The organism is Ornithinibacillus massiliensis (genome assembly GCF_018310345.1).
GTDB classification, from domain to species: domain Bacteria; phylum Bacillota; class Bacilli; order Bacillales; family Amphibacillaceae; genus Ornithinibacillus; species Ornithinibacillus massiliensis.
The window spans coordinates 692,055-749,725 of sequence record NZ_JAGXBY010000002.1 but is presented as its reverse complement, the minus strand read 5'-3'; the positions used below and the strand labels follow the sequence as shown (position 1 = coordinate 749,725).

Annotated in this window: 58 protein-coding genes and 1 other annotated feature (2 of these 59 cut by a window edge); of the genes, 52 read left to right on the top strand and 6 right to left on the bottom strand. The window is 36.6% G+C overall.

The features are described from left to right. Positions 1–59 carry the end of a DUF420 domain-containing protein gene (locus KGF86_RS08075; RefSeq protein ID WP_186868564.1) on the top strand. Its footprint begins 397 nt before the window's first position, so 59 of the gene's 456 nt are visible here — the last part of the coding sequence; the start codon falls outside the window, past its left edge; the stop codon is at positions 57–59. A gap of 72 nt (positions 60–131) precedes the next feature. On the opposite strand, the gene ytvI is transcribed toward KGF86_RS08075, so the two are convergent. Both ytvI and KGF86_RS08065 read right to left on the bottom strand, forming a co-directional pair. Further along, a complete protein-coding gene (ytvI, locus tag KGF86_RS08070) occupies positions 132–1,175 on the bottom strand; it encodes a sporulation integral membrane protein YtvI (protein WP_211741537.1) in 1,044 nt (347 codons plus the stop codon). Positions 1,176–1,327: 152 nt separating this feature from the next. Next, a complete protein-coding gene (locus KGF86_RS08065; RefSeq protein ID WP_211741536.1) occupies positions 1,328–1,696 on the bottom strand; it encodes a YugN family protein in 369 nt (122 codons plus the stop codon). Between the two features lie 261 nt (positions 1,697–1,957). On the opposite strand from KGF86_RS08065, the gene KGF86_RS08060 reads away from it, so the two are divergent. From KGF86_RS08060 to coaD, 8 genes are all read left to right on the top strand, one after another. Next, entirely contained in the window at positions 1,958–3,031 is a 1,074-nt protein-coding gene (locus KGF86_RS08060; RefSeq protein ID WP_211741535.1) for a CAP domain-containing protein, read from the top strand. A gap of 249 nt (positions 3,032–3,280) precedes the next feature. Further along, positions 3,281–3,679 (top strand): YlbD family protein, encoded by a 399-nt coding sequence (gene ylbD, locus KGF86_RS08055; RefSeq protein WP_186868568.1) that lies wholly within the window; start codon positions 3,281–3,283, stop codon positions 3,677–3,679. Positions 3,680–3,687: 8 nt separating this feature from the next. Next, positions 3,688–3,921, top strand: coding sequence for a YlbE-like family protein (locus KGF86_RS08050; protein WP_211741534.1), 234 nt, complete (start codon positions 3,688–3,690; stop codon positions 3,919–3,921). 56 nt (positions 3,922–3,977) lie between these two features. Then, positions 3,978–4,418, top strand: coding sequence for a YlbF/YmcA family competence regulator (locus tag KGF86_RS08045; protein ID WP_186868570.1), 441 nt, complete (start codon positions 3,978–3,980; stop codon positions 4,416–4,418). Between the two features lie 74 nt (positions 4,419–4,492). Next, positions 4,493–4,768: a YlbG family protein gene (locus KGF86_RS08040; RefSeq protein WP_186868571.1), complete on the top strand. Its 276-nt coding sequence runs from the start codon at positions 4,493–4,495 to the stop codon at positions 4,766–4,768. Between the two features lie 108 nt (positions 4,769–4,876). After that, the gene (locus KGF86_RS19490) at positions 4,877–5,011 is read left to right on the top strand and encodes a hypothetical protein (RefSeq protein WP_255488070.1); all 135 of its coding nucleotides are present in this window, start codon (positions 4,877–4,879) and stop codon (positions 5,009–5,011) included. A gap of 106 nt (positions 5,012–5,117) precedes the next feature. Beyond that, the gene (rsmD, locus tag KGF86_RS08035; protein WP_211741533.1) at positions 5,118–5,672 is read left to right on the top strand and encodes a 16S rRNA (guanine(966)-N(2))-methyltransferase RsmD; all 555 of its coding nucleotides are present in this window, start codon (positions 5,118–5,120) and stop codon (positions 5,670–5,672) included. Positions 5,673–5,689: 17 nt separating this feature from the next. Further along, positions 5,690–6,172, top strand: a complete 483-nt coding sequence (gene coaD, locus KGF86_RS08030) for a pantetheine-phosphate adenylyltransferase (RefSeq protein ID WP_186868573.1) — start codon at positions 5,690–5,692, stop codon at positions 6,170–6,172. 494 nt (positions 6,173–6,666) lie between these two features. Here the strand turns inward: coaD and ylbJ are convergent, their stop codons facing one another. Continuing rightward, positions 6,667–7,875: a sporulation integral membrane protein YlbJ gene (gene ylbJ / locus KGF86_RS08025; protein ID WP_186868574.1), complete on the bottom strand. Its 1,209-nt coding sequence runs from the start codon at positions 7,873–7,875 to the stop codon at positions 6,667–6,669. 232 nt (positions 7,876–8,107) lie between these two features. Between ylbJ and KGF86_RS08020 the strand changes: the two genes are divergently transcribed. Beyond that, on the top strand, positions 8,108–9,130 hold the full coding sequence (locus KGF86_RS08020) for a SepM family pheromone-processing serine protease (RefSeq protein WP_186868575.1): 1,023 nt from the start codon (positions 8,108–8,110) through the stop codon (positions 9,128–9,130). 60 nt (positions 9,131–9,190) lie between these two features. Here the strand turns inward: KGF86_RS08020 and KGF86_RS08015 are convergent, their stop codons facing one another. Then, on the bottom strand, positions 9,191–10,408 hold the full coding sequence (locus KGF86_RS08015) for a nucleotidyltransferase (protein WP_211741532.1): 1,218 nt from the start codon (positions 10,406–10,408) through the stop codon (positions 9,191–9,193). Positions 10,409–10,578: 170 nt separating this feature from the next. Between KGF86_RS08015 and KGF86_RS08010 the strand changes: the two genes are divergently transcribed. From KGF86_RS08010 to KGF86_RS07995, 4 genes are all read left to right on the top strand, one after another. Then, the gene (locus KGF86_RS08010; RefSeq protein WP_186868577.1) at positions 10,579–11,103 is read left to right on the top strand and encodes a YceD family protein; all 525 of its coding nucleotides are present in this window, start codon (positions 10,579–10,581) and stop codon (positions 11,101–11,103) included. A 48-nt stretch (positions 11,104–11,151) separates the two neighbouring features. After that, positions 11,152–11,325 carry a 50S ribosomal protein L32 gene (gene rpmF / locus KGF86_RS08005; protein WP_186868578.1) on the top strand — a complete coding sequence of 58 codons (174 nt, stop codon included), beginning with the start codon at positions 11,152–11,154 and terminating at the stop codon, positions 11,323–11,325. A gap of 84 nt (positions 11,326–11,409) precedes the next feature. Next, positions 11,410–12,174: an enoyl-CoA hydratase/isomerase family protein gene (locus KGF86_RS08000; protein WP_211741531.1), complete on the top strand. Its 765-nt coding sequence runs from the start codon at positions 11,410–11,412 to the stop codon at positions 12,172–12,174. Between the two features lie 93 nt (positions 12,175–12,267). Continuing rightward, positions 12,268–12,744, top strand: coding sequence for an RsfA family transcriptional regulator (locus tag KGF86_RS07995; protein WP_186868580.1), 477 nt, complete (start codon positions 12,268–12,270; stop codon positions 12,742–12,744). Positions 12,745–12,839: 95 nt separating this feature from the next. Here KGF86_RS07995 and KGF86_RS07990 read toward each other — a convergent pair whose 3' ends face one another. Next, the gene (locus tag KGF86_RS07990; protein WP_343221434.1) at positions 12,840–13,319 is read right to left on the bottom strand and encodes an N-acetyltransferase; all 480 of its coding nucleotides are present in this window, start codon (positions 13,317–13,319) and stop codon (positions 12,840–12,842) included. A 184-nt stretch (positions 13,320–13,503) separates the two neighbouring features. Here KGF86_RS07990 and KGF86_RS07985 point away from each other — a divergent pair, with 184 nt between their 5' ends. The 38 genes from KGF86_RS07985 to KGF86_RS07800 all read left to right on the top strand — a co-directional run bounded on the left by KGF86_RS07985 (position 13,504) and on the right by KGF86_RS07800 (position 55,839). Then, a complete protein-coding gene (locus KGF86_RS07985; RefSeq protein WP_186868581.1) occupies positions 13,504–13,884 on the top strand; it encodes a DUF3397 family protein in 381 nt (126 codons plus the stop codon). A 113-nt stretch (positions 13,885–13,997) separates the two neighbouring features. Then, positions 13,998–15,611, top strand: coding sequence for a bacillithiol biosynthesis cysteine-adding enzyme BshC (gene bshC, locus KGF86_RS07980; RefSeq protein ID WP_211741530.1), 1,614 nt, complete (start codon positions 13,998–14,000; stop codon positions 15,609–15,611). 228 nt (positions 15,612–15,839) lie between these two features. Continuing rightward, the gene (gene mraZ, locus KGF86_RS07975; RefSeq protein WP_186868583.1) at positions 15,840–16,271 is read left to right on the top strand and encodes a division/cell wall cluster transcriptional repressor MraZ; all 432 of its coding nucleotides are present in this window, start codon (positions 15,840–15,842) and stop codon (positions 16,269–16,271) included. Positions 16,272–16,298: 27 nt separating this feature from the next. Then, a complete protein-coding gene (rsmH, locus tag KGF86_RS07970) occupies positions 16,299–17,276 on the top strand; it encodes a 16S rRNA (cytosine(1402)-N(4))-methyltransferase RsmH (protein WP_186868584.1) in 978 nt (325 codons plus the stop codon). Then, positions 17,276–17,644, top strand: a complete 369-nt coding sequence (gene ftsL / locus KGF86_RS07965; RefSeq protein WP_186868585.1) for a cell division protein FtsL — start codon at positions 17,276–17,278, stop codon at positions 17,642–17,644. Before rsmH ends, ftsL begins: the two co-directional genes overlap by 1 nt. Positions 17,645–17,657: 13 nt before the next feature. Beyond that, positions 17,658–19,934 carry a penicillin-binding protein gene (locus tag KGF86_RS07960; RefSeq protein WP_186868586.1) on the top strand — a complete coding sequence of 759 codons (2,277 nt, stop codon included), beginning with the start codon at positions 17,658–17,660 and terminating at the stop codon, positions 19,932–19,934. 102 nt (positions 19,935–20,036) lie between these two features. Continuing rightward, positions 20,037–21,989, top strand: a complete 1,953-nt coding sequence (locus tag KGF86_RS07955; RefSeq protein ID WP_186868587.1) for a stage V sporulation protein D — start codon at positions 20,037–20,039, stop codon at positions 21,987–21,989. A gap of 165 nt (positions 21,990–22,154) precedes the next feature. Further along, entirely contained in the window at positions 22,155–23,630 is a 1,476-nt protein-coding gene (locus KGF86_RS07950) for a UDP-N-acetylmuramoyl-L-alanyl-D-glutamate--2,6-diaminopimelate ligase (RefSeq protein ID WP_211741529.1), read from the top strand. Between the two features lie 3 nt (positions 23,631–23,633). Then, entirely contained in the window at positions 23,634–24,992 is a 1,359-nt protein-coding gene (locus KGF86_RS07945; RefSeq protein WP_211741528.1) for a UDP-N-acetylmuramoyl-tripeptide--D-alanyl-D-alanine ligase, read from the top strand. 50 nt (positions 24,993–25,042) lie between these two features. After that, positions 25,043–26,023: a phospho-N-acetylmuramoyl-pentapeptide-transferase gene (mraY, locus tag KGF86_RS07940; protein ID WP_425516478.1), complete on the top strand. Its 981-nt coding sequence runs from the start codon at positions 25,043–25,045 to the stop codon at positions 26,021–26,023. After that, positions 26,020–27,369 (top strand): UDP-N-acetylmuramoyl-L-alanine--D-glutamate ligase, encoded by a 1,350-nt coding sequence (murD, locus tag KGF86_RS07935; RefSeq protein WP_186868590.1) that lies wholly within the window; start codon positions 26,020–26,022, stop codon positions 27,367–27,369. Before mraY ends, murD begins: the two co-directional genes overlap by 4 nt. A 107-nt stretch (positions 27,370–27,476) precedes the next feature. Continuing rightward, positions 27,477–28,574 carry a stage V sporulation protein E gene (spoVE, locus tag KGF86_RS07930; protein WP_186868818.1) on the top strand — a complete coding sequence of 366 codons (1,098 nt, stop codon included), beginning with the start codon at positions 27,477–27,479 and terminating at the stop codon, positions 28,572–28,574. Positions 28,575–28,727: 153 nt separating this feature from the next. Beyond that, positions 28,728–29,519, top strand: coding sequence for a cell division protein FtsQ/DivIB (locus KGF86_RS07925; RefSeq protein WP_211741527.1), 792 nt, complete (start codon positions 28,728–28,730; stop codon positions 29,517–29,519). Positions 29,520–29,728: 209 nt separating this feature from the next. Further along, entirely contained in the window at positions 29,729–31,018 is a 1,290-nt protein-coding gene (ftsA, locus tag KGF86_RS07920) for a cell division protein FtsA (RefSeq protein ID WP_186868592.1), read from the top strand. A gap of 66 nt (positions 31,019–31,084) precedes the next feature. Next, positions 31,085–32,212, top strand: coding sequence for a cell division protein FtsZ (gene ftsZ / locus KGF86_RS07915; protein WP_186868593.1), 1,128 nt, complete (start codon positions 31,085–31,087; stop codon positions 32,210–32,212). Between the two features lie 572 nt (positions 32,213–32,784). Beyond that, the gene (gene spoIIGA / locus KGF86_RS07910) at positions 32,785–33,705 is read left to right on the top strand and encodes a sigma-E processing peptidase SpoIIGA (protein WP_186868594.1); all 921 of its coding nucleotides are present in this window, start codon (positions 32,785–32,787) and stop codon (positions 33,703–33,705) included. A 16-nt stretch (positions 33,706–33,721) separates the two neighbouring features. Then, entirely contained in the window at positions 33,722–34,441 is a 720-nt protein-coding gene (gene sigE / locus KGF86_RS07905; RefSeq protein ID WP_186868595.1) for an RNA polymerase sporulation sigma factor SigE, read from the top strand. Positions 34,442–34,561: 120 nt separating this feature from the next. Then, the gene (gene sigG, locus KGF86_RS07900; protein WP_186868596.1) at positions 34,562–35,341 is read left to right on the top strand and encodes an RNA polymerase sporulation sigma factor SigG; all 780 of its coding nucleotides are present in this window, start codon (positions 34,562–34,564) and stop codon (positions 35,339–35,341) included. Between the two features lie 472 nt (positions 35,342–35,813). Next, the gene (locus KGF86_RS07895; RefSeq protein WP_186868597.1) at positions 35,814–36,071 is read left to right on the top strand and encodes a YlmC/YmxH family sporulation protein; all 258 of its coding nucleotides are present in this window, start codon (positions 35,814–35,816) and stop codon (positions 36,069–36,071) included. Positions 36,072–36,094: 23 nt separating this feature from the next. Then, positions 36,095–36,904, top strand: a complete 810-nt coding sequence (pgeF, locus tag KGF86_RS07890; RefSeq protein WP_246521360.1) for a peptidoglycan editing factor PgeF — start codon at positions 36,095–36,097, stop codon at positions 36,902–36,904. A 24-nt stretch (positions 36,905–36,928) separates the two neighbouring features. Then, entirely contained in the window at positions 36,929–37,606 is a 678-nt protein-coding gene (locus KGF86_RS07885) for a YggS family pyridoxal phosphate-dependent enzyme (RefSeq protein ID WP_186868598.1), read from the top strand. Between the two features lie 10 nt (positions 37,607–37,616). Beyond that, positions 37,617–38,039 (top strand): cell division protein SepF, encoded by a 423-nt coding sequence (locus KGF86_RS07880; RefSeq protein WP_186868599.1) that lies wholly within the window; start codon positions 37,617–37,619, stop codon positions 38,037–38,039. An 8-nt stretch (positions 38,040–38,047) separates the two neighbouring features. Beyond that, positions 38,048–38,332 (top strand): YggT family protein, encoded by a 285-nt coding sequence (locus tag KGF86_RS07875; protein ID WP_186868600.1) that lies wholly within the window; start codon positions 38,048–38,050, stop codon positions 38,330–38,332. 10 nt (positions 38,333–38,342) lie between these two features. Next, positions 38,343–39,122, top strand: a complete 780-nt coding sequence (locus tag KGF86_RS07870) for a YlmH family RNA-binding protein (RefSeq protein ID WP_211741526.1) — start codon at positions 38,343–38,345, stop codon at positions 39,120–39,122. Between the two features lie 163 nt (positions 39,123–39,285). After that, entirely contained in the window at positions 39,286–39,789 is a 504-nt protein-coding gene (locus tag KGF86_RS07865) for a DivIVA domain-containing protein (RefSeq protein ID WP_186868602.1), read from the top strand. A gap of 58 nt (positions 39,790–39,847) precedes the next feature. Further along, positions 39,848–40,075 (top strand) — a binding site (T-box leader). Positions 40,076–40,230: 155 nt separating this feature from the next. Then, entirely contained in the window at positions 40,231–42,987 is a 2,757-nt protein-coding gene (gene ileS / locus KGF86_RS07860; RefSeq protein WP_211741525.1) for an isoleucine--tRNA ligase, read from the top strand. A 241-nt stretch (positions 42,988–43,228) separates the two neighbouring features. Further along, positions 43,229–43,699 carry a signal peptidase II gene (lspA, locus tag KGF86_RS07855; RefSeq protein ID WP_186868604.1) on the top strand — a complete coding sequence of 157 codons (471 nt, stop codon included), beginning with the start codon at positions 43,229–43,231 and terminating at the stop codon, positions 43,697–43,699. Next, complete coding sequence (locus tag KGF86_RS07850; RefSeq protein ID WP_186868605.1) at positions 43,696–44,601, top strand: RluA family pseudouridine synthase; 906 nt, start codon at positions 43,696–43,698, stop codon at positions 44,599–44,601. The genes lspA and KGF86_RS07850 overlap by 4 nt, the downstream gene beginning before the upstream one ends. Before the next feature lie 171 nt (positions 44,602–44,772). Continuing rightward, on the top strand, positions 44,773–45,312 hold the full coding sequence (gene pyrR, locus KGF86_RS07845) for a bifunctional pyr operon transcriptional regulator/uracil phosphoribosyltransferase PyrR (RefSeq protein ID WP_343221439.1): 540 nt from the start codon (positions 44,773–44,775) through the stop codon (positions 45,310–45,312). A gap of 152 nt (positions 45,313–45,464) precedes the next feature. Next, positions 45,465–46,367, top strand: a complete 903-nt coding sequence (locus tag KGF86_RS07840) for an aspartate carbamoyltransferase catalytic subunit (RefSeq protein WP_211741523.1) — start codon at positions 45,465–45,467, stop codon at positions 46,365–46,367. Continuing rightward, complete coding sequence (locus KGF86_RS07835; RefSeq protein ID WP_211741522.1) at positions 46,342–47,634, top strand: dihydroorotase; 1,293 nt, start codon at positions 46,342–46,344, stop codon at positions 47,632–47,634. The genes KGF86_RS07840 and KGF86_RS07835 overlap by 26 nt, the downstream gene beginning before the upstream one ends. Beyond that, entirely contained in the window at positions 47,621–48,724 is a 1,104-nt protein-coding gene (gene carA / locus KGF86_RS07830; protein WP_211741521.1) for a glutamine-hydrolyzing carbamoyl-phosphate synthase small subunit, read from the top strand. Before KGF86_RS07835 ends, carA begins: the two co-directional genes overlap by 14 nt. Next, a complete protein-coding gene (gene carB / locus KGF86_RS07825; protein ID WP_211741520.1) occupies positions 48,717–51,917 on the top strand; it encodes a carbamoyl-phosphate synthase large subunit in 3,201 nt (1,066 codons plus the stop codon). Before carA ends, carB begins: the two co-directional genes overlap by 8 nt. Next, complete coding sequence (locus KGF86_RS07820) at positions 51,914–52,669, top strand: dihydroorotate dehydrogenase electron transfer subunit (protein ID WP_211741519.1); 756 nt, start codon at positions 51,914–51,916, stop codon at positions 52,667–52,669. The genes carB and KGF86_RS07820 overlap by 4 nt, the downstream gene beginning before the upstream one ends. Then, complete coding sequence (locus KGF86_RS07815; protein WP_211741518.1) at positions 52,666–53,580, top strand: dihydroorotate dehydrogenase; 915 nt, start codon at positions 52,666–52,668, stop codon at positions 53,578–53,580. The genes KGF86_RS07820 and KGF86_RS07815 overlap by 4 nt, the downstream gene beginning before the upstream one ends. Then, a complete protein-coding gene (pyrF, locus tag KGF86_RS07810; RefSeq protein WP_211741517.1) occupies positions 53,577–54,290 on the top strand; it encodes an orotidine-5'-phosphate decarboxylase in 714 nt (237 codons plus the stop codon). Before KGF86_RS07815 ends, pyrF begins: the two co-directional genes overlap by 4 nt. After that, the gene (gene pyrE / locus KGF86_RS07805) at positions 54,281–54,901 is read left to right on the top strand and encodes an orotate phosphoribosyltransferase (RefSeq protein WP_211741516.1); all 621 of its coding nucleotides are present in this window, start codon (positions 54,281–54,283) and stop codon (positions 54,899–54,901) included. The genes pyrF and pyrE overlap by 10 nt, the downstream gene beginning before the upstream one ends. Positions 54,902–54,978: 77 nt before the next feature. Further along, positions 54,979–55,839, top strand: a complete 861-nt coding sequence (locus KGF86_RS07800) for a LysR family transcriptional regulator (RefSeq protein ID WP_211741515.1) — start codon at positions 54,979–54,981, stop codon at positions 55,837–55,839. 228 nt (positions 55,840–56,067) lie between these two features. Here the strand turns inward: KGF86_RS07800 and KGF86_RS07795 are convergent, their stop codons facing one another. After that, on the bottom strand, positions 56,068–57,671 hold the 3' portion of the coding sequence (locus KGF86_RS07795) for an Rqc2 family fibronectin-binding protein (protein ID WP_211741514.1). It continues 100 nt past the right edge of the window; only the last 1,604 of its 1,704 coding nucleotides appear in the window; its start codon lies beyond the right edge, outside the window; it ends in the stop codon at positions 56,068–56,070.

The following is a 57,671-nucleotide window of genomic DNA, read 5'->3' as shown; positions in this document are numbered from 1 at the left end:
ATGTTCTTTATCATGGTGGACATACAACAAGCTTATTAAAGGCAATATTTGGCACTTAATAAACTTTTTAATTAGATGGTATAAAAATAACGCATTTGCTTTTTTCAAGCAAATGCGTTATTTTTTATGATTTAAAATTTAATGTTAAGCTTCAGGATTCCAGCTTCCCTAGCTGAAATGTAAATGATTAGGATTAATGGCCCAATGATAAATCCTAATATACCAAATATCTTTAATCCTAGGAACATCGAAATTAGTGTTGCGAGTGGTGACAATCCCATATGTTTTCCCATCACTTTAGGTTCAACCGTTCTCCTTATGGCAAGCAGAATGATAGCAAGAATGGACAGTTCTACTCCCATTTGTATATCTCCAGCCATAAACATAATGATAGCCCATGGTCCAAGAATAATGATTGAACCAATAATCGGAACTAAATCAACTAGCCATATGATAAGCGCCATTATCAAAGCAACTTCTGGAGCGATAATAAATAATCCAATTAGCGAAACCGCAAAGATAATTAAACTAACTAAAAATTGAGCTTTAAAGAAGCCAACAATAACATTTTTAATTCGATTGTTCATAAAGGAAACTTTTTCAGCAGTTTCTTTTGTAAATAAATTAAATGTTTTATCTTTTAATATTGGTAGTTCTAGCATAAAGAGGAACAAGGCTATCAGATATACTAGAATACTTACAATATATTGCGGAACCTGAGCGAAGATACTAGCAATTTTATTGATGGTTACCTTTTCTCTAAGTGTTGTGTTTAGCTGTGTAACATATGTATCAAAACTATCTGTTACAGATTCAACAAACTCAGAAGGCAAATCATTACCATATTCAGTTATTCGATTTTGCCATTCTCCATATACTTGGTTAATCTTATTGATATGGGATGGGACGTCTTCTACAAAGTTAATTGCTTGACCTACAGCTTTTGTGACAATAAAGCCTCCTGCAAATCCAACTACCACAAGAAACAATAGAAATACAATTAGTACCGAAAATTTCCTGTTAATTCTCGTTCGGTTTTGAATGAAATTCACTACAGGGTTTAATGAAAGTGCTGTTATTAGTGCAATAATTAAAGGAATAGAGATAGACAATACGAAATATCCAACCACTAATAATAACAATATGTTGATGAATAAGATGATTTTTCGAAACAAAAGGGTATCTCCTTTCGGGTGTTGGAAAATTCTATAATGTACCTATAAAAAATATAGCACGAAATCATCCATCTGGATAGGAATAACTCGTGAAACAGATAGACAAAAAAACCAACTACTCCCGCCGTGAGAGTAGTTGGCCAATTTGTTCATTACTCAACGTTAAGTTCTTTAAGCTCTTCACTAACTTTTTGCAGAATCTTGGTTGCTCTTTCTACCAGATTTTCTGGGAAGTTTTCTTCTTCACCATATTCCACGCCATGTGGATAATAATGCTTACCAAGTAATGGACTTAATAACTTAATGACGGCATCACCACGGTCAACATCACCTTCAATTGCGTAACCTTGAACACGGATATAATATGTAATGTTTTTCTCATTGGAACCGATTTTATAATCATATGTAACTCGTTCATAATCCCACTGTCCAGCACGGATAAAGGCATTATTTCCCATGATCCTATCTAATGGTTTTATTTCCATTATAGTATCTTCAATTCCAATATTTTCTAATTTCATTTTCTACACCTCACATTTTTGCTCACTACCTTAATAATAGTATTATTTCAATGAAGTTGCAATGAAAATGGGGTTTTTCATCTTCGAGAAATTAGAACTGTCATATAATTGTAACGATTTGACTAATCCAATGTTCGTATATTTCTGTTTTTAACTACAAATGAATTAATTTCGTATATAGTATTTAATAATTTTATAGCATGTTTTAATATAGTAAAACATATAGTTTACTATACTATTTAGTAGAGGGAGCTAGACGAAATGCGATGGATAAAAGGCGTTGTAGGCTTAATTATGATAGTCATTATTACATTTTTTATTTTAGAAAAGAATCAAATAGAATCACGTGAAGCAATTGATAGTCTTAATCATACATTAATCGTGAAGAAGGAGAATGTAAAGGAGAAGTCGGTTCCCAATAATATAATTGCCAAAGGGAAATATGAGGGGGAACTATTTCATTGGATTGGAAGGAGTACGGATGAGTTAATTCAAGCGTTAGGGGAACCGAAGCGCAAGGATCTAAGTTCTTATGGATATACTTGGTGGGTGTATACGAATAATGAAACACAATATATTCAATTCGGTGTTATAGGGGAGGAAATTCATACGATTTATGCTACTGGCGGTGATATTTCCATTTCACCATTAGCAATTGGTGACAGTTATGAAAGTGTTCATCAAGAGTTAGAATTTAAAAATGAAGTGACGTATAAAAAAGGAATAACTTCTTATACATTTTTGTTAGACGACGAAGATGTTCAAATGCGTCCCTTAGTAAAGCTATCAGATGATCTCTTTTTACAAGTATATTTTGATACCTTTTCTGATCAGCTTTCTTCTGTCCGCATTATGACTGGTGACGTACTACTTATACAACGACCATATGGATTACGCTATAGAGGAAAAATACCTAATCTTCCTAATCTGACGGATGCTAAATGGGAAGAAGTTGAGCGTGGAATGGAACAACAAATTTTTGATATTACGAATGTGATCCGACACAACTTTAAAAAGAATGCGTTAGAATGGGAGGATAGGGTTAGCGAGGTTGCCTTCTTACATAGTAAGGATATGGCAGAAAATAATTACTTCTCCCATTATAGTCAAAATGGGAATGGCTTAAAAGAAAGATTAGAAGGAAGAGATGTCTATTACACTGCAGCAGGTGAAAATATTGCCGCCCAATATGTCGATGCTCCTGCAGCGGTTGAAGGTTGGTTAAATAGTGAAGGTCACCGGGACGCTCTTTTGAATGATGAATACACCCATTTAGGAGTAGGTGTGTATAGGCTATATTATACACAAAACTATTTAACGAAACCTTATAACTAGTAGTAGCATATAAAAGAACATTTCATTAATGACCCGAACTATTATTCGTAATTCTACCATGATAATGCGAAATCGTTCGGGTTTTTCTATATCCCTTGATGGAATGGGGGAGAGGTTGCATGTGAGAAGAATGGTTAAATTTCTATTTTCAGTTCCTTGTATTAGGTGAAATGCACAGAACAATGGTTAAAGCATAAATTATAGTATGTCGATTGTTGCCTAAGTGTAAAGCTAAAGGGGTGAGATGATTTGAGTACGAATAATTTAAATCCAACTGTCCAACGCTTCCGAGAATTTATTAATCAACATCCGAAGCTGAGGAAGGAAATTAGAAGAACTGGAAGGTCATGGCAAGAATACTATGAAAAATGGATTCTACTAGGTGAAGAGGATGAATATTGGGATAAGTTTAGAGATGAATCATCAAATAAAGTTAATAGTGATAAGAATGGAACCGAGAGTAAGGCTGAACTATTTAGTCAGCTATTAAAATATGCTGAGAAGATGGATATCGATAAAGTACAAAAGCAGGTATCCCAGTTAAGTGGAACAATTGCTACCATTCAAGAGTTGATTGATCAATATCAAGGATCTAAAAAAGGACCAAAACCACAGGAACATAATCCTTTTGGTTGGTTTAGGGATTAGTGATTACGATGAATAAAACATTACATGACTATTTACTAACTAGACCTGATTTAGTTCATTTTATCCGTTACAACCCAGAATGGTATCGATTTCTATCGAGAGATCCGAATAAAATAGCTGAAATAGAAATTGAAGCGAAACGATTTTATGGTAAAACCTTCTCTCAAAAGCTGGAAAAGGTCAACCAAAATGTTCAAATGGTGGGTATGCTATTACAATTTGCGGAAATGATGAAAGATTAATTGTTTTTACATTTTCACCATAAAAGTGATAAACTATTGGTGGAGGTGAATTTAATATGATAGCTACCTTAGAATATGTCGATATTTTAGACCGCTCTGAAATGCTAGGGAGGATGGTTTTGGACTCTGAGGTTTATGAAGCATATGCAGAAGCTAAACATGCTTTAGTAAATGATTCCGAAGCCCAACAGCTTATTAAGGAGTTTACTGCTGTTAAGGATCAATATGAAGACGTCCAGAGATTTGGTAGATATCATCCAGATTACTCTGAAATTATGAAACTTGTCCGCACTAAAAAACGTGCTATGGACTTAAATGATAAAGTAGCAGCATATAAAATTGCTGAGAGAAATTTTCAAAGTTTATTAGATGAGATTAGTCAGTATATTGCATTCAGTGTTAGTGAACAAATAAAGGTTCCAAGAGATGGGGCAGCACTAACGGACAGTGGATGTGGTTGTGGCAGCGGCGGAGGCTGTGGATGTAAGGCGTCTTAATCGTTATATTGTTGAAACAAAAGCTATATTCTGATAAACTATTTCAAAACTACCTGAAATTGTGAGGATTTTTCATGAGAACAAATAGACAGGGGATTATTGTTTGGTATCAACATGCCAAAAATATGAAACAAATCAAACGATTGGGAAATGTTCTTTATACATCAAAAAAGCTAAAGTATGCAGTAATGTACGTGGATCAATCTAATCTAGAAGAAATTGAGAAGAAATTATTAAAATACCCTTTTGTATCACGGGTAGATCGCTCATATAAGCCATTTATTCGTACAGAATATGAAAACGCTAAACCAGATAAAGCAAAACAATACGATTATAAAATGGGAATATAGAACCTTCGTGATTAACCTCACGAAGGTTTTTGGTTTCTATAATGATAGGGTTTTGAGAATAAATTAAAAAAACCTGCAGAAATAAATCCTGCAGGTCCCTTTGTTTTCTTGCCAGAAAACAAAAAGGCAAAGGGAGAGGAGAAACCGGAGGAGAACTTATGGGGAAGTGTAAGTCTTCTCCGTGTTTTGAAACAACCAAGCTACGCATTAGCTGTTCCATTAAGCTATTATGTTCAATGGTAAAAAATATATACATGTTAATCTTATTTTTTGTAATAGTTTTTTTCTGTTTTATTATCGTTTTCCTTTGTGGTAGGATTGTAACGAGTGAGTAACAGAGGTGAATGTGATGCGAGTAATAGCAGGAATACATAAAGGAAGACAATTGAAGGCAGTTCCAGGTAAAAATACTAGACCTACTACGGATAAGGTAAAAGAGGCGGTGTTTCAAATGCTTGGCCCATTTTTCCAAGGTGGAAAGGCACTGGATTTATTTGCTGGGAGTGGTTCGTTAGGGATTGAGGCGTTAAGTCGCGGAATGGACTCATGTATTTTCGTCGATAATCATCCCAAAGCCATTCAGACTATTAAAGAGAATGTCTCCATGTTAAAACTTGATGATCAAGTAGAAGTATTTCGTGCAGATGCATTCCGTGCCTTATCAGCATCTGCAAAAAGAAGGCTGAAGTTCGATTTAATATTCCTTGATCCTCCTTATACTAAAGTAAGTTACGAAAAAATATTAGAAATAATTGAATCAGAACAGTTATTAAATAGTGATGGTATTATTTACTGTGAACATGATATTCACGATCAATTACCAGATACATACTCCAGTCTAACGGTTAAAAAACAAACTCACTATGGCGGAACTATTGGAGTTACCATCTATCAAAAAATTTAGCTTAGAGGGGTGCTGGCATGACAAAATTAGCAATTTGTCCAGGGAGTTTTGATCCCATTACATTAGGGCATTTAGATATTATTGAAAGAGGTTCTAAAATTTTTGATGAAGTAATTGTTGCTGTATTTAATAATCGATCCAAATCTCCGTTGTTTACAGTGGAAGAAAGAATGGAATTAATTAGAGAATCGACGAAGCATATGCCTAATGTAAAAGTGGATGCAAGTGATGGCTTATTAATAGAATATGCGGAGGAGAAGAATGCACAAGTCATACTTAGAGGTTTGAGGGCTGTAAGTGACTTTGAATATGAAATGCAAATTACATCAATGAATCGGAAGTTAGATTCAAGAATAGAAACACTATTTATGATGACCAATAATCAATATTCATTCTTAAGCTCCAGTATTGTAAAAGAGGTTGCTAAATATAAGGCAGACGTGACCGACCTTGTACCAGTAGTTGTAGCAGAAGCACTTAAAAGTAAATATAAGCGGTAAGAAAATCAGGACTAGCGATGGTTAAGAGGCCGGGACAAAATGAAAACAAAGGTAATAAAAAACGAACAATTACTACATTAGCCCCGGGAATATACGGAGACTCCTGTGGGAGGAAAGGCATCGGTGAGACCGCAGGGGAGCGTTAGCTCTGAGGAGGCTCACCAGCCGCCCAACGGTAAAGTAGACACTGCGAGGTTTTTTCGAGCAGATGTCGCACTTATGCTGTGATAAAGTACAAGGTAGACACTGCGATGTTTTTTTCGAGCAGATGTCGCCCCTGTACTGGAAGCAACCGCAAGTATATTTCCGGGGCGGGTTTGATGCGCTATCTTTCAAGTTCAGTTTATCCTATATTAGAAATAGTTTTGTCTAAAGCCTCTCTAATCTTTTACAATCGCTAGTCCATCGTATTCTTTGGGGTAATATATGTTTGTGAAAATGTGAAAATGATCGTAAAAAGTTTTGTAAGGAACTCTTGCTAACACTTCAATTCATTATTTTGAATATCTAAAACGACGAAACATAATAATGAAAGCTAATCCAAAAGCAGCAATGGTAATTAATGGTCCGATTTCCTGGAGAAGATCTAATATACGTACCCATTGACTATCTATGCTTGGATTGAGTACAGGCATTTCTTTTACACTTGATTCGATTCTATCTAAATAGAAAGGTTTATAAAGTAAGATGGCAAGAATACTAGCTATAAAGCCATGTAAAATACGTGCGAAAAAATATGGATAAAACCTAATATTACTCTTCGAAATAATACTTGCAACCTGAGCTTGCACAGAGAAGCCGTTAAATCCTAATATAAAACTTACTACAATAACGCTAGCCAAAAAGGGATCAACATTTTCTTTTGAGATCATGTTTGCACCTAATGTTATTTCAAAAAGCCCAGATATAAATGGTAGAGCTAATTCTACAGGTATGAAAAAGAACTGCAGGACGGATTGAAAGAAGATGGCAATAAATGGCGTTATTCCTATCAAAAATAGCATCTTATTTAACACCGAAAACAAGATGATGAATCCTCCAACCATAACGAGTGTCTTAATGGAATTAATTACAGCATCTCCCATAATCTCACCTACTGGGCGCTTGTCCTTTATTCTCGTTTCATGCATTGCATAGAATGCTCGTTTAAGAGAAATTTTACGGTTTTCCTTTTTTTGATACGTCTCTTTAGATCTACCATAAAAACGCATACAGATGCCGGTTAAGGCATTCCCCACATAATGACAAACTGCTAATAGTACCCCTAATTTAGCATCATGAAAAAAGCCAATCGATATCGCTCCAAAAATAAATAATGGACTAGAAGAGTTAGTGAACGCAACAAGACGTTCTGCTTCTATCTGTGAAATTTGCTTTTGCTCTTTCAGTCGGACGGATAATTTTGCACCGGTTGGGTAACCACTAACCATGCCCATTATCCAGGCAAAACTACCAACACCCGGAACATTGAATAATGGGCGCATAATTGGTTCAAATACTACTCCCAGAAACTTCACAACACCGAAACTTAATAATAATTCAGCAGTAATAAAAAAAGGCAGTAGGGAAGGGAAAACAACTTCCCACCACATATCAAGTCCACGAATACTTGCCTCTAGAGCGTCATTAGGATATTTAATTAACGTAAATGCAAAGAAAATAGTTGTAGCGGCAAACAGAAATGTTTTAACTAATTGCTTCAAAAGACTGCCTCCTAGTAATTTGCTAAACTGTACTTATTATTTTGATAGTAGTAAAATAAAACTAGTTTGAAATGAAACGTAGAATAATGAAACTTAAAAGGGTTAGTTTCATATATCTATATCAATATACGCTTGTACATTGCCTGAATATGCCATACACTTTTTTCGAAAGAAAAGATTTTCAAAGTTAAGGTATTATAAAGGCCTGAGTGGTTTTGAAAGGGGTCTAAGAATGAAATTTTCAAAGAAACAGATAGTTTCTCTAATTTTAGCCGTAATTGTTGCATTTTTTCTTTCTACATATAAGTTACCGTACTATATTCAAAAACCTGGTGGAGCTGACGCATTAAAACCTATTGTTCAAGTAGAGAATGCCAATGAGAGTGAAGGAGACTTTCATTTAGTAACGGTAAGGGGGGGGCAAGCTACTCCTATACAATATGCTTTAGCTAAAATCCTCCCGCACCATCAAATATTAGATATTAATGATGTTCGTCCTGAGGGAATAACGGATGAAGAATATTTTCAAGCACAATTACAAATGATGGAGAGCTCTCAAGAAGCTTCCACTGTAGTTGCTTATACTGCAGCTGGAAAGGATATAACGATTGAGTTTAATGGTGTATATGTAGTAAGTGTTGTTCCTGGATTGGCAGCAGATGGTATTTTACAAATGGGGGACAGAATCATTGGGATTGATGATTTAGAAATAAAAGAGTCCAATGATTTAATATCCTACATAGAGAAGAAGAAGATTGGAGATCAAATTACTGTTCGATTAATTCGTGATGATAAAGAGATATCCAAGGATATTACGTTAGGTGTAATTGATGAAGAAACGAAACAAGTTGGGATTGGTATCACTTTAGTTACCGATCGTGATGTTCAAGTTAACCCTCCTCTTGCATTTTCTAGTGGTAATATTGGTGGACCAAGTGCAGGGTTAATGTTTTCACTTGAGATCTATAACCAATTAACTGAAGAAGATCTGACTAAAGGCCATCAGATTGCTGGAACTGGAGAAATAGATTATGAAGGAAATGTTGGCAGAATCGGTGGAATAGACAAGAAGGTAGTAGCTGCTGATCGCGAGGGAGTTGATGTATTTTTCGCTCCAAATGAAGGTGGACGTGGAGGCGACTCTAATTATGAAGTGGCTAAGAAGAAAGCCGAAGAGATTGGTACCGATATGGTGATAGTTCCGGTTGATACCTTCGATGATGCCCTTAGGTACTTGAAGGAAGAATTAAAATAAACATCGTACGAAAAAGACAGCCCCTAACTGATTTGGGACTGTCTTTTTCGTACTAGAGGTCTATGATGGAATTATTACAGGTCCTCTTAGTTCTTGTTTCCATAAGGTATATCTATTTTGAACAGGTAGGATACTATAATAAGCATTGGTAGCTCGTTCCTCAATGTGAAGCATCGGATGGAGATTCCGTGATAATTTGGGATAAATTGGCACATTCATTTGTTTTTTTTGTTTGTTTAAGTATTCCTGTCCTTTTTTCGTCATACCGATTAGCCTAATATAGCTAATGAAGTTAGGAGCGGTTAACTCATCGATTTCAGACTTTGTCGTATTTGTTAAAAGATGGACGAAGATTCGCTGTATCCTTGTCCATGTATAACGCTTCGTTTTAATTGCGGCTACCCAGTCATAAAATGAAGTAACATGCTTAGCGGTTTGCTTAATTCGATGTTCAAGCCCTTCTTCGATACCGTGAATTAAGGCTAGTTCTTCCATTGACATGGTCAATACTCTATAATGAAGGAACGGAAAATAAGGTTCCCAATTATGTAAGGTTGTTGCCAGGCCTAGGTAATTTTCGAGTTCGTTGATTGTCGATGGAGGCATGGTGTGTTTTAATTCGGATAGTGGTGTCTGTTGGTTAAACAATTGTTTCCTTATGCTTGTTGCACTCGCAATGGAACTTGTTATCTCTGTATCATGATAGCCACTGTTTTTCCGTTTGATAGTCAATGGTTGAATCGGTAGTTTATGCTCAAGGATGGTTTTTACATAGCTAAAACCTAAGATGTTGTTTGGTTTCGATAAGTCTATTCCGTCTTGCGTTAATCCAGTTGATTCGTATGCTCTTTTACTAGCTTCAGGAAATGACATACCAGCATGTAATCCATGTTTTAGTTCACGTTGATAGGTTACTTGGTTATCTTTATAATCATCATATCCTTTGATGAATGCGTCGATATTACCTGACTCACTCCCAAAACATATACTATCTACCCCTAACGCTTGTAAGGTTAACACTGAACCCTTTGCAAATAGGTCACTGCTCTGTACAGCGTACACATATGGTAGTTCAACAACGATATCTATTCCTGTCATAAGAGCAGCTTTTGCCCGGTGGAATTTGTCGATAATGGCTGGTTCACCTCTTTGAAGGAATGCCCCACTCATAACAGCTACCATACAGTCTGCATTTGTTTTTGCTTTTGCCTGTTCTAGATGATAGTTATGTCCGTTATGAAATGGGTTATATTCAACAATTAACCCGCATGCTTTCATATTCAGCACCCCAAAACTTTACAATTAATATTTTCCTGTTATGGTTGATTATAGAAAATCATCTGCGGGAATGCTACAAATACGAATATTTTTTTATACTGTAAAGAAAATATATTGACAAAAGTCGATTTTCCTTTTAAAATTACTCTTGTTGCCTTGAGGTGAAAAAGATGAAATTTACATTAGCACAATTGAAGAAAGATGCTTTTAATAAGCCTTTCCATTTTTCTGGTGAAGTAGATGTTTCGGAATTAGAAACGATGAACAACGATATTCGAAAGATTGGTTTTGTTCAGGTAGACGGCACGTGTAATAGACAGGGTGATCAATTTTTCTTTAAGTTCACGATAATTGGTGAAATGATTTTACCTTGTGCTCGTACATTGGTTGATGTTTCGTATCCATTCAAAATAGAAGCAGAAGAGATTTTTTCATCATCACCTTATTCTAATGAGGAAGATGACGCAGAAATTCATCCGATTCATGGAGAAGTGCTTGACTTAATGCCGTATATAAAGGAAAATATTTTATTGGAGGTTCCTTTTCGTGTATTCTCCGATGAAGTAGATTCAGCGGATGTACTTCAAAAAGGAAATGATTGGGAAGTACTTTCCGAAATACCAAAAGAAGTGAAAATTGATCCACGTTTTAAAAAACTGGAGTCATTATTCAAAGATACCGAGAAAGAAAAATAAGAAGTTAATTGATTGTTTTTGCTTTCGTATTTGAAGGAGGTGTAAGTCATGGCGGTACCTAAAAGAAGAACTTCTAAAAAAGTAAAGAGACAACGTCGTACTCATTTCAAATTACACGTGCCTGGCATGGTAGAATGTTCAAATTGTGGAGAATTATCTAGACCACACCGTGTATGTAAAGCTTGTGGGCACTATAATGGAAAAGAAGTTGTTAACAGCTAATACAGGATATTAGAAAACAGATCACATTGCATGTGGTCTGTTTTTTTATAGATAACAAGTTTTACAATGAAAGGAGAAAGCGATATGGATGAACTCGTACAATATCAATACATAGCAGATAAAGGATATGGAATCATAACCATTAACCGTGCGATGAAACGAAATGCTATTTCGATTGCAATGGCGAAACGTTTTATGAGCTGTATCAAAAAAGCTGAGAAAGACCCAATTAAGTTTTTAGTCGTAACAGGTGCAGGTGAACAGATATTTTGTGCTGGTGGTGACTTGAATGATTTACATGGAGAACTAGCAACGGAAGAAGCAAAGAAGAGTCTATTAAATATGATGGAAGTATTATATAGTTTGACAGTATTTAAGGTGCCAACCATTGCACTTTTAAATGGTGGAGCCCGAGGTGGAGGCTGTGAATTGGCTTCTGCCTGTGACATACGGATTGGCAAAACAGGAACAAAGTTTGGGTTTGTCCAAACAAAGTTAGGAATTATCCCTGGTTGGGGTGGTGGTGTCTTGTTGGCTAAAAGAGTACATACTAGTTTTGCCAACCAGTGGATAATCGAAGGTACGGTTTACAACGTAGAGGATTTAGTCCAAAAAGGATGGATTCATAGAGTGGTGAATCATGATGAATGGAAGGATCGGGACAATCTATTAAACCCATATTTATCAAAATCCTTGGCACAAATGAAAATTCTAAAGGAACAATATCTAGAGGAAATAGGTGTACTAGGGTTGAAGGAGAGAATGGAGAGGGAAGTTTCTCGCTGTGCTTCTTTATGGGAGTCAAAAGAGCATAAAGATGCTGTGTCTACATTTTTGCACCGAAGCTAGCACGTGAGAATAATTTAGAAATTTATGATAAAGAGTATTCTATCACTCCTATTTTGTGCATACATTGATAGCAAAGAGATAAGGAGTGATGTTATGAATGCGACAAGGCAAGATGCCTGGACTGAAGATGAAGATGTTATATTAGCTGATACAGTGCTTCGCTATATTCGTGAAGGGAAAACGCAGCTTGAGGCATTTAAGGAAGTGGCGAAGCAGTTGTCTAGAACGTCTGCTGCGTGTGGATTCAGATGGAACGCAACCATCCGTAAACAATATCAGGAAGAAATACAACGTGCAAAAGAAGAAAGAAAGCTCGGTGGAAGAAAAGTCTTTTGGACGGAAGATGGCTTAAAACTAGACCAAGAAAAAGATACGATAGAGTCAGCCATTATGCTACTTGAAAAAATGAAGTCTAACTTCGCTGAACATCAGGATATCGCTAAAAAAGAGCAGGAAAAACTTCTAAAGAAACTAGAAGAAGAAAATAAAAAACTAAAAATACAATTACAGCGATATGAAAATGCCTGGGAGGAAATGGGTAACCTATGGAAATGGATTAAAGACAAATAATAATTTCGCTTACGCCATTATATATAAACCTACATGAAAAAGAGGCTTATCTCCATTGATGAGCCTCTTCTATTTACAATGAAAGAGTTTACATTTTATTGGACAACTCGTTCGAATACCCTCTCAGGCAACCATAGTAATGGGTTTTGCCCCAAATCTCGCTCCATTTCATAGTTTGCCTTTTGAAAACCCATCTTCTCCCAGAAACCATGGGAGTTGATGCGTGGGTTAGTTTTTATGGGTAAGTTGTACCCTTTTGCGTATTCTACTAGTTTCTTTCCATAGCCCTTACCACGGTAATGTGGTAAAACTTCTAATTTCCATAGCTCTAAATAATCTTGAGCTGGATCAAAGTATTTATCATATTTTTTATCGACTCGATATAAACTCATCCTTGCTATTAATGTATCACCGAAATAAATTCCATAGAATGGTGATTGACTATTATTTTCCACGATATTAGATTGTAAATCCTCTAACATGGATAGTTCTTGGTGTCCATATTCTTTAAAGCGTGTAAATTCTTCTAGTGTCTTATAATTGATTAATAGGTTTTCTACTTTTACTTCCCCCACGTACCTCAGCCCCTTTGTTGTCAGAAAAATATATATTTTGTATCTATTATAATACATCTTTCTAAATAATGAAAACGCATAAAGCAATGAAAATAATCACCATTGTTAGTCACAAATAATTATTATTTTGTTACAATTAAGAAATGATTCAATCGATATGTTGTAAAAGGGGATTCATAAAGTCATGTTAGATATTGTATTAATGATAGTAGCATCTATCATAACCATACCAATTATAGTGACGATTTTATTGTATTTCTTATTTAAATACCTGTATCAAAATCCTGTAAAAGCATTTCACCAGGCGATTAATTGGACTACCGCTTTATACATAGCGGCAGTAAATGTAATCCTTAATGAATTATTTGGCGGTTTTTATGTTGGATATTGTATTGGTGTTCTACTTTGCATGCTAACAATATTAATTATTATTCAGTGGAGGAGAAATACGGAAATTGACTATCGTAGGGCGTTTAAATTCTTATGGCGATTATCCTTCTTACTATTTTTTGTATTGTATTTAGTGTTGGTAGTATATGGTGTAATTCGAAACATTCTATTATGAAATGAGGTATTTATACGGCTAAATTATATTTTTTGAAACAGGAAACATGAAATAATACTATCTTTCTTGTACAATACGATATAGACAAAAAACTCTAAAGGAGTTCGTAATGAATGCGAATTGAACCAGTACAGATTCAGAAACAAACTAAATTAATGCGTGATTATCGCAATCAACATAAATCCATTTTGGAATTCTTTGATTATGGAATGAATGATTATGCAAGCAGACTTCAGGAATTGAAGCAACGTACATATAAGCGAGAAGAATTGGTTGAGGTACTTTATCACTTAAATCAAAGCTGGGGGGCACCTGAGAAGACGTTTCGAAATATTGAGCGTCTGAAGGATGACCAAAGTGTTGTGGTTGTAGGTGGTCAACAAGCGGGAGTATTAACTGGACCTTTATACTCCGTTAACAAGGTTATATCCATTATTCAATTAGCTAGACAGCAAGAGAAAGATTTGGGTATTCCAGTCGTCCCGTTGTTTTGGATAGCTGGTGAGGATCACGATTTTGAAGAAGTTAATCATATTTATTTACAGGTGAAAAATATGATGAAGAAATTTAAAGTTGGCCAACGGTTACTGGATAAACGATCTGTTTCGAAGATTGAATTAGAAGAGCCGATTATATTAGATTGGTTAGAGTCCATTTTCGAACAGTTAGCCGAAACAGAGCATACAAAAGATATCTATTCACTGATAGTAGATAGTTTACATAAATCTACTACATATGTTGATTTTTTTGCTAGGTTAATTTTCTTATTGTTTGAAGAAGATGGTATTGTTCTAATGGATTCAGGAAATGAAAAGATTAGAAGGCTCGAATCTGATTACTTTGTAGAAATGATTACAAAGCAACAAGAAATAAGCGATGGTGTGTGTCATGCCTATAAGCAGCTAACATCAAATGATTATTCAATTGCGTTAGATGTAGCACCAGAAAACGGAAATTTATTTTATCATAAAGATGAAGAGCGTATCCTTCTAACGAAAAATCAAGAAGGGAATTGGGTAGGTAAGCAACTAGAAGTTATTTTTACGACAGATGAGTTAATGGAAATGGCTAAAAAAACACCAGAGAAATTAAGTAACAATGTCGTAACTCGACCGCTAATGCAGGACTTACTTTTACCAACTTTAGCATTTATTGGTGGACCTGGTGAGATTAGTTATTGGGCTGTGTTGAAGCCGGCTTTTCATGCGATGGAAATGAAGATGCCACCGGTCGTACCAAGGTTATCGTTTACCTATATGGATCGAAAAACGGAGAAAACACTAAACAAGTATCATATATCCTCTGCACTAGCACTGAATGGTGAGATAAGTGGAATCAGAAAAGCTTGGTTTAAAGAAAAGGTTAATCCTCCAATTGAAGAAACGGTAGAGGAATTGAAGAAGAAGATAACTGAAGCTCATGAACCACTTCGGACGATTGCACATCAGGTACGTGCAGATATACGTGATCTAGCTGAAAAGAATTTAGATTATTTGATTCGTGATGTAGCGTTTTTAGAGAAAAGAATGGTACGTGCATTGGAAGAACAATATCATAAAGAATTAAACGAATTCACACTACTTGAAAATATGTTATATCCCGGTGGATTACAAGAAAGAGTGTGGAATCCACTCCCATTCATCAATGCGTATGGTTTACATTTCTTTCAAGAGATAAGTGCCGAGGATTGTTCATTTGAAGAAGAACATTACGTTGTGTATATTTAATCCTCCACTTCCTCCCACCTTTTTTTAGATACTGTCTTTCCTATCTTCTAGAAATACCTTGGAATGCTTGTTATATAAGCTTCTAGGCAGTTTCTGTTAGTAGGGGAGGCAGTGTTTTTTTAGTTATAAATACCTAATTTAATCGTTTTGATAACTTTTTTAGAAAAACAAGTGGTGGAAAGTGGGGGGATGTGGTAATATAAGTTTATGAAAGTGGGGGCGGACTACATGTTCATGGGTGAATTCCAACATAACTTTGATACAAAGGGCCGAATTATTGTCCCTTCCAAGTTCCGTGATGAGCTTGGCGAACGTTTTGTGGTTACTCGTGGATTAGATAAATGTCTTTTCGCCTATCCCATGTCTGAATGGAGTCTTATTGAAGAAAAATTAAAAAAACTCCCACTCACTAAAAAAGATGCTAGAGCCTTTACGCGATTTTTCTTCTCTGGCGCGGTCGAATGCGAAGTAGACAAGCAGGGAAGAATAAATATTCCACAACCTCTTCGGAATTACGCTGGTTTAGATAAAGAGTGTGTGGTAATTGGGGTATCAAATCGAATAGAATTTTGGGCTAGTGAAAATTGGGAAGACTATTTTAATGAGTCTGAAGAATCCTTTGCTGAAATTGCTGAAAATCTAATGGACTTTGATATCTAATGGTAAATTCGCTAACGAGGTGTACACATGTTTGATCATTACACAGTTTTAAAAGAAGAATCAATAAAAGGATTAAATATTAAGCCAGATGGTATTTATGTGGACTGTACATTAGGTGGTGGAGGACATTCTGAAAGAATTGCCTCACAGCTTAATGAAAATGGACTGCTTATTGCCTTTGATCAAGATAGTGATGCGTTACAAGCAGCTAAAGAACGTCTGAAGCTATACCAGGACAGAATATTATTCATTCACAATAACTTCCGTAATTTAGAAGTTGAATTACGAAACCATAAAATAGATCATGTTGATGGTATACTTTTTGATTTAGGGGTTTCATCTCCACAGTTAGACCGTGGGGAGCGAGGCTTTAGTTACCAGCATGATGCAAAGCTCGATATGAGAATGAATCAAGACCAGGAATTATCGGCTTTTGAAATTGTTAACCAGTGGTCGTATAATGGTTTAGTTTCCATCTTTTTTAAGTATGGAGAAGAGAAGTTTTCGAAGCAAATCGCTCGAAAAATTGAAGAATATCGTAAAACCAATACGATTGAAACCACCTATCAGCTAGTGGATATTATAAAAGATGCTATACCTGCTCCAGCACGGAGAAAGGGAGGACATCCCGCAAAACGTATCTTCCAAGCTATTCGAATTGCTGTAAATGATGAATTACAAGCATTTCACGATGCCCTCCATCAAGCGGCAAGAATGGTTGGTGTAGAAGGGAGAATTGCAGTTATTACCTTTCATTCCTTAGAAGATCGTATTTGTAAACAAGCTTTTAAAAAATGGAGTACTCATAAACAAACACCTAAGAATTTACCGGTGATACCGAAAGAGTACGAAGCGCCATTTAAACTTATCAATCGGAAACCAATTGTTGCAAATGATAATGAATTAGAAGAAAATCGTAGATCAAGATCAGCCAAGTTACGTATTGTAGAAAAAGTAGGTAATTGGTCAAGTGATTTTGAATATGGGGAAGGGTGGAATAAATAATGGCAGCAAATCATGCAAGAAGTTGGGAACAATCATATACTTCCTATCAGCCGCAAGTGGAGAAAAAAGTCGTTATTCGGAAGAAGAGCTGGATAACGAAAGGTGAAAAGATGCTATACTCGTTTGTAGCAACTTGTCTCTTAATTGCAGGGGGATTTGTTGTTTCCTACTCCTCTTCAATGGATACACTTAATCGCAATATTCAAAACTTAGAACAAACCATCGCTAATCAACAAGTAGTAAATGAAAATTTGCTATTCGAAATAAAAGATCTAAGCAGACCTGAGCGAATTACCCAATTCGCAAAAGAGCATGGATTCACTATTCAAGCTGCTGAAATTAAACAAGCCAATGCTTTCAACCAATAGAAGGTGATTCCTAATGAATAAGAACCGTACAACTCATGCTATGGCTGGAGTGTTAATGGTGGTCTTCATCATGGCATTTTTAATTGTTACAGGTCGTTTTTTATATATCCAAGCCTCAGGCGAAGTGGATGGCGTATCACTTGATGAATGGGCAAAAAAGGTCAGAACAACCTCTTACACATTAGATGCCGAACGGGGTAAGATTTATGACAAAAATGGCATGATGTTGGCATATGATATGCCTACCTTTCGAATGTATGCCATTGTAGATGAAGCATATTCAGAAAATCTAGAGGAGCCACAGCATGTTGTTGATCCAGTTGAAACAGCAGATAAGTTGGCTCCTTTATTAAATGCAGATAGAGACTATCTATTGGAACGTTTAAATAATGGTTTAAGTAATGAAAAAGCTAAACAAATAGAGTTTGGAACGATTGGTAAGGGTATCTCCATTCAAACAAAGGAAGAAATAGACGCTTTGAAATTACCAGGGATTAATTTTGTTCGTGAAAACATTCGATACTATCCAAATGGTATGTTTGCTTCTCATATAATAGGGTTTGCCCGAGAAACGAACCCAGAAGATGATGAGGAAGCAGAGGCAGAAATTGAGGGAGTTGCCGGGATTGAGCGTGAAATGAATGAATTATTAAAAGGCAAGAACGGCTTTATATCCTATCAACGAGATATCTATAATAAAAAATTACTAAAACCAAATGAAATTATCCAATTGCCCGACAATGGGGATGATGTATATTTAACGATAGATCAAAAAATCCAAACTTTACTTGAGGACGTATTGTCTCAGGTGGATGAAAAATATGCCCCAGAACGGATGACAGCTATCGTAATGAATCCAAAAACTGGTGAAATTATCGCAATGAGTAATCGACCAAGTTATAATCCTAATAATCCAGCAAATGTGGAGAATTGGTATAATGACGCGATATCAACGCCATTCGAACCAGGTTCTACAATTAAAATGTTCACATGGGCTGCTGCAATAGAATCAGGGGTTTATAAGGGTAGTGACAAATATAAATCTGGCCAATATCAAATCAGTAACAATATCACGCCTGTAAAGGATTTTAATGGTGGTAAAGGTTGGGGAGTAATCTCGTATGATGAAGGTTTTGCTAGATCCTCAAATGTTGCTGCAAGTAAATTAGTTTGGGAAATTATGGGCCCTGAAACCTTCTTAGAATACTTAAAAGCCTTTGACTTTGATAAGCCTTCAGGAATTGACTTACCTGGGGAAGTTACTGGGCAGATTCTGTATAATTGGCCATTAGAAAAAATCACAACATCATTTGGGCAAGGAAGTACAGCTACACCAATTCAAATCATGAAAGCAGCGACAGCTATTGCTAATGATGGTAAAATGCTACAACCGTATATTATTGATAAAATAGTAGACCCAGATACTGGGACTATAATAGAAAACCATGAAACGACAGTAGTTGGAGAACCAATATCAAAAGAAACAGCTCAACAAGTTAGAGAATTACTTGTTTCTGCCGTTCAATCTGAACAGGCTACAGGGAGTCGTTTTCACTTAGAGGACTATTCGGTTGGTGGTAAGACTGGTACTGCTCAAATTCCTAACCCGAACCCTGGTCAACCAGGATATTTAACGGGGAGTGAAAACTATGTATTTTCATTCCTAGGAATGGCTCCAGCTGATGATCCAGAATTGATGATGTATGTCTCTGTTAAGCAGCCAACATTAGAATTTGAATCTGGTATTGAACCTGGTTCTGCTCCTGTATCCTTTATTTTTAATAATGTAATGGAAAACGCTTTGCATTATTTAAATATTGATCCTGATAGAGGGGAATCCACTACTAATGTTATAGCTTCTGAGATTCCGAATTTAGTAGGGAAATCCGTATCTTCAGTGAAGGAAACTTTAACAAAAATCGGAGTGAATTATACTGTCATCGGTTCAGGAAATAAGGTAGTGGGGATGAGTGTAGAAGAAGGAACAAAAGTATTACCAAATGAACGTCTATTGATATTAACGGATCACCCTACCATGCCTGATATTGTTGGTTGGTCCCTTAGAGATGTATTGAAGCTTAGTGAGATGATGGATTTAGAAACAGAACCTATAGGGAATGGTTTTGTTATCACCCAAGGTATTGAACCAGGCAGTGATTTAAGCAAAGGTGCTTACCTTGGTGTGGAGCTTAAAACACCTAAAGAACTAAAAGAAATGGAAATAAAAGGTGACGAGAGTTCTGAAGCACAGGAAGCTGAAGAGGAAGAATCTGCTGACAGTTTTGAATAAGTAAGTGGCTAATTTTACAAAAATAAGATAAAAAACAGTGTTCTAATCAAATTTTAACTACATATAGTTGATACAAGCCTACCTATGTGAAGGAGATGGACTATGAAACGTGTATCAACTGTTACAGTTAGAAAACGATTAGTCGCTGTTTTTCTTATTGGTATCATGGTTTTGGGGATAATTGATTTTCGCTTAGGTTATGTTCAATTTGTTTTAGGTGAGGAACTAGTGGAAAAAGCGGACGAGTCTTGGAGCAGGAATGTCAAATTTCAACCAGAAAGAGGGAGGATCCTAGATGTCAATGGGACTATCCTAGCAGAAAATGTTACAGCACCTTCTATAGTTGTTGTCCCAAGACAAATTAATGACCCTGAGTATACGGCTAATAAATTGGCACAAATTTTGGACATGTCTAAGGAAAAGGCATATGAATACGTAACAAGATCTGCTAGCTCAGTAAATCTTCATCCGGAGGGTAGAAAGATATCTGAAGAGCAAGAACGGGCAATTCGCACATTAAATATGGATGGAGTTTATTTAGCAAAGGATTCTTCTAGACATTATCCTTTTGGGGATGATTTATCACATGTTCTTGGTTTTGCAGGAATCGATAATCAAGGTCTTATGGGGCTAGAACTATATTATGATGAAATGTTAAAAGGAAAGCAGGGGAGTTTATCCTTTTACTCAGATGCTAAAGGAAGAAGGCTTGATCAGTTAGCTGATGTGTACAAAGCCCCACAGGATGGATATGATTTAGTTACTACCATTGATTCAAAAATACAGACTATAGTGGAACGCGAGCTTGATTTGGCAGTTGCGAAGTATAACCCTGATGGAGCATTAGCTATTGCAGTTGATCCAAAGACAGGTGGTGTACTAGCAATGACAGCGAGACCAAATTTTAATCCAGAGAATTATCAGGAAGTAGATCCTTCTGTGTATAATCGTAATTTACCAATTTGGAGTACATATGAGCCTGGTTCTACGTTTAAAATTATTACATTAGCTGCAGCACTAGAAGAGAAAGCTGTAGACCTTCATGAAGATCGTTTTTTTGATCCTGGCTACATTGAAGTTGGTGGTGCTAGACTTCGTTGTTGGAAGGCAGGAGGACATGGAGATCAGACGTTTTTAGAGGTCGTCCAAAATTCTTGTAACCCTGGTTTTGTTCATTTAGGTCAAGAGTTAGGTAAGGAAAAGTTATTCTCTTATATTAAGAAATTTGGTTTTGGAACGAAAACGGGAATCGATTTGCAAGGTGAGGGATCTGGGATTTTATTTAAGCCTGAAAATGTTGGACCGGTAGAACTTGCCACAACCGCATTTGGTCAAGGTGTATCGGTTACGCCTATCCAACAAGTAATGGCTGTATCTGCTGCAATAAATGGTGGTTATTTATATGAACCGTTTATTGCGAAGCAATGGGTAGACCCTCAAACAAATGAAATAGTTTCTGAAACAGAACCAAAATTGAAACATCGGGTGATTTCAAAAGAGACTTCTAAAGAAATACGACTTGCTTTAGAAAGTGTTGTAGCAAAGGGAACCGGTAGACCTGCATATGTAGATGGTTATCGAGTAGGTGGAAAGACAGGTACTGCACAAAAAGTCGGTCCCAATGGTGGCTATTTAGAAAATAATCATATCGTTTCGTTCATTGGTTTTGCACCGGCAGATGACCCGGAAATTGTTGTCTATGTCGCGGTGGATAATCCTAAAGGTGTTCAACAATTTGGTGGAACAGTTGCTGCTCCTATTGTAGGGAATATAATTGGGGATAGTCTCCGAGTAATGGGGGTTAAGCCACGAGAAGATGGTCTAGAAAAAGAATATCTATGGCCTGAACAGCCTAATGTTGAGGTTCCGGAATTAATCGGCACTAAGAGAAATGAATTGCTGCAAATTTTGTCAGACCTTTCCATTGAATCAAGTGGTACGGGAGACTACATTATTGATCAAGAACCTGCTGCTGGTACAAAAGTAGAACCAGGCTCAACCGTTAGAATCTATCTATCTGATGAAAAAGTAACACATGAAGATGAAGAAGAATAATAGTGAAGTAGACATTAATCTAAAATGAATGATTTGGAAAGAAAAAGATTCAGGATAGCTTATTCTTTTGTTATAATATATTGGGTGTGAATGTCATATAGAGGGTATCAACCCTCTTAATTCACGTCAACTTAGAGAATATTATTGGAGAAAGGAAGATTCTTTATGCGATTAAAGGAAATTCTTTCTTTTCATCCATTCGCTAATCAATTCTCTGCACTTTACGACATAGAAATTAACGCTATAAAAATGGATTCAAGAGAGATTACTAACGGAGATATGTTTGTTTGTATTAATGGCTTTACTGTAGATGGTCATGATTATATCGAAGAAGCTATTGAGAAGGGTGCTATTATTGTTGTAGCCGAGAGGAATGTTGAAGCAACGGTTCCAGTAATCGTGGTCGAAGATACAGTGCGATTTTTGGCAATGGCAGCTTCATGCTTTTATCAATATCCTACTAGTAAGTTATCGCTAATTGGGGTAACAGGTACGAATGGCAAAACAACTGTTACCTATTTACTAGAAAACATTTTTAAGCAATGTGGAAAGAAAACTGGTGTAATAGGAACCATACAAATGAAAATTGGGGAGGACGTGTATCCTGTAGATAACACAACCCCCGACGCTTTATTTTTACAACGAACAATTAGGGAAATGATTGACCAAGAAGTAGAACAAGTAATCATGGAAGTATCCTCCCATGCGTTAGATCAAGGTAGGGTTTATGGATGTGATTATAACACGGCTATCTTTACAAATTTAACCCAGGATCATTTAGATTATCATGATTCTATGGATGACTACTTAAGGGCTAAAAGTCTTCTATTTGCCCAATTAGGGAATAGGTATGATTGTAAAGCTAAGAAATTTGCCATAATTAATCAGGATGACCCAGCCTCTAAGAAGTTAATTCGTTCTACTGCCCAGTCTGTTATCACCTATGGAATTGATCGTGATGCCATGGTTATGGCCAAATCGATTACATTAACATCAACAGGAACTACCTTTTTATTATGTACCCCAGATGGGGATACTATGATTAATAGTAAACTAATTGGTAAATTTAATGTTTCCAATATGTTAGCTGCAACTGCTGCTGCTCTATCGAATGGAATCCCTTTGGAGGTTATCAAAAGTGCACTGGAAACCATTCCTGGTGTGAATGGTCGATTTGAATTAGTACCACATTCCCGATCCTTTTCTGTGATAGTGGATTACGCACATACTCCTGATTCGTTGGAAAATGTGTTAACGACAATCCAAGAATTAGCTAAGGGTAAGGTTTATGTAGTTGTCGGTTGTGGTGGTGATCGAGACAGGACAAAGCGACCGATAATGGCTAAGATAGCATTGAGATACGCTGATAAAGCGATATTTACTTCCGATAATCCTCGTACAGAAGAACCTGAAATGATACTACATGATATGGTTAATGGATTAACCCCTACAGATGGTCATTATCAAATTATCGTTGACCGTCGCAAAGCTATTCATCAAGCTATTCATCAAGCGGCTAAAGATGATATTATATTAATTGCAGGAAAAGGGCATGAAACCTATCAGCAAATTGGCCTTGTAAAGTATCACTTTGATGATCGTGAAGTGGCCAAAGAAGCATTGTTACTTAAGGAGAATTGAATTATGTTATTTACATGTAATTGGCTATCTGATGTCTTTCCAAATGTTAAAGGAAAGATGGATGGAGATAAACAAATTAAAACCTTTTTTACAGATAGTAGAATTGTATCAGAGGATGCATTATTTATACCCATAGTTGGGGAGAAATTTGATGGGCATGAATTTATCATGCAAGCATTGGAGAATGGTGCGATAGCAAGCCTATGGGATAAAAGCAAACAGCTTCCAGAAGGATTACCAGAAGATTTCTTGATTTTTTATGTAGACGATACAACGAAGGCTTTACAACATTTAGCTAGTTGTTATCGGGATGAAGTGAATCCTATAGTTGTAGGAATTACAGGCTCTAATGGGAAGACGACAACGAAAGACATTGTCGCTGCCATTGCGAAAGAAGAATATAAAACGCATTTTACAGATGGAAATTTTAATAATGAATTCGGTCTACCATTTACAATATTATCCATGCAACGAGATACCGAGATGCTCGTATTAGAAATGGGGATGAGTAGCTTTGGAGAGATTGAATTACTTTCGAATATAGCAAAACCGGATTACGCAATTATTACGAATATTGGCGAATCCCATATTGAGTACCTAGGTTCGAGAGAAGGTATTGCCAAGGCTAAATTAGAGATAGTAAGTGGACTAAAAAAACACGGTAAACTAATTATAGATGGAGATGAAGCACTACTATCCCATGTTCATCAGAATGAAAATGTGGTAAAAGTTGGTTTCAGTGAACATAATGACTTTATCATTTCTAATATTGAGTTATTACGCGAAAAGACCTCTTTTATAGGTTCAGATGGAATAGCGTATACTGTATCATTATTAGGCTCTCACAATGCTAAAAATGCAGGCTTTGGTATTGCATTAGGTGAATTAATTGGAATTGATAAGGATAAAATTCAACATGCGCTAAATTCTCTTACACTTACAGGAATGCGATTGGAAATGCTGACAGGTAAAAACGGAGTTGCTATCATTAATGATGCTTATAATGCCTCTCCTACTTCCATGATGGCTGCTATTCAAGTGGTACAGAAGATGAATGGTTTTAGTAATAAGGTATTAGTACTTGGCGATATTTATGAGTTGGGTGCAGACTCCAAGAGCTTACATGAAACGGTTGCAGATGCAGTAAATGAATCGATTTCGTACATTTACACCGTAGGAGAAGACTCAGCCGTAATTGGTCGTGCGGTTAAAAGGAAATACCCAGAAATGATAGTGAAGCATTTTTCTCAAAAAGAAGAGGTACTACCAGAGTTGAGGCAGCACTTGAATCAAGATACTTTAATTTTATTTAAGGCATCTAGGGGAATGAAACTTGAATCGATAATTGAAGAAATTAAATAAATTTAATAAAGTTATATGGTTGGACGGTTGGTAATAAAGGAGGAAAATTCGTGAATATTCTTGGACTAGTAATAACAATAGCTATAGCTTTTCTGATTACCGTCCTTTTGTCCCCAATTTTAATTCCCTTTTTAAGGCGTTTAAAGTTTGGACAAAGCATACGGGAAGAGGGACCTAAGTCTCACATGAAAAAAACTGGTACCCCTACAATGGGGGGGATTATGATTGTACTGAGTATCGTCATCACATCCATTGTTATGGCAAGTAAGTATGGTGGGTTCGGTTATGAACTAGGATTATTATTATTTGTTTTATTGGGATATGGTTTATTAGGATTTTTAGATGATTTTATTAAGGTTGCATTAAAGAGGAATTTAGGCTTAACCTCTAAACAAAAAATGTTAGGCCAAATTATTATTGCAATTATATTTTATATTATTCTAAGGAATCAAGGGTTCCCAACATATATTCAAATACCAGGTACTGATATTCAGTGGGATCTAGGGATTGGATACGCATTTTTAATTGTATTTATGTTGGTAGGTGCTTCAAACGGTGTAAATTTAACAGATGGCCTAGACGGATTATTATCTGGAACAGCTGCAATTGCGTTTGGTGCTTTTGGCATTCTTGCCTGGTATGGCACGCCGCAAAATGAAGTAGCTATCTTCTCCTTAGCTGTGGTAGGTGCGTTATTAGGATTTTTAGTATTTAATGCTCACCCGGCTAAAGTGTTTATGGGGGATACCGGTTCACTTGCACTAGGCGGTGCTATAGCAGCAGTAGCGATATTAACCAAGTTAGAAATTTTATTAGTAATTATCGGTGGAGTTTTCGTTTTAGAAACTCTATCTGTTATGATTCAAGTAGTGTCATTTAAAACTACCGGCAAACGAGTATTTAAAATGAGCCCTCTACATCATCATTATGAACTAGTTGGTTGGTCTGAGTGGAGAGTCGTGACCACGTTTTGGTTTATGGGGCTTGTTTTTGCTGCTCTAGGTATTTACATTGAGGTGTGGTTAGGTTGAATAAATTAGTTGATTTTCCTTATTCCCATGTTCTAGTTTTAGGGCTTGCCAAAAGCGGTACAGCCGCAGCTACAGTTTTACTTGAAAATGGTATAAGGGTTCGTGTTAATGATTTAAAAGCAAATGAAAACGATGAAGGTGTTCGATACTTACAGGAATTGGGAGCTGAAGTAATTGTAGGCTCTCACCCGATGTCTGTCCTTGACAATATTGACCTTATTGTAAAAAACCCTGGTATACCATATGAAAATATGATCTTACAAGCTGCCAGTAATGAGGGAATACCAATTGTCACTGAAATTGAATTAGCTGGTATATTAGCTAATGGCCCTATAATTGGTATAACAGGATCTAATGGTAAAACGACCACAACGACCTTAATATACGAAATGCTGAAGCAGAGTAAGGTTCCAGCAAAGCTTGCAGGTAATATAGGTATCGTTGCAACAGATATAGCAAGAGAACTCCAACCGAATGAAAAGATGGTGTTGGAGCTTTCTTCATTTCAGTTAATGGGTATTCAATCCTTTAGACCTAAAATAGCTGTCTTACTTAATATTTTTGAAGCACATCTTGATTATCATAAAACGATTGATAATTATAAACAGGCAAAAGCGAATATATTTTACAATCAAGTAGAAGATGATTATCTAATTTATAATGCAGATGAGCCTAATGTTGTGGACGTTGTTAAGGATGCTAAATCAATCAAGGTTCCTTTTTCTGTTTCGAAAAAATTAGAAGAGGGGGCCTGGGTAGATCAAGACTATATATACTTTAATGGGGATAGAGTAATCGCTTTAAAGGATATCGTATTAGTTGGCGAGCATAATTTAGCAAATATACTAGCCGCAGTTAGTGCAGCTAAATTGAGTGGAGCAAGTAATCAAGGGATATATCGTGTTCTCTCATCGTTTGTAGGAGTGAAGCACAGGTTCCAATTTGTAGAAAAGATAAATAGTCGTTTATTCTATAACGATTCTAAAGCAACTAATATTCTTGCGACCCAGAAAGCATTAAATGCCTTTAGCCAACCAACAATTCTTTTGGCAGGTGGACTGGATCGAGGAAATGATTTTGATGAGTTAATTCCGTATCTTGAGAATGTAAAGGCTATGGTTGTTTTTGGTCAAACAGCGGAGAAATTACAGGAAGTTGCACAGAAGGCTAGTATTTCTATCATAACTCGCGCAATAGACGTACAAGATGCAACACAAAAGGCCTATGAAATATCAGAGCCTGGTGATGTCATCCTTTTATCACCAGCCTGTGCAAGCTGGGACCAATACAAGACTTTTGAAGAAAGAGGAGACATGTTTATACAAGCCGTGCATACAATTAAGTAGGGGCGGTTTAAGTGATACGTACAATAAAATTTAATAAGGTTATTTTTATTGGAAATGCCCCTAACTCATAATGGATGTAAGGGGTGTTTTTTTTGTTTAAGAAAGAGATGTCAGTTAAGGACAAGCCAGACTATTTCTTATTTAGTGTCATTATATTGTTGTTAATAATAGGAATCGTAATGGTGTACAGTTCTTCGTATATATGGGCTGAATATAAATATGATGATTTATTCTATTTTGTTAAAAGGCAGTTGCTTTTTTCAGGTGTTGGAGTAGTAGGAATGTTGTTTTTTATGTATATTCCGTATAGTAATTGGGCGAAGTATTCCAAAGTCATATTAATCGTATGTTTTTCCCTTTTATTACTTGTACTAATTCCTGGTGTTGGACTAGTACGCGGAGGTGCCCAAAGCTGGATAGGTGTTGGGGCTTTTAGTATTCAACCATCGGAATTTATGAAATTAGGGCTGATTATATTTTTATCTGTATACTTATCGGTAAATCAGAAGTATATTACCTCATTTAGAAAGGGTTTTTTTCCAGCTTTAATACTTGTTTTCACCGCTTTTGGATTAATTATGTTACAGCCAGACCTAGGTACAGGTATGGTTTTAGTATTAACTTGTATGATCATGATTTTTGTTGCAGGTGCGAGAATTTGGCATTTTGTTGGCTTAGGCTTGCTTGGTTTAGCTGGTTTTGCGTTACTCATTCTATCGGCACCATATCGGATAAGCAGAATCACTGCTTTTCTCAATCCTTGGGAGGATCCATTAGGGGATGGCTTCCAAATTATTCAATCACTCTATGCTATTGGTCCAGGTGGTTTAATGGGAGTAGGATTGGGGAATAGCTTACAGAAGTACTTTTATTTACCAGAACCACAGACTGACTTCATATTTGCTATTTTAGGTGAGGAGCTTGGATTTATTGGCGGTACAATACTCTTATTATTATTTGGGTTATTATTTTGGCGAGGGATAAGAATAGCGATAGAAGCACCAGATGGATTTGGTAGATTCTTAGCTTTAGGTATAGTGTCGATGTTAATTGTTCAAGTTATGATCAATATTAGTGTCGTGATTGGATTAATTCCAGTTACTGGGATAACGTTACCGTTCTTAAGCTATGGCGGTTCATCCTTAACGCTAACCTTATGTTCAGTAGGGATATTATTAAATATAAGTCGTAGTGCTAAAGTATAGCATTCTTCTATATAGAAAAATTTTATTGTCAAACTATTTGATTGCGGACTATATGTTTTAGGACAGGTTGTGTTATAATTTAATTAACTCAACAAAAACGGCATCCAGCATGCCGTTTTCATGTGTTAATTTTACAAAAAGGAAAGAATAGGAATGGAAAAAGAAAAGATTGTTTCAATAGAGGATCGTATACCTAAATTGAAACAAGCACGTAAAAAAAAGGCCAACCGGCGCCTTATATTTTACTTATCTATTTTTTTCTTCTTAATAGCTATCATTGTCTATCTTCAGTCACCATTAAGCCATGTGAAATCAATAATTGTAACTGGCAATTCTTTTTATCCAGAAGATGAGGTGATTGAGCAAAGTGGTATCGCGAAGGGTACAAATATATGGACAATAAATAAAGAGGAAATCATTCAAACTCTTGAAAACGACCCATTAATTAAGAATGCGGAAGTAGAAACGAAACTACCTTGGACGGTTGAAATTCATTTAATAGAACATGAACGGGTTGGTTACATAAAAAAGGAAAATGAATACTATCCAGTTCTAGGGAATGGAACCGTTCTAGAAGAAAGTAAAATAAAACGTTTATCAGGATATGCCCCATTACTACTAAGCTTCTCACAAGAAGATGTTTTAGTGGAAATGTCGAAGGAATTGAGTAACCTACCTAGTAATATTTTAAACATCATTTCTGAAATACATTGGACACCTACAGATAAGAATAAGAACGACATCACACTTTATATGACTGATGGGTTCATGGTCCAGTCCTCCATACGAAATTTCTCAGAAAAGATGAAGGTATATCCATCCATTGCATCTCAGCTTGAACCAGGCAGCGAAGGCATTATCCATATAGGTGTAGGTGCCTATTTTGAGCCATTCAACCAAGAAATAACAGAAGAAGAAATTATTTCAACAGATGGTGACGAATAGGGTACGTGGTGAAGATTTTATGAAATGGATGGTAGATTCTCTTAAAAATCAATAGATTTTCGAGAGAAATATCCAATATTTATTTCTTTTTTAGAGAAAATCCTTTAAAATAATAGATTATAGTATAGTTAAACACAAATAATTGATACAAACATCGCATTAAGAAATATAGTCGTTTTTTGATGCTTCTGAAATAGGAGGTGCCTTTGTTGAACAACAATGATATATTGGTCAGTCTTGATATAGGTACAACAAATATTAAAGTTATTATTGGTGAAGTTTTAAATGATTCATTGAACATTATTGGTGTTGGTACAGCAAAATCAAACGGAATGAAAAAAGGTGCTATTGTAGATATCGATCAGACAGTTCATTCTATTCGTAATGCAGTAGAGCAAGCAGAACGAATGGTAGGAATGCAAGTTGAAAGTGTAGTAGTTGGAATCACTGGAAATCATATTCAATTACAACCATGTCATGGTGTAGTGGCTGTTCAAAGTGAAAATCGTGAAATTACGAATGAGGATGTTAAACGTGTAATTGATGGTGCTCAAGTAATCTCTATTCCACCTGAACGGGAAATCATCGACGTTATTCCGAAACAATTTATTGTAGATGGGCTTGATGAAATTACCGATCCAAGAGGGATGATTGGTGTTCGCTTGGAAATGGAAGGTACCATTATTACATGCTCAAAAACCGTATTACATAACATTCTAAAATGTGTGGAACGTGCTAACTTAAAAGTGGCAGACATTTGTTTGCAACCTCTTGCGGCAGGTAAAGTAGCACTTTCTAAGGATGAAAAGAACTTAGGTGTCGCATTAATCGATGTCGGCGGTGGCTGCACAACAGTTTCTGTATTTGAAAATGACCATATTGCTTCTACTAGTGTAGTGCCGCTTGGTGGTGATAATATCACAAAGGATTTGTCAATAGGCCTTAGAACAACGACTGAAGAAGCTGAAGACATTAAGCTAAATCATGGTCATGCTTTCTATAATGACGCCCAAGAAGAGGAAGTGTTTGAAGCATCGATTATTGGAAGTAATGCGAAGCAAACCTTTAATCAGCTTCAGATTGCTGACATGATTGAAGCTAGACTAGAAGAAATTTATGCGTATGCAGAGCGAGAAATAAGAAGAATGGGTTATCATGAGTTACCAGGTGGATATGTTCTAACTGGTGGTACGATGAAAATGCCTGGTGCACTAGAACTTGCTGGAGACGTTTTTCAAGCAAATGTTCGAATTGCAATCCCGGATTATATCGGTGTTCGTGAATCACAATTTACAGCAGGGGTTGGGATATTACAGTTTGCATATCATAATGCAAAGATTCAAGGGAAAGAATTATTCCCTGCGATCACTGTATCAATGGAAGAACCAAAACCGAAACGGACCAAAAAACAACCTACACAAGCTACAACAACGAAAACGAAAGAGAATAATAAAAAAGAGTCTGGAATTGCTAATTTATTTAAGTATTTCTTCGATTAATCAGCGTTCCCACATTAAAATTAGCTTCTAGAAATCTTGTAATTTGCATATTAGGAGGAACGAAAAATGTTAGAGTTTGATACAAGTATTGACCAATTAGCAACGATTAAAGTTATTGGTGTCGGTGGAGGCGGAAATAACGCTGTAAACCGAATGATTGACCATGGTGTTGAAGGTGTTGAATTTATAGCAGTTAATACAGATGCACAAGCATTAAATTTATCAAAAGCGGAAACGAAATTACAAATTGGTGGGAAACTTACGAGAGGACTTGGGGCAGGTGCCAATCCGGAAGTAGGTAAAAAGGCTGCTGAAGAAAGCAAAGAACAACTAGAAGAAGTATTACAAGGTGCAGATATGATTTTTGTAACAGCTGGTATGGGTGGCGGTACTGGCACTGGTGCTGCACCAGTTATTGCACAAATTGCAAAAGATCTAGGTGCTTTAACAGTAGGTGTGGTAACTCGCCCATTCTCATTTGAAGGACGAAGAAGATCTAACCAAGCTGTTTCTGGAATCGATGCATTAAAGAATAATGTGGATACATTAATTGTTATTCCAAATGATCGATTACTAGAAATTGTGGATAAAAACACACCGATGTTAGAAGCATTTAGAGAAGCAGATAATGTTCTTCGTCAAGGTGTACAAGGTATTTCCGATTTAATTGCTAAACCAGGTCTTATTAACGTGGACTTTGCTGACGTTAAAACGATTATGTTTAATAAAGGATCTGCACTAATGGGGATTGGTGTTGCAACTGGTGAAAATCGTGCGACAGAAGCAGCTAAAAAAGCTATTTCTTCACCATTATTAGAAACTTCAATTGATGGTGCACATGGTATCCTGATGAATATTACTGGTGGTACTAATTTAAGTTTATATGAAGTACAAGAAGCTGCGGACCTCGTAACAAATGCTGCAGATGAAGAGGTTAACGTTATCTTTGGATCCGTCATAAATGAAGATCTTAAAGATGAGATTATTGTTACCGTTATTGCGACTGGATTTGATGAAAACAAAAAACCTGAGCAACCAACCAGACAACGTCCTACTGTAAATCAAACACAGCATGCAGCAACTAGAGTGAATGAAGAAGTAACCAAAGAACAACCACAACAAGCACGTCCTCGTCAAGAAGAAGATGTGTTAGACATTCCAACGTTTTTACGTAACAGAAATCGTAATCGCTAAGAATTTCTTAATAGAGAGACTTTCTAAAAGGGGAGTCTAATTTAACTGACGATAATAAATAATCTCGTATCACGAAATAGGTGGTACGAGATTTTTTTGTTGAGTCGATATCCTAGACATAAGTATTTCAATAGAAATGACATGTCTCACTCTAAATGGCTAATATATAATGACATGTTGCACCGTAATTCCACTTACCACGTCGATTCATCAGAGGTTTCCGCTCATAAATATACCCGAGGTGAATTACGAATTATTGACTAAGACCCTCGACATAACTAGTTGAAATTAGCTTATTTTTGCATACAAGAACTGACAGACTTCGCTTGATAACTAGTTTATACTTCTTTTTAGCAGATAGGAAAGTATGAAAAACTTTCCCAACTAGTTTTAGAAAAGCTAACGCATTTGCTAGAGATTGGGAGAATGCGAGTCTTTCTAATACGTTATTCTTACCAATGAATCCATTATATAAGCTTCTACTATACACGATTCTGATTAAAAGTAAGGAGTGAATCCCTTAAATGTCATAACCAATCTACTCTTTTCAAGCTCAAGAAAGGAAGAATAGTATGACTATTTACCTTGACGCAGTTTGGGTGTTGAATTTCCTTTTAGATTTAATGCTTTTGATGTTAACACAAGCATTAAGTAGAGTGTATACCCCTAAAGGGAGATTAGTCTTAGGAGCCATTGTTGCGTCTTTCATTGTACCAATAACACTTTATTTTCCAAATGCATATATCTCAACGTTATTTGGTAAGATACTTTATTCTATTCTCATCATCGCAGTTACATTCCGTTTTGTATCTGTAAAACAAATGATGAAGCAGCTTTTATTGTTTTATTTTGTAACGTTTACAATCGGTGGGGGACTGTTCGCGGCACATTATGTATTACAAAACCCGATTGCTCTTTCGGCTTCAGGATTTTTGTCATTTAGTACTGGCTATGGTGATCCGGTTAGTTGGCTATTTGTTGTCATTGGATTTCCGATTGCTCTTTGGTTTACAAAGAATCGTATGGACAAGCACGTGGTAGAAAAAATTCGATATGATCAACTCTATGAAGTTTGCTTAACGATTAATAATAAAAGCTTTACAACTACTGGATTTATTGATAGTGGTAATCAATTAGTCGATCCATTAACGAAAAGGCCTGTGGTCATTTGTGATGAGTCTTTTTTAAAACAATGGTTTCAACACGACGATTGGATCAAATTAAGGCAGGCCTACGAGAATTTAAATATGGAAGATATCCCTGTGAACTGGGCTAGCTATATGCAAGTTGTTCCTTTTCACGGTGTGGAAGGTAGAAGTAATTTTCTCTTTGCATTAAAGCCTGACAATCTAACTATTTACTATGGGGAACAACAAATTGTTGCTAGTAAACTATTAATCGGCATCCAATTTTCTGATTTAACAGATGACAAAAGCTATCATTGTTTATTACACCCGCAACTAATAAAATTAGCAACTATTCATTCAGCATAAAAAAGGAGCGATACAAATGGAAAAATTAAAATTAAAATTTCGGGTTTGGTGGTATAAGTTATTAGTTAAATTAGGTTTTAAACCAAAAGAAATTTATTACATAGGTGGTAGTGAAGCATTGCCTCCACCGTTATCTAAGGAAGAGGAAAGCGAATTATTAGTATTACTAACCAAAGGAGATTCGTCAGCAAGATCTGTACTCATCGAACGAAATCTTCGTTTAGTCGTATACATTGCAAGGAAATTTGAGAATACGGGGATTAATATAGAGGACTTAATTAGTATAGGCACCATTGGATTAATTAAAGCAGTTAACACGTTTAATCCAGAGAAAAAGATAAAGCTTGCAACATATGCTTCTCGTTGTATTGAGAACGAGATTCTCATGTATTTAAGAAGAAACAATAAGCTTAAATCGGAAATTTCCTTTGATGAGCCATTGAATATTGATTGGGATGGGAATGAGCTACTATTATCTGATGTGTTAGGCACAGAGGAAGATGTTATTACGAAAAATTTAGAAACAAAAGTTGATAAGCATCTATTGCAAAATGCTTTATCACAATTAAATGCTAGAGAAAAACAAATAATGGAATTGAGATTTGGTCTTATAGGTGAGGAAGAAAAAACACAAAAAGATGTAGCGGATATGTTAGGTATTTCTCAATCCTATATCTCTCGATTAGAGAAGAAAATTATTCGTAGGTTAAAAAAAGAATTTAATAAGATGGTGTAGCTTGATATAGCAAGAATTAATGGGGTTGATATATTTTAAATCAATGATTCACACTGCATAATTTTTTCCTTCCTAGGAGATACTGTCCATGAACAGCATCTCCAACTGGGAGGGTACAGAATGACTAGACATAAAGTAGTAATATGCGGTGTAGATACATCTAAGTTACCTGTTTTAACAAACGAAGAAATGCGAGCGCTTTTTATTAAAATGCAAGAGGGGGATATCTACGCAAGAGAAGAATTGGTTAATGGGAATCTCCGCTTAGTGTTAAGCGTAATCCAACGATTTAATAATCGTGGTGAATACGTAGATGACCTGTTTCAAGTTGGTTGTATCGGACTAATGAAATCTATTGATAATTTCGATTTAAGTCATAATGTGAGATTTTCTACTTATGCCGTACCGATGATTATTGGTGAAATTCGTAGGTATTTACGTGACAATAATCCAATACGTGTATCTCGTTCTTTACGAGATATTGCGTATAAAGCACTTCAGGTACGTGAGAAATTAATTAATAAAACATCAAAAGAACCTACTCCAGCTGAAATTGCTGAAGAGATGGGGGTACCACATTCGGATGTCGTTTTTGCAATGGATGCAATACAAGATCCGGTATCTCTATTTGAACCAATTTATAATGATGGTGGCGACCCGATATATGTAGTCGATCAAATTAGTGATGATAAAGATAGGGATGATACCTGGGTAGACAAGCTTTCCTTGAAGGAAGGAATGCATCAACTAAATGAGCGAGAAAAAATGATACTTAATAAACGCTTCTTCCAAGGGAAAACACAAATGGAGGTTGCCGACGAAATCGGAATCTCCCAAGCGCAAGTGTCCAGATTGGAAAAAGCTGCAATTAGTCAAATGAATAAGCAAATGTTTGAATAGTGATATATGAGGCTGGGACAAAACTATTTCTAACATAGGATAAACCGAACATTAAAGTTAGCGCATCGAACCCGCCCCGGAAATATACTTGCGGTTGCTTCCTGTACAGGGGCGACATTTGCTCGAGAGAACCTCGCAGTGTCTACCTTGCACTTTATCGCAGTATAAGTGCGACATCTGCTCGAAAAGACCCCGCAGTGTCTTCTTTACCGTTGGGCGCATGGTGAGCCTCCTCAGAGCTAACGCTCCCCTGGGGTCTCACCGATGCCTTTCCTCCCACAGGGGTCTCCGTATATTTCCGGGGCTAATGTGGTAATTTGTTCGTTTTTTATTACCTTTGTTTTCGTTTTGCTCCAGCCTCTATTTCATGTAAGAAAATCTTAAGCGGGAGTAAATAATTTTTCGTTGGCTAAGCCCTGAATGAACTCTTAAACTAGTGCATATATATCACTAGTAAGGGTAGGTGAGACGGGTGATTACATTATCTGATTTGCAAGCAAAAGAACTGATCGTTATTAATGACGGAAGAAGATTAGGGCATATTTCCGATCTAGAGATTGATCCTGATCGCGGAAGAATAATTGCATTAGTTATTTATATTCGCGAAAAAAAGGGAGGTTTCTTTGGAAAACCTGATGAATTAATGATATATTGGGAGCAAATCGTCACAATTGGTTCCGACGTGATTTTAGTAAAAGATGTTGACGGGGCTAAATTATATCTTGAATAATTATTCTAGCAGGGGGAATTACGTTGCAAGACATATTCCAATATGATGGAAATTCATTGCTTCATATAAATAAGTGGATGGAAATGGAACCAAACTTAACAGTCGGTTTTACGACTCGTCATGGTGGTGTTAGTAAGCAACCCTTTCATACAAATAATATGGGATTACATGTTTTTGATGATGTAGAAGACGTACTTGTAAATCGAAAAAGATTAGCTACAACTTTACATATTCCACTAGATAACTGGGTAAGTGGTGAGCAGGTCCATCATTCTGAAGTACATATTGTTGATTCTCAAGATGCTGGTAGAGGAGCAATTACTGTAGAATCGTCTCTAATAGGAATAGATGGATTGATCAGTAACCAGAAAGGAATCCTCTGTACAGCCTTTTTTGCCGATTGTGTACCTTTATTCTTTTTTGATCCGGTAACAAAATACGTAGGTATTGCCCATGCAGGGTGGAAAGGAACGGTTGCTAGAATTGCTGAGAAAACGATCCTGAAATTTATCCAACTTGGTTCGGCTCCTAAAGATATACGTGTAGCGATAGGTCCTTCTATATCTACTGAAAATTACGAGGTAGATAACTATGTAAAAAATCGCATACCACAGGAGTTTCATGATGTGGTTTTGATCGAGACAGGTCATGACCACTATTTGTTAGATTTAAAACAATTAAATGTCGAAATTCTTGTACAAGCTGGCGTGTTTCGTAGTAATATAGATGTAACATCTTACTGTACGTATCGAGATGAAAATTTGTTTTTTTCACATCGACGGGATCAAGGGAAAACCGGTCGAATGTTAGGATATATTGGTTTTACGGGTTAGTGGTAAGGAGGAGTACATGTCATCATGGATGTAGCACAAAACTTAGCAGAAATTAAAACAAAAATTAATGAAGCTAGTCATAAGGTAAATCGAGATCCAAATGAGATCACCATCATTGCTGTAACGAAATATGTTACAATAGAAAGAACGATGGAAGCAATCGAAGCTGGAATATCTGATCTTGGAGAAAATCGTCAAGAAGGATTTTTAGAAAAGTATGATCAAATACAAGACAATGTTACATGGCATTTTATTGGTAGTCTACAAACAAGGAAAGTAAAAGATGTAATAAATAAGGTAGATTATCTTCATTCTTTGGATAGACTGTCATTAGCTAAAGAAATTGAAAAGCGTGCCTCATCTACTGTTAATTGTTTTATCCAGGTTAATGTTAGTGGTGAGGATTCCAAGCACGGACTACATCCGGATGAAGTAATGGAATTTGTTGAGAAAATTTCTCAATACACTAAAATACATATTGTTGGGTTAATGACCATGGCTCCACATACAGAAGATAAAGAGCTACTACATCAAGTATTTGGTATACTTAGAAATTTACGAGACACTATTAAAGAGAGAAACTATCCTTTTGCACCATGTGAGTATTTATCCATGGGAATGAGCAATGATTATGATATTGCAATTGAGGAAGGTGCAACCCATATTCGAATCGGTTCTAAGCTGGTTGGGGCTAATAAGTGAGGTGGATAATTTGAGTATTAAGAACAAGTTAAAGACATTATTTGCTATGGACGATGAATATGAATACATTGAAGAAGAAGTAGCTACATCTTCCTCCAATAACGTAATCCCGGCTACTAGTAATAATGTAATCAACTTAAAAAGTGTTAAAACAAGTTCTTCCAAAGTAGTACTCTGTGAGCCAAGGACGTTTGATGAAGCACAGCAAATTGCAGATAATATTGTCAATAAACGAACCGTTGTTATAAATTTACAACGTGTAGAACATTATGAGGCAAAGAGAATGATAGATTTCTTAAGTGGGACAGTGTATGCCGTTAACGGGGTTATTCAACGTTTAGGTTCACAAACATTCCTCTGTGCACCAGATAATGTTGATGTCTCTGGCTCTATCACAGAAGCTTTCGAAGAAGAATTCAATAAAGGATGGTAAAGTAGATCATGTCGTTATATACGTTATTTTTGATTTTGTCTAATGTATTACGTGTTTATAGTTTCGGATTAATTATTTATATTTTCATGTCATGGTTTCCTGGAGCAAGAGAATCATCATTTGGGGAAATACTTTCAAAATTGTATGAACCATATTTAGAACCTTTCCGTAAGTTTATCCCCCCACTAGGAATGATCGATATTTCACCTATTGTTGCGATTATTGTGTTACAGCTAGCAGGGGCTGGGTTGTGGGCTATATATGATATTTTAGTACGATTGGTAATTGGGTGATTACAGGTAGATGGATATATATCAACATTTTCGTAAAGAAGAGCATAGCTTCATTGATCAAGTTTTATCATGGATGGAACAAGTGGAGCGCTCTTATTTACCTCGATTGACAGATTTTTTAGACCCGAGGGAACAACAAATTATTGAAATGTTAATTGGAACCTCAAATGATGAGCTGAAATTGTTATTTTTTGGTGGAGGAACATATTCTGAGCGAAAACGAGCGATTATTGCTCCTCTTTATGAAGAGATTAACGAGGATTCCTTTAATATATCGTTATTACAGGCTACCTACCATGAAAAATTCGTCTCGCTCACTCATCGAGATGTGTTAGGTGCCTTTTTATCATTAGGAATGAAACGAAAAAAAGTAGGAGATATTTTGGCTGGTAAAGGCAAGGTTCAGCTTGCTTTAGATAAAGATATTTCCGCTTATGTCCAGATGAATATGACAATGATCAGGAAATCTACAATTACATTCGAAGAAAAACCTTTTTCGGATTTAATTGAACAAGAACCTATTTGGTCTCGTTCTGAGAAAATTGTTTCTTCCTTAAGACTGGATACGATGTTAAAAGAAATTTATTCTTTATCCCGCAAAGAGGCACAGACTCTTATTGATAAAGGATTAGTTAAAGTTAACTATCGTACGGTTGAGGATAGTAAATTCATTTTAAGAGAAGGCGATATGATTTCTCTAAGAGGAAAAGGTAGAAGCAAGCTCATCGCTGTCAATGGGCAAACCAAAAAGGAAAAAATAAAAGTTACAACTGCATTATTACAGGTATAGTAAAGAGTGACTATTTGATATATAATGATATCGAATAGTTGCTTTTTGACTTTTTTCTAGAAATGTAAGCATAAATTGCAGGAAATACATATTTTTTGTCGAAATATACTGGTATACTGAAAATGGACTAATATTTTTATAAAATCATAGGGAGGTAGCCGTTATGCCATTAACACCATTAGATATTCATAATAAAGAATTTACGAGAAGTTTTCGTGGATATGATGAAGATGAAGTAAATGAATTTTTAGATCAGGTTATTAAGGATTATGAAATGGTAATTAGAGAAAGAAAAGAATTAAAAGAAAAGATTGAACAAATGAATGAAAAGTTAAGCCATTTCACCAATATAGAAGAAACATTAAATAAATCAATCCTTATTGCTCAAGAAACGGCTGAAGAATTAAAAGGGAATGCTTCAAAGGAGTCGAAACTCATCATTAAAGAGGCAGAGAAAAATGCTGACCGTATTATTAACGATGCGCTAAGTAAGTCTCGCAAAATCTCAATGGAAGTCGAAGAGTTAAAGAAACAAGCTAAAGTTTTCCGTACTCGTCTAAGAATGCTTGTGGAAGCTCAATTAGATATGATTGGATCAGATGATTGGGAAGATTTATTTGAGGAAGCGGTTGGTAAAGATTTAGAATTAGCTAATAATGAATCTTAAACCTTGACGTTTTATTAAAATTTACATATAATGCTTACACGAATAGGTTAAAATAATAGCAAATACGATGATAGAGACAGTATAAAAACTAGTTGCTTGTCAGAGCGAGCTAGGGTCTGGTGAAAGCCTAGTACAGCACGTTTTTAGAAAATCACTCTTGAGTATCCAATTTGAAATAAATCAAGTAAAATTGGACGTCTTGTTCACGTTACGAATATCGAGTGAATTTAAAATGTTATCATTTTAAATTTATAAGGGTGGTACCGCGAGTCTTCTCGTCCCTTTCTGGGATCAGAGAGGCTTTTTTTATTTTATGATGGTTTTTCGGGAAGTTGGGTTAATTTAAGCGAGCTTATGTTCTAACCGCGAAACTATACAACAAATCAAAAAATAGCCAAACATAATTATCAAGTAAAGTTAAAACATAAGGAGGTCTAATCAGTGGACTATAAAGAAACATTACTGATGCCAAAAACAGAATTTCCAATGCGAGGGAATCTACCAAACAAAGAACCATTACGTCGTGAAAAATGGGAAGAAATGAACCTATACGAAAAATCAGTGGAAAGAACAAAAGGTAGACGAACATTTATCCTACACGATGGTCCACCATATGCAAACGGTGATATTCATATTGGCCATGCATTAAATAAAATCTTAAAAGATTTCATTACGCGGTATAAGTCAATGTCAGGTTACCATGCACCTTATATTCCAGGATGGGATACACATGGTCTTCCGATTGAAACTGCATTAACGAAGAATAAAAAAGTGAAACGTAAAGAGCTATCTGTAGCAGAATTTAGACAGCTATGTGCAGAATATGCATTAACCCAAGTCGATAGTCAACGTTCGCAATTTAAAGAACTAGGCGTACGTGGTGATTGGGATAATCCATATATAACATTAACGAAAGATTATGAAGCGGCTCAAATTAAAGTATTCGGTGAAATGGCCAAAAAAGGGTATATCTATAAAGGACTAAAACCAGTATATTGGTCTCCTTCTTCTGAATCAGCGCTTGCTGAGGCAGAGATTGAGTATTATGATAAACGCTCTGCTTCTATTTATGTTGCGTTTGAAGTAGAAGATGGAAAAGAAGTTCTGGATTCTGGAGATAAAATTGTCATCTGGACGACAACTCCATGGACAATTCCAGCTAATCTAGGTATCAGTGTCCATCCTGATATCAACTATGTGTTAGTTAAAGTTAATAATGACAAATTTGTTGTGGCAGAAGCACTACTTGAATCTTTAATAACAGAACTAGAGTGGGAAAATCTACAAGTAGTGAAAAGCTTCAAAGGAAAAGAATTAGAGCGCGTAACAGCAAAACATCCATTCTACTCCCGTGAATCTCTTGTCATGCTTGGTGAGCATGTTACGACTGATGCAGGTACAGGTTGTGTTCATACAGCTCCTGGCCATGGGGAAGATGACTTTTATGTTTCGAAGGCATATGGCATTGAGGCTTTCTGTCCAGTGGATCATAAAGGTGTGTTTACTAGTGAAGCACCTGGATTTGAAGGTATGTTCTATGACGATGCAAATAAAGTAATTACTGAAAAGTTAGATGAAGTCGGTGCTTTATTAAAACTTTCCTTTATTACTCACTCCTACCCACATGACTGGAGAACTAAAAAACCAACCATTTTCCGTGCTACCGCACAGTGGTTTGCTTCAATCAAAGATTTCCGTGAAGATATCTTAGATGAAATCAAACAAGTTAATTGGTATCCAGCATGGGGAGAGACAAGACTATACAATATGGTTCGTGATCGTGAGGACTGGTGTATTTCTCGTCAACGTGCTTGGGGAGTTCCAATTCCGGTATTTTATGGTGAGGATGGAACAGCAATTATTACAGATGAAACAATTGAACATGTATCGAAATTATTTGCAGAGCATGGTTCTAATATTTGGTTTGAAAGAGAAGCGAAAGATCTATTACCAGAAGGATTTGCTTCTGAGCATAGTCCAAATGGTGAATTCACGAAAGAAACGGATATTATGGATGTTTGGTTTGACTCTGGGTCTTCGCATGCAGGAGTATTATTAAATAGAGAAGATCATACAAGACCAGCTGATGTTTATTTAGAAGGTAGTGACCAATATCGTGGTTGGTTTAACTCTTCTTTATCAACGGCCGTAGCTGTTACAGGTAAAGCACCATATAAAAACGTTATTAGCCATGGCTTTGTTTTAGACGGTAATGGTCGTAAGATGAGTAAATCACTTGGAAATGTTATCATGCCAAGTAAAGTATTAAAGCAGCTAGGTGCAGATATTTTACGTCTATGGGTGGCATCGGTTGATTATCAAGCAGATGTCCGTATTTCAGATGACATTCTGAAACAAACTTCTGAGGCGTACCGTAAAATCCGAAACACTTTCCGATTTATGTTAGCAAATTTAGCTGACTATAATCCAGAAACAGATCGTGTACCGGAAGCAGAAATGGAAGAAGTAGATCGTTACATGTTACATCGTTTGCAACAGTTAGTAAAAGAAGTACGGGAAAGTTATGAGAAATTTGAGTTCTCTCCTATTTTCCATCGTATCCATAACTTCGTTGCAGATGATCTAAGCTCCTTCTATTTAGATTTTGCTAAGGATATTCTTTATATTGAAGCGGCAGATAATCATCGTCGTCGTAGTATCCAAACGGGGTATTATGAAATCCTAACCACCTTGGTACAATTGTTAACACCGATTATCCCACATACTGCCGATGAGGTATGGGAATATATTCCGGGGGTTAAAGAAGAGAGCCCTCAATTGACAGATATTCCAGAACCAAGAGAAATCGAAGGATTTCATGGTTTGGAGAACAAGTGGAATCATTTCATGGCCATCCGTGATGATGTACTAAAAGCACTTGAAGAGGCACGTAATGAAAAAGTAATTGGTAAGTCTCTAGAGGCTAAGATTACGGTTGTTCCAAGAGATGAAGAAACAAAGACAGTAATAAATTCAATTAACGATGTTCATCAGCTTCTAATCGTTTCAGAGGCTGTTGTTAAGGAACAATCAGAGGAAGCAGCAGAATACCGTTATGTCGATGTTCTTGTTGAAAAACATCCAGCTGAAAAATGTGAACGCTGCTGGGTTGCCTCAGATACAGTAGGACAAAATGAAAAACATTCAACACTTTGCTCCCGCTGTGCCGATGTTGTAGAAAAACACTATTTTGCATAAGTGTTATAATTGGCATAAAAATAACGTGAAGCTTATAAGGCAATAAAACTAGAATAACCCGAACTAATTCGCTTGATATCAACGAATTAGTTCGGGTTTCTTTCATCCGTATACGTTTCCGACAGTTATACAGAATGATAATGGACAAATCATTGAATTTTTACAGGATACGGTATAAGATTAACTAAGGATTTATATACAAATAATAGAGTGAAGTAGTCAATATGGAGGGGTAACCTGAATGTATCGGTACTATATTTTAGCAGTATTCGTCATAGCAGTAGACCAATTTACCAAGTACTTAGTAGTAAAAAATATGGAATTATATGAGCAAATATCGATTATAGATGGCTTCTTTTCGTTAACCTCGCATCGAAATAGTGGTGCAGCTTGGGGAATATTAGAAGGTAAAATGTGGTTCTTTTATATAGTAACGATAATTGTGATTATCGGAATCATTTACTATCTACAAAAATTTGGAAAAGAAAGCAAATTATTTGGTATCGCTTTAGGCCTAATTTTAGGTGGTGCTATTGGTAATTTTATTGATCGTTTATTCCATCAAGAAGTAGTAGACTTTTTCGACTTTGTAATTTTTGGATATGATTTCCCGATTTTCAATATTGCGGATTCGGCACTGACAATCGGTGTAATATTCGTGATAATTGCTACAATATTGGATGAGAAAAAGCAGAAAGGAAAAAATAAATGACATTACAACATGTTGTTACAGAAACTCAAAATAAAATGCGAATCGATAAACTATTAGCCGACATAAACCCTGATGAATCTCGTTCACGGGTTCAAGGATGGATTACGAAAGAGCTTGTTATGGTGAACGATGAGGTAGTAAAGGCTAATTATAAGTGTCAAGTAGGAGATGTTATTACATGGAGAATTCCTGAGGTGGAGTCATTAGATATTGAAGCTGAGAATATTCCTTTAGATATTGTTTATGAAGATAGTGATGTATTAGTGGTTAATAAGCCGAAAGGAATGGTCGTCCATCCATCTGCAGGGCATCAATCTGGCACATTAGTGAATGGTTTACTATATCATTGTAAGGATCTATCTGGAATTAATGGGATAGAGCGTCCGGGAATTGTTCATCGTATTGATAAAGATACTAGTGGCTTATTGCTCGTTGCTAAAAATGACAAAGCTCACACCAGTTTATCTGAACAATTATCGAATAAAGATGTGAAACGAAAATATGAAGCGGTTGTTCACGGTGTCATTAATCATGACACAGGAATGGTTGATGCGCCAATAGGAAGGGATCCGAAAGATCGTCAAAAAATGGGCGTGGTGGAAAATGGGAAGCCCGCAGTCACTCATTTTCAAGTGCTAAACCGTTTTAATGAATTTACACATATTGAATGTCAATTAGAAACAGGTAGAACACATCAAATACGTGTTCATATGCGGTATATTGGATTTCCGCTTGTAGGCGATCCAAAATATGGACCTAGAAAAACTTTGGATACAAATGGTCAAGCATTACATGCAAGACTAATAGGGTTTACACATCCTACTACAGGGGAATGGCTAGAATTTGAAGTAGAGCCACCTGCCTATTTTAAAGAATTACTAACTAATTTAGAATTAATGTAGTTGACAAGAAGAGTTAATTCTGAAATAATGTAACAAATGAATAGAAACCTTTAAATTTTCAGTCCAGAGAGGCTAAAAAGGGAACGACTTTTACGGGATATTTGTAATCACTCCCCCTTTTTTCCTTATGGAGAAAAGGGGGTTTTTATTTAGGAGGGCGCAACACATATGATCAAAAAAACCGAAATTCTAGACGAGCAGGCAATAAACCGAGCACTTACCCGAATTGCCCATGAAATCCTTGAAAAAAATAAAGGTGGAGAAGACCTTGTCATCGTTGGGATTAAAACGAGAGGTGTACCACTGGCAAAAAGAATACAAGAAAAGATTAAAAGAATTGAAGGGTTAACCTTGCCAATTGGGGAACTAGATATAACATTATATCGTGACGACCTAGCAAAGGCTATAGATTCAAATGAACCAGAAATACGCAAAACCGATTTGCCAGATAATATTACGAATAAAAAGGTTATCTTAATCGATGATGTCTTATATACTGGGAGAACGGTTAGAGCAGCAATGGATGCTGTAATGGATATTGGCAGACCGTCACAAATACAGCTGGCAGTCTTAGTGGATAGAGGGCATCGTGAGCTACCAATTCGTGCAGATTATGTTGGAAAAAATATACCAACATCAGAGAAGGAGATTATAGTAGTCCGACTTAATGAAACGGACCAAATCGATTTAGTATCTATTTATGAAAAATAAATAATGAAAGGACCTTTAATTAAATCCAGAGAGGTTTACAAGGTTGCTTTGATTACGTGCGATAGAATTCTGCACGTCTACCTCTTTGCGACCAAAATGCAAAGAGGTTTTTTTATTTAGGTAAAATCCTTAGACGAATGGGAGGGCTGTAAATGGAACACTTTATATCCATCGACCAGTTAAGTAAGCAAGAGATTTTTCAGTTACTAGAGGATGCACAAATGTATCAAATGAAAAAAATGAAAATTTCCAAGCAACTTTTTGTAGCGAATTTATTCTTCGAGCCAAGTACTAGAACTAAAATGAGCTTTACTGTAGCAGAAAGAAAGCTAGGTTTAGAAGTGTTAGACTTTCACGCAGAAGCCTCTAGCTTAGCAAAAGGGGAAACACTATATGATACCGTGAAGACTTTTGAATCGATTGGAGCAAATGCACTAGTTATTAGACATGATGCAGACCAATGGATAGAAGAATTAGAACACATCACTATTCCGATCATAAATGCTGGAGCTGGAACACGTGAGCATCCTACCCAAGGAATGCTTGACCTTCTGACAATCTATCAAGAATTTAATACGTTCGAAAATCTTAACATCGTGATAGTAGGCGATATTAAACATAGCAGGGTAGCAAACTCAAACGCGCATACACTTCAACGATTAGGTGCCAATGTCTATTTAAGTGCTGCACCAGGCTACGAAGATGAATCACTACCTTTCCCATATATCACAATAGATGAAGCAGTTGAATTTTGTGATGTTGTGATGATGTTAAGGATTCAACATGAAAGACATGTTGAAAAGCATGATACTAAACAGTATTTAGAACAATTTGGATTAACAAAAGAACGGGAACAAAGGATGTTAAGTAAGGCAATTATTCTTCATCCTGCTCCCGTTAACCGAGGAGTAGAGATGGATAGTGACCTTGTGGAATGTAGCCGCTCTAGAATATTTAAGCAAATGAATAATGGGGTCTTTATGAGAATGGCAATTTTAACACATGTATTACAAAAATGGGGGATTATAAATGAGAATCTTATTAAAGAATGCTAGCCGATTGATGGAGAATGGGGTACTAGAAAGCTGTGATGTTCTAATTGAGGAAGGTAAAATAAAGCAAATTGGTGAATCGATTGAAAATGAAGCTGTAGATCGTTTGATTAACTGTGAGGGTAAGCTTGTAACACCTGGATTTATCGACGTACACATTCATTTACGAGAACCAGGAGGAGAACATAAGGAAACGATTAAAACAGGGACAAAGGCTGCTGCCAGAGGTGGTTTTACAACGGTATGTGCTATGCCAAATACGAATCCAGTACCGGACGATGTAGCATCCATTACTAGTTTACTAGAGAAAATAGATCAAGATGCTCTCATTAGGGTCATACCTTATGCATCGATTACGAAAGGGTTAAAAGGAGAGGAGCTAACGGATTTAGAGGAGTTAGCCAAACATAATGTATTTGCATTTACTGATGATGGTGTAGGCATCCAAACAGCTCACGCGATGTACTCGGCAATGAAAAGAGCACAAGCAGCAGGGAAAGCTATTGTTGCCCATTGTGAAGATAACTCTATCGTGTATGGTGGTGTCGTTCATCATGGCGATGTAAGTGAGCGTCTTGATTTACCAGGTATTCCTTCAATAAGTGAGTCCGTCCAGATCGCTCGGGATGTCCTGTTAGCAGAAGCTACAGGGTGTCATTATCATGTTTGCCATGTGAGCACGAAGGAATCTGTTCGTGTAATCCGAGATGCAAAAAAAGCAGGAATTCATGTCACGGCAGAAGTGACACCACATCACTTAATTTTAAATGAAGACTCCATTACCCAAGATGATGGTAATTGGAAAATGAATCCACCATTAAGAAGTAAAGCAGATCAAGAAGCATTACTGGAAGGTCTATTAGATGGAACGATTGACTTTATTGCGACAGATCATGCGCCACATAGTGCAGATGAAAAAGCCCAAGGAATGCTTCATGCACCATTTGGAATTGTAGGGTTAGAAACAGCCTTTCCACTCCTCTATACGAATTTAGTTAAACGAGGAAAAATAACCTTACATCAACTGATAGACTGGTTAACGATAAAACCTGCACAGGTGTTCCATTTACCCTATGGAAGATTAAGAGAAAATGATATAGCAGATGTAACATTAATTGACTTATCTAGGGAGACAAGGATTGATAAACATACCTTCTATTCAAAAGGGAAAAATACACCATTTCATAATTGGAACGTAACGGGTATACCAGTTGTTACGATCTATGAAGGGAACATCGTCTATGAGGAGGAAAGCTATGTTAAAGCGTAAACTAGTACTAGAAAATGGAACCGTATTTATTGGGTCAGGGTTTGGTAGTGATCGTGAGATAAGTGGAGAAGTAGTATTTAATACAAGTATGACAGGGTATCAGGAGATTATTTCTGATCCATCATACTGTGAGCAGATTGTCACCTTAACCTATCCGCTTATTGGGAATTATGGGATAAACAGAGATGACTTTGAAACAGTTGCCCCTTTTATAAATGGTTTAATCGTTAAAGAATACAGTGAGTATCCTTCTAATTTTCGGTGTGATGAAACAATCGATAGTTTTCTAAAAGCACATAATATTCCAGGATTAGCAGGAATTGATACTCGGAAGCTAACTAAATGTATTCGGAAGGCAGGAACAATGCGAGGTTACATTGCTAATGAAGAAGTACCAGATGATGAGATTATTAGAAGGTTACAGCAAATCCCGGTAAGACATGATCAAGTGAAACAAACCTCTACTTCTAAACCATATATTGTTCCCGGAAGAGGTCGTCGGATCGTATTAATTGATTTTGGAATGAAGCATGGTATTTTACGAGAATTAACGAAACGTGATTGTCATGTAACCGTCGTTCCTTATAACTATTCAGCTGATAATATTTTACGGTTAAAACCAGATGGAATTATGCTTACAAATGGTCCTGGTGATCCACAGGATGTACCGGAAGCTATTGAAACAATTCAACGTGTTATTGGTGCAATCCCGATATTTGGAATATGTTTAGGGCATCAATTATTAGCACTTGCTTGTGGTGCAAAAACAGAAAAAATGAAGTTTGGTCACCGTGGTGGAAATCATCCAGTAAAGGATATACTTCATGGAAAAACATTTCTTACCTCGCAAAATCATGGCTATGCGGTAAATACAGCTTCATTAGCAAATACGGATTTAGAACTAACACAAATAGCATTAAATGATCATTCTGTTGAAGGAATCAGGCATAAAGTATTCCCAGCATTTTCCGTGCAGTACCATCCAGAAAGTTCACCTGGACCGGAAGATTCCAACTATTTATTTGATGATTTTTTACGCTTAATTGATCAAACGATAACGAAACAGCAGGAGGAGAAAGTCTATGCCTAAACGAACAGACATTCAGAAAATACTTGTTATTGGATCAGGCCCAATCGTAATTGGTCAAGCAGCAGAATTTGATTATTCGGGGACACAAGCCTGTCAAGCGCTTAGAGAAGAGGGCTACACAGTTATTTTAGCAAACTCTAATCCAGCTACCATTATGACAGATCAAACAGTAGCAGACCGAGTATACATGGAGCCATTAACCGTTGAATTTTTAACTAAAATTATTCGTAAGGAGCAACCAGATGCATTATTACCGACACTAGGTGGGCAAACAGGCTTAAACTTAGCAGTAGCTTTAGATAAAACTGGAATCCTTAAGCAATATAATGTTGCCCTATTAGGTACATCGTTAGAAGCAATCCAAAAAGCAGAAGATCGTGAAAAGTTCCGTGACTTGATGCAAGAAATCAATGAGCCTGTACCAGAAAGTCGTATTGTTAATACAGTAGAGGAGGCCGTTGATTTCGCGGAGACAATTGGTTTTCCATTAATTGTTCGACCAGCATATACATTAGGTGGTACTGGTGGAGGGATGTGCTATGACGAGGATGATTTGCGAGAAATTACCCGTAATGGACTAGCGTTATCACCAGTGAATCAGTGCTTAATCGAAAGAAATATCGCGGGCTTTAAAGAGATTGAGTATGAGGTAATGCGAGATAAAAATGACCAAGCGATTGTCGTATGTAATATGGAAAATATTGACCCAGTTGGTATTCATACAGGTGATTCTATTGTCGTTGCTCCTTCACAAACATTAAGTGACAGGGAATATCAGTTACTTCGAAATGCTTCCCTTAAGATTATCCGTGCACTCGAAATTGAAGGAGGATGTAATGTTCAGCTAGCCTTAGATCCAACTAGTTTTGCTTATTATGTCATTGAAGTTAATCCACGTGTGAGCCGTTCGTCTGCACTAGCATCGAAAGCAACAGGCTATCCGATAGCAAAAATGGCAGCTAAAATTGCGGTTGGACTGACACTAGATGAAATAATGAATCCTATCACGGGAACAACTTATGCATTATTTGAACCTGCATTAGACTATGTCGTGACGAAATTACCTCGATTCCCATTTGATAAGTTTGTTACAGGAGATCGTAAATTAGGTACGCAGATGAAGGCAACTGGAGAAATTATGGCTATCGGAAGGAACTTTGAAGAATCACTGTTAAAGGGAATTCGTTCCATGGATATTGGGACAGAGGAGTTAGGGTTAACTAGTTTAGCTTTTCTGGATGAGGATGATATTTTATATCGACTAAAAGTAGCAGATGATGAAAGAATATTTGTTATTGCGGAAGCATTCCGTAGAGGGGTATCACTCGATACAGTATTTAACTTGACGAAGATTGACCCGTTTTTCTTAACTAAGCTACAAGAATTAGTAAACTTTGAAGCCGTTATTAGTAGTAATGTATTTTCTAAAGAAATACTTTATCAAGCAAAACAAAAAGGATTTTCCGATAATCAAATTGCTAGGCTTTGGAATAGTACTGTTGATGAGCTTTATCAGTTTCGTATCCAAGAAAATATTGTTCCTGTATTTAAAATGGTGGATACGTGTGCAGCAGAATTTGATTCTAAAACACCTTATTTTTATAGTTCCTATGAGGAAGAAAATGAGTCGATACCAACAGGTCATCGAAAAGTGTTAGTGTTAGGATCAGGGCCAATCCGAATTGGTCAAGGGGTAGAATTTGATTATGCTACCGTGCATTCTGTACTTGCCATTAAAGAGATGGGTTATGAAGCTATTATCATGAATAATAATCCTGAAACAGTGTCTACCGATTTTAGTATATCCGATAAATTATACTTCGAGCCTCTTACGTTAGAGGATGTTATGCATGTTATTAATCTAGAGAAACCTGAAGGAGTTATTGTCCAATTCGGAGGCCAAACGGCAATTAATTTAGCAGAAGGTCTTGCAAGAAGAGGTGTTCCAATCTTAGGTACAGCACTAGAGGCAATCGATAAAGCGGAAGACAGAGATAAATTTGAAATATTATTAGAAGAGCTAGGATTATTAAGAGCAGAAGGGAAAGCAGTTAAACGAATAGAGCAAGCAATCGATGTTGCGGATTCCATCGGCTATCCAGTATTAGTTCGTCCTTCATACGTTATCGGCGGCAGTCGTATGGAGATTGTCTATAGCCAAGACGAACTCGAAGCATATTTGCAAAAAACTGGCCATATCACCGATCGCCATCCGATTCTAGTAGATAAGTATATTACGGGAATTGAAGTAGAGGTAGATGCCATTAGTGATGGTGAGACAACTATCGTACCAGGAATAATGGAGCATATAGAACGTTCCGGTGTTCATTCTGGAGATTCGATAGCTGTGTATCCTCCACAACGATTATCAGAAAAGGTAAAGGAAAAATGCTTTGAAGCAACCTGGAAAATATCACAGGCGCTGAAAGTGAAAGGCTTAGTCAACATTCAGTTTATTATTTGTGATGAAGATGTGTATGTTTTAGAAGTAAATCCAAGAGCAAGTAGGACGATACCATTCCTTAGTAAGATAACGGGCGTAACAATGGCAAACCTTGCTACCAGGTGTATTCTCGGTGAAAAGCTAACGGATTTAGGTTATACATCCGGTATCCTTCCAGAAAACAAATTAGTATCTGTTAAAATACCAGTTTTTTCATTCGAAAAATTGCGTAGTGTTGATACTATTTTAGGACCTGAAATGAAATCGACTGGAGAGGCTATTGGTTATGATAAAACCATGGAAAAAGCTCTATATAAAGGATTACTAGCAGCTGGAATATCTGTTCCTAGTGAAGGGGCCGTATTAATTACCGTAGCAGACAAGGATAAAGTTGAAATGCTACAAATTGCAGAACGCTTCCATCAACTTGGCTTTCAATTATATGCAACAGAGGGGACAGCATCCTTCTTACATGGCGCAAATCTTCCAGTTATCGAAGTAGCAAAATTAGGGGCAAATGAACCTAATGTATTATCCATTATTGAGGAAGGTAAAGTACAATTTGTCATGAATACATTAACATCTGGAAAACAGCCAAGATCAGATGGTTTTATGATTAGAAGAGTAGCCGTTGAAAGAGGTATTCCTTGTTTAACTAATCTAGATACAGCAAATGCCATTCTGAATGTAATCGATTCTACAACATTTAGTGCGAATCCAGTTCAAACAAAAGAGGTAGTTCTTTTATGATAAAAAGGGAAAAAATGCAGATCTTATCCAAAACAGTTATCGCGCTCGATACGATAAAAATGGTTTTTCACAATGAATCTATTAGTAAATATGCAATACCTGGGCAGTTCTTGCATATTCAAGTTGAAAATCATACGTTGAGAAGACCAATCTCTATAGCAAACTGTGATCAGGATACAGGAACAATCACTATTTTATTTAAAATAAATGGGGATGGTACGAAGCGCTTAGCTGCCTATGAACCGGGCGATTTAGTAGATACACTAGGACCATTAGGGAATGGGTTTCCAATTGATACAGATACACCTTCTACTATTTTATTAGTAGGAGGAGGTATTGGTGTACCACCTTTGTACTATTTAGGTAAAACATTGAAGGAAAAAGGCGCTACGATTATTTCTATTCTAGGATTTCAGCAAAAGGAGCATGTCTTCTATGAACAGGAGTTTTCAAACCTAGGAGAATTGTATATTGTTACCGATGATGGTTCCTATGGTCATAAAGGAGTAGTGACCGATGTGTTAAGCAAGGTTAGCGCATATGATTCCTACTATAGCTGTGGCCCGCTTCCAATGCTAAAAGCGTTAACCGCAAAGCTAGAAGGGAAGAAAGGCTATATTTCTTTAGAAGAGAGAATGGGCTGTGGGATAGGAGCATGCTTTGCTTGTGTTTTACCAACAAAAGATGGCAATAGCTATAAGAAGATATGTAAGGATGGTCCAGTTTTTGCCTCAGAGGAGGTCCGAATATGACAAATCTAGCAATAGAGTTACCAGGTCTTGCATTGAAAAATCCAATTATCCCAGCATCAGGATGTTTCGGATTTGGACGTGAATTTAGTCAATTCTATGATTTAAGTAAACTCGGTGCGGTAACAATGAAAGCCGCAACTGAAAACACACGATTTGGTAACCCAACACCGAGGGTTGCTGAAACAACGGGTGGGATGCTAAATGCTATTGGTCTGCAAAATCCAGGAGTCACTAAAATTATCGAAACAGAGGTACCGTTTTTAGCTGAATTTGACACTTGTATTATCGCAAATATTGCAGGAAGTTCATTAGAGGAGTATGTGAGAGTAGCTAGTACTTTTAATAACACCAATCAGGTACATGCACTCGAATTAAATATATCTTGTCCCAATGTTAAAGAAGGTGGAATTCAATTTGGTACTGATCCGGTAATGGCCGCTCGTGTAACAGAAGCTGTGAAAAAAGCTAGCAATCTACCAGTCTATGTGAAGCTATCTCCTAATGTGACGGATATTGTAGCGATGGCAAAGTCTGTTGAATCCGCTGGCGCAGATGGCTTATCAATGATCAATACCATTACAGGGATGCAAATACATCTACCAACTAGAAGGCCCCTTATTGCTAATAAAACTGGCGGATTATCAGGCCCTGCAATCAAACCAATAGCGATAAGAATGATTTACGAAGTAAGCCAACAGGTGGATATTCCGATCATAGGTATGGGCGGGATACAAACGGCGGAAGATGTGCTTGAATTTCTATTAGCTGGTGCTAGTGCAGTCGCTATTGGAACAGCTAATTTTCAAAATCCATATATTTGCTCGGAAATTATCGATAATCTACCGATTGTATTAGAAAGCTATGGGTTTTCTTCGGTGCAAGAAGCAGTTGGAAAGGGGATAATAGCATGACAAATTCGATATATGTAGCATTAGACTTCCCGAACTGGAAAGAGACGAGCATCTTCTTGGAAAGAAATGATTTAAAAGGTGTCCCTGTGAAGGTCGGGATGGAATTATTTTATAATGAAGGATTAAAAGTCATTGAGAAACTAAAAAAGGATAATCATCGTATCTTCTTGGATTTAAAGCTGCATGATATCCCTACAACCGTCATGAAGGCAATGCATATCCTATCGAAATTAGAGGTAGATATCGTGAATATTCATGCCTTGGGTGGAAGTGAAATGATTCAAAGAGCTAAAGAAGGGTTAACAAATGGTAATCCAACCTATGATACCAAGCTGATTGCGGTCACCATCTTAACATCGATGGACGAGCAAATGCTACATCAGGAATTGAAGCTTACGGATAATGTAACGGAAACAGCTGTTCACTTTTCAAAATTAGCGCATACCAATGGTGCTGATGGTGTCGTATGTTCCGTACATGAGGCAAGCGCCATTAAAAAAGCTTGTGGAGAAGAATTTCTTACGGTGACACCAGGAATACGCCTTAGTCATACCACAGCAGATGATCAAAAACGTATTGCAACACCAGGTTTTGCTCGTCAACATGGTGCAGATTATTTAGTGATAGGAAGAAGTATAACAAAGTCTGATTATCCAAGAGAAAACTATGACCAAGCTGTTAGGGAATGGGAGGAAGCGTCATGCAATTAAGTAGTGAATTAGCTAGAGAATTGTTACAAATTAAAGCCGTACAGATTAATCCAACTGATTATTTTACTTGGACTTCTGGAATCCAATCACCAATCTATTGTGATAATCGGATTACGATGTCCTATCCGGAAGTTCGTACAAAAATAGCAGCTGCATTTGAAGAAAGAGTAAGTCAAATGGCAATAAAACCGGATGTGATTGCCGGCTGTGCCACAGCTGGTATCCCACATGCTGCATGGCTAGCAGACCGGTTAAATCTTCCAATGGTCTATGTTCGTTCTAAGCCGAAAGCCCATGGAAAAGGAAATCAAATTGAAGGGGGAAGTGTTCAAGGAAAGAACGTAATCGTCATAGAAGATTTAATATCAACTGGCGGATCTTCTCTAGAAGCAGTCGAAGCCCTTCGTAAAGCTGGTGCTGAAGTTCTAGAGGTGATGTCAATTTTTTCATATGGATTATCATCATCCTATGAAAATTTTGAAAAAGCGAATATCGCATATCAAAGTCTAACAAATTATGATGCATTACTTCAGGCTTTAGTAGAAGATGGCAAACTCACCGATCGAGAAAAATCTATTTTGTTGGATTGGCGTAATGCTTTAGAATCGTAAAAGCAGTGTCATTATTAGATAATTATTATATAATGAAGCTACATAACTATTAATTATCTAATTCGAGGTTGTTATCGATGAAAATTGAGGATTATGAATTACTCTTAAAACTAAATGAAATAGGAACAATCAGGGGTACTGCAAAAGCAATCCTTATCTCACAGCCTGCTGTTACCCAGAGATTAAAGTATATTGAGGATTATTTTGGGGAAATGATTTTCATTCGGACACCGAAAAGCCTTGTGCTAACACCGAGTGGGGAAATTATTTTAGAGCATGCCAAACAAGTGATCAAACAAGAGCAGCTATTAAAGAATAGGCTGTCGAAATCTAGTAATGAAGTACATGGTACCTTATCCATTGCCTGTTCATCTGTCATCAGTCAACGGTTCCTTCCGAAGATATTAGGTGAATATACCAATCTGTATCCCAATGTAACCATTAATCTCGTAACCGGAATTAGTGAAGATATCCGAAGAAACCATAAGGACTATCATGTATGTATCACACGTGGTGAAAAGCTGAAGGAATCCACAAGTATACGTTTGTTCGATGATCCACTTTACATATTTGATACAGAACCATTTCCCAAGGATTCCTTAAAAGAACGCCCGTTGATTTCATTTAAAAGTGATGATAGTATGCACGAATTAGTGGATAATTGGCTTTATCATCATCAGCATCAAATTAAACCTGTACGCACTATGACCGTAGATCAAATCGAAACATGTAAGCAATTTATGAAACAAGGGATTGGTATGGCTGTTCTTCCTAAAAGCATATCGGATTCCTTAATGGATGAGTTCCCAAATGTAGCGTTAGAATTGGATGGAGAGCCGGTAACGAGATATACTTGGGTGTCTTACCAAGAAGGAATACTAGAATTACCGCAAGTCAATGCATTTATAAACATGCTAACTAGAGAAACATTCTTGTAAGCTTTTCTTAAGGAATAATCATTATTTTTAATAGAAGGTTCTTTCAATAAATAGGTAAAGGGAAAATGTGAATAAATCATCGCATTTTCCCTTTATGTTTTTTTAGAGAACGAAACGGTATGAAGTTACTTCTGGTTCAATGACTCCATCAGGAAACAGGTCGACCAGGTTGCTAGAATTCTAACATATTTTCATCCATTCTGTTTTGCTAACACGCTAAAAGCTAGATTATTTTTTTAATTTATCCACTACGGATTTATCTGGTGTAACATAGATGGTTCGTTGATTATCATAAATAACAAAGCCAGGTTTAGAACCGTTTGGCTTTTTAACATGTCTAACCTTCGTAAAGTCAACCGGAACAGACGAAGAATTTTGCGACTTACTATAGTAGGCCGCTAATTGTGCTGCTTCTGTTATGGTTTCGTCACTTGGTTCTTTTGCTCTAATCACAACATGGGACCCTGGGATATCCTTCGTGTGTAGCCAAATCTCATCCCTATGGGCAAGCTTCATTGTTAAATATTCATTTTGTTTATTATTTTTACCAACTAATATGGTCGTACCATCGGATGCGATATATTCTTCTGGTTTAGGTGTCGTTTGCTTATTTTTACGCTTTCCGATTTTTTGTTTTTTCAAATAGCCTTCTTCACGGAGCTCTTCACGGATTTCTTCTATATCCTCCACTCCAGCAACATCTATTTGTTGCAGGAGCTGGTCGAAGTATGAGATTTCTTCCTTCGTTTTGACCATTTCTTCTTCTACCTTCACTTTAGAGGTTTTCAATTTTTGATAGGTTTTAAAGTAACCTTGCGCATTCTCACTTGGGGTTTTGTTCGGATTTAAATCAATTGTAACCTCGGCTTGTTCCGGGTCATAGTAATCGATTACGGTTACAGAAGTATCTCCCTGTTTTACGACATGCATATTCGCTGTGAGCAATTCCCCAAGTTTTTGGTATTTATCGGCACTTTCCGCTTTTTTTAGTGTACGAGCATGTTTCTTTAGCTTCCGTTCATTTTTATCCCGTTCGTTTTGAATGAAACGATATAAGTCTTTTGCTTGTTGTTTGACTCGATCTCGTTCTGCTTTTCCAGAATAAAATGTATCAAGCATTTGGTTCGTTGTTGAAAAATATTCTTTGTCACCTTGAAAATCGTTCATTTCAATTACGTGGAATTCTTCTTTACTTCCCCGGTAAATCACTGGTTGATATCGGTTATCAGCTATTTGCTCTTGAAGTTTAAGAAATTCTTCCATGAATTTTTCATTCGTACCGAGGCTTGCACGATTCAGTAATTCCTTGGCAATAAATGGAGAAAATCCAACAAATAATCGAACGATTTGAGAATCTAGTTTCCCAGCATTAAAGTCAAGTTTTCTAATAAATGTCTCTCCATCTACTTCTAATGGATTTAACTTATCCTGCTGTGGTGGTAGGACATAAACAGAGCCAGGTAGAACAGTTCGATATCGGTTCTGTGCCATTGTAATATGCTTCAGGCTATCGATGATATGTCCTTTTTCATTGTCTACAAGCATTAGATTACTATGTTTGCCCATTAATTCGATAACTAGCTTTTTATAAGATATATCGCCGATTTCATTCCTCGTTTTAATAGAGAATGTTACGATTCTTTCCATTCCATCCTGTTCAATCGCTTCTAAGATAGCACCAGACAAGTGTTTTCTAAGTACCATACAGAACATTGGTGCATCAGCAGGGTTATGAAAAGAGTCCTTTGTAAGATGGACTCGTGAATAGGTAGGATGAATCGATAATAATAAAACATGATTTTTTCCTTGGCTACGAATGGTCATAATAATTT

What these genes read in the sequence shown, in the direction of transcription:
- KGF86_RS07950 (WP_211741529.1), top strand. Translation starts at nt 22,155, where the DNA reads ATGCGATTAAAGGAAATTCTTTCTTTTCATCCATTCGCTAATCAATTC.
- bshC (WP_211741530.1), top strand. Translation starts at nt 13,998, where the DNA reads ATGCGAATTGAACCAGTACAGATTCAGAAACAAACTAAATTAATGCGT.
- lspA (WP_186868604.1), top strand. Translation starts at nt 43,229, where the DNA reads ATGTATCGGTACTATATTTTAGCAGTATTCGTCATAGCAGTAGACCAA.
- KGF86_RS07870 (WP_211741526.1), top strand. Translation starts at nt 38,343, where the DNA reads ATGGATATATATCAACATTTTCGTAAAGAAGAGCATAGCTTCATTGAT.
- KGF86_RS08065 (WP_211741536.1), bottom strand. Translation starts at nt 1,696, where the DNA reads ATGAAATTAGAAAATATTGGAATTGAAGATACTATAATGGAAATAAAA.
- rpmF (WP_186868578.1), top strand. Translation starts at nt 11,152, where the DNA reads ATGGCGGTACCTAAAAGAAGAACTTCTAAAAAAGTAAAGAGACAACGT.
- KGF86_RS07885 (WP_186868598.1), top strand. Translation starts at nt 36,929, where the DNA reads ATGGATGTAGCACAAAACTTAGCAGAAATTAAAACAAAAATTAATGAA.
- carA (WP_211741521.1), top strand. Translation starts at nt 47,621, where the DNA reads ATGTTAAAGCGTAAACTAGTACTAGAAAATGGAACCGTATTTATTGGG.
- carB (WP_211741520.1), top strand. Translation starts at nt 48,717, where the DNA reads ATGCCTAAACGAACAGACATTCAGAAAATACTTGTTATTGGATCAGGC.
- KGF86_RS07955 (WP_186868587.1), top strand. Translation starts at nt 20,037, where the DNA reads ATGAAACGTGTATCAACTGTTACAGTTAGAAAACGATTAGTCGCTGTT.
- KGF86_RS07800 (WP_211741515.1), top strand. Translation starts at nt 54,979, where the DNA reads ATGAAAATTGAGGATTATGAATTACTCTTAAAACTAAATGAAATAGGA.
- KGF86_RS07995 (WP_186868580.1), top strand. Translation starts at nt 12,268, where the DNA reads ATGAATGCGACAAGGCAAGATGCCTGGACTGAAGATGAAGATGTTATA.
- pyrF (WP_211741517.1), top strand. Translation starts at nt 53,577, where the DNA reads ATGACAAATTCGATATATGTAGCATTAGACTTCCCGAACTGGAAAGAG.
- sigE (WP_186868595.1), top strand. Translation starts at nt 33,722, where the DNA reads ATGGAAAAATTAAAATTAAAATTTCGGGTTTGGTGGTATAAGTTATTA.
- KGF86_RS08040 (WP_186868571.1), top strand. Translation starts at nt 4,493, where the DNA reads ATGAGAACAAATAGACAGGGGATTATTGTTTGGTATCAACATGCCAAA.
- ftsL (WP_186868585.1), top strand. Translation starts at nt 17,276, where the DNA reads ATGGCAGCAAATCATGCAAGAAGTTGGGAACAATCATATACTTCCTAT.
- ftsZ (WP_186868593.1), top strand. Translation starts at nt 31,085, where the DNA reads ATGTTAGAGTTTGATACAAGTATTGACCAATTAGCAACGATTAAAGTT.
- rsmD (WP_211741533.1), top strand. Translation starts at nt 5,118, where the DNA reads ATGCGAGTAATAGCAGGAATACATAAAGGAAGACAATTGAAGGCAGTT.
- coaD (WP_186868573.1), top strand. Translation starts at nt 5,690, where the DNA reads ATGACAAAATTAGCAATTTGTCCAGGGAGTTTTGATCCCATTACATTA.
- KGF86_RS07985 (WP_186868581.1), top strand. Translation starts at nt 13,504, where the DNA reads ATGTTAGATATTGTATTAATGATAGTAGCATCTATCATAACCATACCA.
- KGF86_RS08010 (WP_186868577.1), top strand. Translation starts at nt 10,579, where the DNA reads ATGAAATTTACATTAGCACAATTGAAGAAAGATGCTTTTAATAAGCCT.
- KGF86_RS08020 (WP_186868575.1), top strand. Translation starts at nt 8,108, where the DNA reads ATGAAATTTTCAAAGAAACAGATAGTTTCTCTAATTTTAGCCGTAATT.
- KGF86_RS07865 (WP_186868602.1), top strand. Translation starts at nt 39,286, where the DNA reads ATGCCATTAACACCATTAGATATTCATAATAAAGAATTTACGAGAAGT.
- KGF86_RS08045 (WP_186868570.1), top strand. Translation starts at nt 3,978, where the DNA reads ATGATAGCTACCTTAGAATATGTCGATATTTTAGACCGCTCTGAAATG.
- sigG (WP_186868596.1), top strand. Translation starts at nt 34,562, where the DNA reads ATGACTAGACATAAAGTAGTAATATGCGGTGTAGATACATCTAAGTTA.
- KGF86_RS07850 (WP_186868605.1), top strand. Translation starts at nt 43,696, where the DNA reads ATGACATTACAACATGTTGTTACAGAAACTCAAAATAAAATGCGAATC.
- KGF86_RS07815 (WP_211741518.1), top strand. Translation starts at nt 52,666, where the DNA reads ATGACAAATCTAGCAATAGAGTTACCAGGTCTTGCATTGAAAAATCCA.
- pyrE (WP_211741516.1), top strand. Translation starts at nt 54,281, where the DNA reads ATGCAATTAAGTAGTGAATTAGCTAGAGAATTGTTACAAATTAAAGCC.
- mraZ (WP_186868583.1), top strand. Translation starts at nt 15,840, where the DNA reads ATGTTCATGGGTGAATTCCAACATAACTTTGATACAAAGGGCCGAATT.
- KGF86_RS08000 (WP_211741531.1), top strand. Translation starts at nt 11,410, where the DNA reads ATGGATGAACTCGTACAATATCAATACATAGCAGATAAAGGATATGGA.
- KGF86_RS07835 (WP_211741522.1), top strand. Translation starts at nt 46,342, where the DNA reads ATGAGAATCTTATTAAAGAATGCTAGCCGATTGATGGAGAATGGGGTA.
- KGF86_RS07840 (WP_211741523.1), top strand. Translation starts at nt 45,465, where the DNA reads ATGGAACACTTTATATCCATCGACCAGTTAAGTAAGCAAGAGATTTTT.
- KGF86_RS07820 (WP_211741519.1), top strand. Translation starts at nt 51,914, where the DNA reads ATGATAAAAAGGGAAAAAATGCAGATCTTATCCAAAACAGTTATCGCG.
- spoVE (WP_186868818.1), top strand. Translation starts at nt 27,477, where the DNA reads ATGTCAGTTAAGGACAAGCCAGACTATTTCTTATTTAGTGTCATTATA.
- rsmH (WP_186868584.1), top strand. Translation starts at nt 16,299, where the DNA reads ATGTTTGATCATTACACAGTTTTAAAAGAAGAATCAATAAAAGGATTA.
- KGF86_RS07960 (WP_186868586.1), top strand. Translation starts at nt 17,658, where the DNA reads ATGAATAAGAACCGTACAACTCATGCTATGGCTGGAGTGTTAATGGTG.
- spoIIGA (WP_186868594.1), top strand. Translation starts at nt 32,785, where the DNA reads ATGACTATTTACCTTGACGCAGTTTGGGTGTTGAATTTCCTTTTAGAT.
- KGF86_RS08050 (WP_211741534.1), top strand. Translation starts at nt 3,688, where the DNA reads ATGAATAAAACATTACATGACTATTTACTAACTAGACCTGATTTAGTT.
- KGF86_RS08015 (WP_211741532.1), bottom strand. Translation starts at nt 10,408, where the DNA reads ATGAAAGCATGCGGGTTAATTGTTGAATATAACCCATTTCATAACGGA.
- KGF86_RS08060 (WP_211741535.1), top strand. Translation starts at nt 1,958, where the DNA reads ATGCGATGGATAAAAGGCGTTGTAGGCTTAATTATGATAGTCATTATT.
- KGF86_RS07875 (WP_186868600.1), top strand. Translation starts at nt 38,048, where the DNA reads ATGTCGTTATATACGTTATTTTTGATTTTGTCTAATGTATTACGTGTT.
- KGF86_RS07925 (WP_211741527.1), top strand. Translation starts at nt 28,728, where the DNA reads ATGGAAAAAGAAAAGATTGTTTCAATAGAGGATCGTATACCTAAATTG.
- KGF86_RS07945 (WP_211741528.1), top strand. Translation starts at nt 23,634, where the DNA reads ATGTTATTTACATGTAATTGGCTATCTGATGTCTTTCCAAATGTTAAA.